The organism is Kitasatospora sp. NPDC001095, from assembly GCF_053598615.1.
In genome coordinates, this window is record NZ_JBSFKQ010000001.1 from 208,083 (window position 1) to 265,753 (window position 57,671).

The 57,671-nt window shown below is 75.3% G+C and carries 33 protein-coding genes, 1 pseudogene and 1 riboswitch (1 of these 35 only partly in view); of the genes and pseudogenes, 12 read left to right on the top strand and 22 right to left on the bottom strand.

Annotated features, from left to right (window positions below):
- The 3 genes and pseudogenes from ACWDBB_RS00910 to ACWDBB_RS00920 all read left to right on the top strand — a co-directional run.
- A pseudogene (locus tag ACWDBB_RS00910) lies at positions 1-378 on the top strand (peptidoglycan DD-metalloendopeptidase family protein); the annotation flags it as partial.
- A gap of 443 nt (positions 379-821) precedes the next feature.
- Positions 822-1,589, top strand: a complete 768-nt coding sequence (locus ACWDBB_RS00915; protein WP_449787579.1) for a serine/threonine protein kinase — start codon at positions 822-824, stop codon at positions 1,587-1,589.
- Between the two features lie 11 nt (positions 1,590-1,600).
- Positions 1,601-3,010 carry a serine/threonine-protein kinase gene (locus tag ACWDBB_RS00920; RefSeq protein WP_449787580.1) on the top strand — a complete coding sequence of 470 codons (1,410 nt, stop codon included), beginning with the start codon at positions 1,601-1,603 and terminating at the stop codon, positions 3,008-3,010.
- Between the two features lie 153 nt (positions 3,011-3,163).
- Here the strand turns inward: ACWDBB_RS00920 and ACWDBB_RS00925 are convergent, their stop codons facing one another.
- Positions 3,164-4,081, bottom strand: a complete 918-nt coding sequence (locus tag ACWDBB_RS00925; protein ID WP_449787581.1) for a hypothetical protein — start codon at positions 4,079-4,081, stop codon at positions 3,164-3,166.
- A 490-nt stretch (positions 4,082-4,571) separates the two neighbouring features.
- Here ACWDBB_RS00925 and ACWDBB_RS00930 point away from each other — a divergent pair, with 490 nt between their 5' ends.
- From ACWDBB_RS00930 to ACWDBB_RS00945, 4 genes are all read left to right on the top strand, one after another.
- Positions 4,572-5,165: a DUF4291 domain-containing protein gene (locus ACWDBB_RS00930; RefSeq protein ID WP_449787766.1), complete on the top strand. Its 594-nt coding sequence runs from the start codon at positions 4,572-4,574 to the stop codon at positions 5,163-5,165.
- Between the two features lie 378 nt (positions 5,166-5,543).
- Positions 5,544-6,569: a HEAT repeat domain-containing protein gene (locus ACWDBB_RS00935; RefSeq protein WP_449787582.1), complete on the top strand. Its 1,026-nt coding sequence runs from the start codon at positions 5,544-5,546 to the stop codon at positions 6,567-6,569.
- A gap of 100 nt (positions 6,570-6,669) precedes the next feature.
- Positions 6,670-7,422: a phosphotransferase family protein gene (locus tag ACWDBB_RS00940; protein ID WP_449787583.1), complete on the top strand. Its 753-nt coding sequence runs from the start codon at positions 6,670-6,672 to the stop codon at positions 7,420-7,422.
- Positions 7,423-7,839: 417 nt separating this feature from the next.
- Positions 7,840-9,093: a threonine/serine exporter family protein gene (locus ACWDBB_RS00945; protein WP_449787584.1), complete on the top strand. Its 1,254-nt coding sequence runs from the start codon at positions 7,840-7,842 to the stop codon at positions 9,091-9,093.
- Between the two features lie 60 nt (positions 9,094-9,153).
- Here the strand turns inward: ACWDBB_RS00945 and ACWDBB_RS00950 are convergent, their stop codons facing one another.
- Positions 9,154-9,867 (bottom strand): IclR family transcriptional regulator, encoded by a 714-nt coding sequence (locus ACWDBB_RS00950; RefSeq protein ID WP_449787585.1) that lies wholly within the window; start codon positions 9,865-9,867, stop codon positions 9,154-9,156.
- A gap of 200 nt (positions 9,868-10,067) precedes the next feature.
- Positions 10,068-10,210, bottom strand: a riboswitch (SAM riboswitch).
- Between the two features lie 75 nt (positions 10,211-10,285).
- Positions 10,286-11,437 carry a hypothetical protein gene (locus tag ACWDBB_RS00955; protein WP_449787586.1) on the bottom strand — a complete coding sequence of 384 codons (1,152 nt, stop codon included), beginning with the start codon at positions 11,435-11,437 and terminating at the stop codon, positions 10,286-10,288.
- 260 nt (positions 11,438-11,697) lie between these two features.
- Here ACWDBB_RS00955 and ACWDBB_RS00960 point away from each other — a divergent pair, with 260 nt between their 5' ends.
- Complete coding sequence (locus tag ACWDBB_RS00960) at positions 11,698-14,832, top strand: AfsR/SARP family transcriptional regulator (protein WP_449787587.1); 3,135 nt, start codon at positions 11,698-11,700, stop codon at positions 14,830-14,832.
- Positions 14,833-14,898: 66 nt separating this feature from the next.
- Here the strand turns inward: ACWDBB_RS00960 and ACWDBB_RS00965 are convergent, their stop codons facing one another.
- The 18 genes from ACWDBB_RS00965 to ACWDBB_RS01050 all read right to left on the bottom strand — a co-directional run bounded on the left by ACWDBB_RS00965 (position 14,899) and on the right by ACWDBB_RS01050 (position 53,459).
- Positions 14,899-15,126: a hypothetical protein gene (locus ACWDBB_RS00965; protein ID WP_449787588.1), complete on the bottom strand. Its 228-nt coding sequence runs from the start codon at positions 15,124-15,126 to the stop codon at positions 14,899-14,901.
- A gap of 162 nt (positions 15,127-15,288) precedes the next feature.
- The gene (ddaH, locus tag ACWDBB_RS00970; RefSeq protein ID WP_449787589.1) at positions 15,289-16,101 is read right to left on the bottom strand and encodes a dimethylargininase; all 813 of its coding nucleotides are present in this window, start codon (positions 16,099-16,101) and stop codon (positions 15,289-15,291) included.
- A 61-nt stretch (positions 16,102-16,162) separates the two neighbouring features.
- A complete protein-coding gene (locus tag ACWDBB_RS00975) occupies positions 16,163-17,461 on the bottom strand; it encodes an MFS transporter (RefSeq protein WP_392876490.1) in 1,299 nt (432 codons plus the stop codon).
- Positions 17,462-17,467: 6 nt separating this feature from the next.
- Entirely contained in the window at positions 17,468-30,919 is a 13,452-nt protein-coding gene (locus ACWDBB_RS00980) for an amino acid adenylation domain-containing protein (protein ID WP_449787590.1), read from the bottom strand.
- A 91-nt stretch (positions 30,920-31,010) separates the two neighbouring features.
- Positions 31,011-32,006: a TauD/TfdA family dioxygenase gene (locus ACWDBB_RS00985; RefSeq protein WP_449787591.1), complete on the bottom strand. Its 996-nt coding sequence runs from the start codon at positions 32,004-32,006 to the stop codon at positions 31,011-31,013.
- An 8-nt stretch (positions 32,007-32,014) separates the two neighbouring features.
- Entirely contained in the window at positions 32,015-32,227 is a 213-nt protein-coding gene (locus ACWDBB_RS00990; protein ID WP_380451513.1) for an MbtH family protein, read from the bottom strand.
- 115 nt (positions 32,228-32,342) lie between these two features.
- A complete protein-coding gene (locus tag ACWDBB_RS00995) occupies positions 32,343-33,527 on the bottom strand; it encodes a cytochrome P450 (protein WP_449787592.1) in 1,185 nt (394 codons plus the stop codon).
- Positions 33,527-34,306, bottom strand: a complete 780-nt coding sequence (locus ACWDBB_RS01000; protein ID WP_449787593.1) for a thioesterase II family protein — start codon at positions 34,304-34,306, stop codon at positions 33,527-33,529. Before ACWDBB_RS01000 ends, ACWDBB_RS00995 begins: the two co-directional genes overlap by 1 nt.
- A complete protein-coding gene (locus ACWDBB_RS01005) occupies positions 34,303-36,135 on the bottom strand; it encodes a non-ribosomal peptide synthetase (protein ID WP_449787594.1) in 1,833 nt (610 codons plus the stop codon). Before ACWDBB_RS01005 ends, ACWDBB_RS01000 begins: the two co-directional genes overlap by 4 nt.
- A gap of 9 nt (positions 36,136-36,144) precedes the next feature.
- On the bottom strand, positions 36,145-40,608 hold the full coding sequence (locus ACWDBB_RS01010; RefSeq protein WP_449787595.1) for an amino acid adenylation domain-containing protein: 4,464 nt from the start codon (positions 40,606-40,608) through the stop codon (positions 36,145-36,147).
- Between the two features lie 32 nt (positions 40,609-40,640).
- Positions 40,641-45,332 carry an amino acid adenylation domain-containing protein gene (locus tag ACWDBB_RS01015; RefSeq protein WP_449787596.1) on the bottom strand — a complete coding sequence of 1,564 codons (4,692 nt, stop codon included), beginning with the start codon at positions 45,330-45,332 and terminating at the stop codon, positions 40,641-40,643.
- A gap of 176 nt (positions 45,333-45,508) precedes the next feature.
- Positions 45,509-46,807, bottom strand: coding sequence for a glutamate synthase-related protein (locus tag ACWDBB_RS01020; RefSeq protein WP_449787597.1), 1,299 nt, complete (start codon positions 46,805-46,807; stop codon positions 45,509-45,511).
- The gene (locus ACWDBB_RS01025) at positions 46,804-47,796 is read right to left on the bottom strand and encodes an asparagine synthetase A (protein WP_449787598.1); all 993 of its coding nucleotides are present in this window, start codon (positions 47,794-47,796) and stop codon (positions 46,804-46,806) included. Before ACWDBB_RS01025 ends, ACWDBB_RS01020 begins: the two co-directional genes overlap by 4 nt.
- A 112-nt stretch (positions 47,797-47,908) precedes the next feature.
- Positions 47,909-49,225, bottom strand: coding sequence for a methylaspartate mutase (locus tag ACWDBB_RS01030; RefSeq protein WP_449787599.1), 1,317 nt, complete (start codon positions 49,223-49,225; stop codon positions 47,909-47,911).
- An 86-nt stretch (positions 49,226-49,311) separates the two neighbouring features.
- Positions 49,312-49,755: a cobalamin B12-binding domain-containing protein gene (locus ACWDBB_RS01035; RefSeq protein ID WP_449787600.1), complete on the bottom strand. Its 444-nt coding sequence runs from the start codon at positions 49,753-49,755 to the stop codon at positions 49,312-49,314.
- Between the two features lie 210 nt (positions 49,756-49,965).
- Complete coding sequence (locus ACWDBB_RS01040; protein ID WP_449787601.1) at positions 49,966-51,240, bottom strand: helix-turn-helix domain-containing protein; 1,275 nt, start codon at positions 51,238-51,240, stop codon at positions 49,966-49,968.
- Positions 51,241-51,648: 408 nt separating this feature from the next.
- Positions 51,649-52,083 (bottom strand): DUF7144 family membrane protein, encoded by a 435-nt coding sequence (locus ACWDBB_RS01045; protein WP_449787602.1) that lies wholly within the window; start codon positions 52,081-52,083, stop codon positions 51,649-51,651.
- Between the two features lie 164 nt (positions 52,084-52,247).
- Positions 52,248-53,459: a hypothetical protein gene (locus ACWDBB_RS01050; RefSeq protein WP_449787603.1), complete on the bottom strand. Its 1,212-nt coding sequence runs from the start codon at positions 53,457-53,459 to the stop codon at positions 52,248-52,250.
- 471 nt (positions 53,460-53,930) lie between these two features.
- On the opposite strand from ACWDBB_RS01050, the gene ACWDBB_RS01055 reads away from it, so the two are divergent.
- Both ACWDBB_RS01055 and ACWDBB_RS01060 read left to right on the top strand, forming a co-directional pair.
- On the top strand, positions 53,931-54,449 hold the full coding sequence (locus ACWDBB_RS01055) for a DUF6325 family protein (RefSeq protein ID WP_449787604.1): 519 nt from the start codon (positions 53,931-53,933) through the stop codon (positions 54,447-54,449).
- A 21-nt stretch (positions 54,450-54,470) separates the two neighbouring features.
- Complete coding sequence (locus ACWDBB_RS01060; protein ID WP_449787605.1) at positions 54,471-54,758, top strand: SHOCT domain-containing protein; 288 nt, start codon at positions 54,471-54,473, stop codon at positions 54,756-54,758.
- 54 nt (positions 54,759-54,812) lie between these two features.
- Here the strand turns inward: ACWDBB_RS01060 and ACWDBB_RS01065 are convergent, their stop codons facing one another.
- Complete coding sequence (locus ACWDBB_RS01065) at positions 54,813-55,334, bottom strand: hypothetical protein (protein WP_449787606.1); 522 nt, start codon at positions 55,332-55,334, stop codon at positions 54,813-54,815.
- A 267-nt stretch (positions 55,335-55,601) separates the two neighbouring features.
- Here ACWDBB_RS01065 and ACWDBB_RS01070 point away from each other — a divergent pair, with 267 nt between their 5' ends.
- Positions 55,602-57,431 carry a glycoside hydrolase family 15 protein gene (locus tag ACWDBB_RS01070; protein ID WP_449787607.1) on the top strand — a complete coding sequence of 610 codons (1,830 nt, stop codon included), beginning with the start codon at positions 55,602-55,604 and terminating at the stop codon, positions 57,429-57,431.
- Between the two features lie 12 nt (positions 57,432-57,443).
- Positions 57,444-57,671, top strand: partial view of an MFS transporter gene (locus ACWDBB_RS01075; RefSeq protein ID WP_449787608.1) — the start only. 1,185 nt of this gene lie beyond the right edge of the window; only the first 228 of its 1,413 coding nucleotides appear in the window; it begins with the start codon at positions 57,444-57,446; its stop codon lies beyond the right edge, outside the window.

The window sequence follows — 57,671 nt, forward strand, 5'->3', positions numbered from 1 at the left end:
GTCTTCGCCTCAGGACCCGCCGGCGTCTACCACAAGTACCAGACCAACCCCACCAGTTGGTCCGGCTGGGACCCCACCGGCGGCCCCGCCGACTCCCAGCTGACCAGTGAGCGTTCGCCGGACGGCCGGGTGGAGGTGTTCGCGATCAACGGCAGCACCGCACAGCACATCTGGCAGACCGGCGTCAACGCGCCGTACGGCCAGTGGGACACCTTCGGCACCGGCGGCACCGAGATCGGCGCGGCTGGCAACGCGGACGGCCGGATCGAGGTGTTCGGCTCCAACACCGACGGGGTCCACCACCGCTGGCAGACCGGGTTCTCCACCTGGTCCGACTGGGCCTGGCTGAACACCACCCCCGGACCCGCCGTGCCCTGACAACGCCCTGGAGCACAGCGATGCACCCGATCGGCAGGCGTGGCCTGCTGTGGGCGGCCGGAGCGGGAGCACTCGTGCTCCCGCTCGCGGGCCGTACCGCGCCAGTGGCATCCGCCGGCCGCCGCCGGACCCCACCCGTGGGTCGGCGGCGGCCGGCGGCCGTGGGCCGCCTTCGGCGACCGCCCGGCGGCACCGCCGCGTTCGGGGGCGCCGATGCCCTGAGCGCGGGGGCGCCGATGCCCTGACCGAACACCCGTGCACTCCGCTGCCACCTTGTCAAGTGGCCTGCGGCTCCGGTTTATTGTCGTACGCGAAGAGGTACCGTTCGTCCGTCCGACCTGAGCCGGCACGGCACGCGGGACGGTGTGCGGGGACGGTGTGCGGGGACGGTGTGCGGGGACGGTGTGCGGGGACGGAGGCGCGGTGCGCGGGACGGGGCAGCGGTGAGCGGGATCGTCGTCCACCTGCCGGCGGGGAACGGCGACACCCCGGTGACCTTGCGGCTCGGCCCAGGAGAGCGGGCGCGCTTCGGTCGCGGATCCGCCCACACCCCGGTGGAGCTGCGGCTCGGCGACGAGTCGGTCTCCCGGCTGGCCGGTGAGATCCACGCCACCGACGACCACTGGCAGTTGAGCAACCTCAGCAACACCCACGCCTACCTGGTGGAGAACCCGGAGGGCGCCGGCGAGTACCTGCGGGTGCCACCACGGCGGGTCGGCGCGCCGATCCCCTTCGAGTTCTCCCGCGTGGTGCTGCCGTCCCGGCGGGAGACCCCGCTGTCCTTCCAGGTGTTCGCACCCGACCACGTCTACCTGGACCCGGACACCCGCGGCGGCTCCCGGGAGAGCCGAACCATGACGGCGTACTCGCTGGACGAGACCGCCACCTACTTCCTGGTCCTGGTCGCGCTCTGCGAGCCGTGGCTGCGCGACCACTCCCCCGCCGCCGTTCCCACCACCCCGCAGGTGGTCGCACGGCTGCACGGCCACCCCGCCTGCGCCCGGCTCACCGCCCGCGCGGTCAGCTCGCACCTCGACTACCTCGCCGACGAGAAGCTCCGCATCGACCTGCCCGACGGCGACCGAGCGGACCGCCGCGGCGGCAAGCGTGAGGCCGTCGTGGGGATCGCCCTGAAGTTCGGCATCGTTCGCGAGGAGCACCTCGCGCTCCTGCCGGGCCCTGGCCCCGGCCCCGGCCGGTCCGGACGATAGGGAGGGCGGCGATGCTGCAAGATCCGGCCTTCCCCGTGGACAGCGAGGAACTGCTGCCGGCCGGCCATAGGGTCGGCGAGTGGACCGTCACCGGGCCGATCGGCGAGGGCGCCTGGGCCACGGTGTACGCCGCCCGACGGACCGACCACCGGACCGAGGGCGGGAACGACCGCGGGAGCGACCACCGGACCGACCGCGAGACCGACGAGCCGGACGACACCGTCGCCCTCAAGGTGCTGCCGACCGCCGGACTCGCCCCCCGCCAGGCCCGCCAGGTCGCCGAAGCCGCCCGGCGCGAAGCCGAGTTGGCCCGCACCGCCCCGCACCCCCGGCTGGTACGGCTGCTCGACACCCTCGTCCTGGCCGCCCCCGACCAGCCCTCGCTCGACGGCGCGATCGTCCTGGTCATGGAGCGCGCCCGGTGCACCCTGCGCGACCTGCTCGCCACCGGCGTCGACGAGGCCGAGGGCGCCCGGATCGTCACCGGCATCTGCGAGGGCCTGGCCCACCTGCACCGCTCCGGCTGGGTCCACACCGACCTGAAACCGGAGAACGTCCTCGTCGGCGCCGACGGCGAGGTCCGGCTCTCCGACTTCGGCCTCGCCATCGAACTCACCGGCACCCACGGCCACGGCGCCCCGATGGGCACCCCCGACTACCTCCCGCCGGAGCGCTGGCGGGAGCCGCTCGGCGAACACGGCGTCAAGGTCCGTACCACCGACGACATCTGGGCGCTCGGCATCGTGATCCACGAGGTCTTCGCCGCCGGCGGCCGACCGTTCCCCGGCACCACCCCCACCGCCCGCTGCGCCGCCGCCCAGCAGTACGCGGAAGGCCGCGCCGCCCTGCGGCTGGCCGCGGCCGTCCCCCCGTTCTGGCGCGCCCTGGCCGCCGACTGCCTCGCCCCCAGCCACGCCGCCCGCGCCCCGCACACCGCGGAGATCCTGCTCGGCCGCATCCGCGCCCACCGCCCCGACCGGCGCCCGCACCGCCCCCGCCGCCCGTACCGGCGTCCTCGCCCGCGCACCGCCCTGCTGGCCCTGGCCTCCTGTGCCACGGCCGCCGCCACCGTCACCGCCCTGTGGCCGCACCCGGGACCGCCCGGACGACTCGCCCACGTGCGGGTCTTCAACGCCGAACGCGGCTGCCAGGACCGCACCGACCGCGACCCCCAGTGCAGCCTCGGCCTCGCCGTCGACCCCCTGCGCCCCTACACCGCCGACAACGTCGTCCCCGAGCGGGTCTGGCACGACGACACCCTCGACGCCGACTGCCAACTGCCCGCCGGCCTCCCCGTCATCAACGAGGAGGACCTCACCTCCACGCTCTGGTACCGCATCCGTCTGCCGGGCTCCTCCACCACCGCGTGGCTCCCCGCCGTCCGCACCAGGGACCGCCCCGCCCTGCTCCGCTGCCCGTGAGCGCCGCCGGCCGTGAGCGCCGCCGGCCGTGAGCGCCGCCGGCCGGGCCACCCGCCGCTCGGCCGGCCCGCGTTGGGGGTGCCCCGCTGCTCGGGCTCGACGGCGCCGCCGTCACCGAGCAGCGGATGAACCTCCCTCTCCGGAGGACGGGGGTCAGGGAGCGGGTGACCGCCTGCCGGCCGCTCCGGCGGCGCGTTGGCAGAGCTCGACGAGGGAACCGAGGAACGGGCCGCCGTAGGCGCGGGCGGCGGCGCAGGGGTCCGTGTCGGCGGTGGTGGCCTGGCCGGGCGGCCGAGCGGCGGAGGGGGCGGGCCGCGGTCGGTGGTGAGCGCCCGGGAAGTGCGGCCGCTGACCCGGCCGGGCACCGTCCTCACCCGGCTCGGCGGCCGGGGTTTCCTGCTCGTCGGTGGGCGCGGCGTCCGGCGTGGGGACGGGCTCCGCGGCCGTCGGCTCCGGCGGGGGCGGCGCGGGGACCGGCGCCGGGGAGGGCGACGGCGCGGAGTGCTTCAGGGCCCCCACGACGGCGGGGGCGACCGGCTGGTCGTCGAGCGCCGGTCGCGGGCCCATTCCGAGGTAGGCCCGCGGGCCGGCGTCCGCCGCCCCCGAGAGCAGTGCCGTCGCCAGCACGACCGCGACGACGGCGCCACGCCCGAACGCCCGGACCGGGGACGGGCAGAGGGGCGGACGCCCGGCGCCGGCGTCCGCCGAGGGCTCGGACTCCAGCAGTTCCACCCGGCGCCGGCAGACCTCCGCGTTGCGTGAAGCCGCCCACTGCTCGGACGCCCCCTGGTCGGCCCACGCGGTGGCGGTCCCGGTGAACAGGTCGGCCGCCAGGCCCGGGTCCCCGCCGACCGCCGCGACGTACGCCCGCACCTCCTGCGCGCGCAGCGCCTCCGGGTGCGTGGCACCGCGCTCCAGGGCGACGTGCTGATGGAGCTCCTCGGCCAGGCGAGCGGCGAGAACCGTTTCGCCGACCTCCATGGCGCCCCGGATCAGGGCCACCCTGGGGGCGTAGGCGGCGGGCGGCTTCTCGGCTGCCGTCCTTGACGACGTGTCGGTCGGATCGGTCATGGGCCCCTCGCAGGTGGTCTCCGAACGATGGATCACGTCACCTATACCGGTCGGGGCCACCCGGCGGCCGGTCCGCGGTCGTCCCTTCGGGTGAAACCGTCAACGAGCGATCGGACGCCGTCCGAGGTTCCGGCCGCCCCGATCGGCCTCCGGCCGGGGCGCGGTGGGCCGCCGTAAGGCCTGCGATCGGCCTCCCGTCGGCCTCCCGTCGGCCTCCGGTCCGCCCGGCGGCCGACCGGCGCGCCCGTAACGGCTCCGCGCCGGGTTCGCCGCTTCGAGTGACAGGCCGACAGCAGGGGCACACGTCCGACCAGCGGTGGACCCGTCCGCGTCATCGGGTCAGCGGACCACGCCGGAAAGGTCCAGTCGCTCCATGCGGTCGAGGCACAGTTCATGAAAGCGAACGAAGTCACAGCGGCTCTTCCGTCGGCCCCGCCGGGCCGGGGAAATCCGCTGGCGCGAGACTCGCCGGGCCTTGATCCTGGTCACCGTGTCAGAACCCAAGCAGCAGATCCGCGCCCTCCACACGGCGTCCACGGTGACCGTCTACCAGGCGTACCGGCCTGAGATCGGCCTGCCCGCCGCGCGGGACGATCGGTTTCCGGCGGCGTGGAAGAGGGAGCGGATGACGTGGATCAAGCCGTCGTTCCTCTGGATGATGTACCGCTGCGGGTGGGCGCGGAAGGAGGGGCAGGAGACCGTCCTCGCGATCGAGATCACCCGCGAGGGCTTCGAATGGGCCCTGGAGAACAGTTGCCTGTCCCACTACGAACACGGACTGCACTCCGACCGGGCTTCCTGGAAGCGCGAGTTGAAGCGGTCCCCGGCCCGGGTGCAGTGGGATCCCGAACGGGATCTGCACCTCCGGCCGCTGGCCCATCGGTCGCTTCAGCTCGGCCTCGCCGGCGAGGCGGCTGGGCGGTACGCGGACGAGTGGATCGTCGCGATCGACGACGTCACGGCGCTCGCGCACACCATTCACGCCCACGTGCGGGACGGGGACCTGGACGCCGCGCGGAGGCTGCTTCCCGCCGAACGACCGTATCCGGCGGGCGACACGCTGCTGACCCACCTGGGTTGCTGAGCCGGTACCGAGAACGCGACCGGGGGCACCAGGAACTGTCGGATCGGTGGCTCCGAGTCGGCTGTGTCGAGCAAGGACAGCCCTGCCGGGCGGGGCCTCGGGGCTGTCCGACGGCGCCGTGGGAGGACGGGTGCTCCCGAGGCGGTCGCAGATGCAAGGGGCGACCTGGGGGCGTCAGTTCCCGCTCGGGAACTCGCCCGCCTGGATCGCGGCGATGGAGCAGGCCCCTCATGCCGAGCACCTCGTCGGCTCTTTCGACCGCGCCAGAAGTCGACCCCGCCGACTTCCCGCGCACTCAGCCGACTTCCCGCGCACTCAGCTGACGGGCCGGGCGGAAACCGCCGTGCGCGAGTGAGCTCCGTGCGCGAGACTGCCCGGATGGACATGGGCAGAGACACGGTGGCGGAGCTGGTCGGACAGGCCCTCGAGGCGCCTGACCGGCACACGGGCGAGGACCTGCTGCGGCGCGCCGCCGAAACCGACGCTCACGGCGCGGTGGCGCGCGCGGTCGACCTGCTCCGGTCGCCTCAGCCACCGGACCGGGCCCTGGGCTGCGATCTGCTGGGGTTCGCGAGCGACGCCCACGAGGACGTCCGGGCCGAAGTCGCCGTCACCCTGACCGCCCTGGCCGCTCGGGAGCCCGACCCCGACGTCCTCTGCTCGCTGGCACGCGCCCTGGAGCAGACCGAGGACCCCCGTGCCGCACCCGTCCTGGTGGCTCTGGCCGAACACGAGGACTCCGGGGTGCGCCAGCGGACGGCCATCGCGCTCGGCGGCTTCGCCGACGGGCCGCCCGACGGGCCGGAAGTCCGCGCGCTGGTCGCCCTCACCCGGGACGCGGACCCGGACGTACGCGACTGGGCGACGTTCTCGCTCGGTTTCCAGTCCCGGGCCGACACTCCGGCGGTCCGGGCCGCCCTCTGGGAACGGACGCGGGACTCCGATCCGGACGCCCGCGCGGAGGGCATCCGTGGCCTGGCGCGGCGGCGCGACCCGCGCGCCGCCGCGCTCCTGCGCGAGCTGCTGGCGGACCCCGACGGCGCCGAGGTGCTCACCTTCCGGGCGGCCGAGATCCTGGGCGCCCCCGAACTGCTGCCGCTCCTGGAGGACTACGCCCCGGACGACCACGGGGTCGCCGAGGCCGTCGCCGCCTGCGATCCGGCGCGCAGGGCCCGGCACGACGAGGCCGCCTGGACACTGGTGCGCACGCTGGAGCGGCTGCGGCCCGAACTGGCGCCCGCGGTCTGGGCGACCCGCTGCGAACCCGGCCTGACCCTCGGCCTCGGCAGCGGCCCCGACGCACCGGTCTACGACGTCGCCGCACTGCTCGCGCGGGCGGACGGCGATCCCCAGCGGGCGGCCGAACTGGTGGGCGGTGACCACCCGTTGGCAATCGGCCGCTGAGCACTCCTGACGAAAGTGCCGGCAGCGGGGCGAGGTCGGCCACGTCATCGCGGGCGAAACCCGGCGACGTCGGCGACCTTCCCCGGGATACTGGTCGCCCATGGATGAGGTCGAAGTCGTCGTCGCCCATTCCGAGCGTGCGACTCTGCGGGTCGGCGACGTGTTCCTGAAGGTGGACGCCGACCAGGCGCGCATCGACGTCGAGGTCGAGGCGATGTCCCTGGCGCCGGTCCCGACCCCGGAGGTCCTGTGGCGCAAGCCGCCCGTGCTCGCGCTCGCCGCGGTTCCGGGGACGACGCTCGGGCGCCTCGGTGGGCCGTCGACCGGGTCGCCGGCGGCGTGGGCCGCGGCGGGCGCCGCCATCCGGAAGCTGCACGACGCGCCGCTGCCGTCCTGGCCGGGACGGGCCGGGCGGAGCATCACCGCGCTGGCGGCGGAACTCGACGACGAGTGCGAATCCCTCGTGACGGACGGCGTCCTGCCCGCCGACCTGGTCACCCGCAACCGCCGGGTCGCCGAGGCCGCACTCCGGCCCTGGTCCCCGGCGTTCACGCACGGCGACCTGCAGATCGCGCACGTCTTCGTCGACGGCGACGAGGTCACGGGCATCATCGACTGGTCCGAGGCGGGCCGGGGTGACGCCCTGTACGACCTCGCCACCTTCACGCTCGGACACGAGGAGCACCTCGACGACGTCATCGCCGGCTACGGCACCGACACCGGCGTCGACGTCGACGTGATCCACGCGTGGTGGTCGTTGCGCAGCCTGCTGGCGGTCCGCTGGCTGATCGGGCACGGCTTCGACCCCTACACACCGGGCTGTGAGGTCGACGTGCTGAGATCCCGGATGTGAAGCCCTCGATATCCGCCGGCCACTCCCGGAACACCCCGAAGCCGGGAACGTGAGAAGTCGGCCCCGCCGACTTCCTTTGCGCGGGGTGGTGCGCGGCACGGCACAAGGGGCCGTGGGAACGACTGTTCACGGATTCGTGGAGTGCCGCACCCGGGTGCTGGCCCCGGCGTCGAGGAGACGGCAAGGTACCCGGCCATCGAACCGTCCCTGCTCGGCATGACCCGGGACTACGCCGCCTTCGCCTGCCTCTTCGGCGTCCGGGATCTCAGGGACCACTGGCGGCCCGTCGCCGCGGGGGGCGGGGCGCGCTCGTGTTCCCGGGCCGGCCTCTGGGGCCGGGCCGTCGGAAGTCAGCGGGCAACCGAACAGACCGGGGCACAGTCGGACCGATTCGGGCGGGATGGGACGATACCTGCCATGTCAAGCACGTCTTCCCTGGTCCGGGTCACCGATGCCCCGCCCGAACCGCTCCGCCGCCTGCTCCTCGACCTCGGCGAGGCCCTGCTCGGCGGCGGCCTGCCCGTCCATGACGTCGAAGAGGAACTCCACTGGCTGGGGCGGGCGTTGGGGGCTCCGGAGGTGCGGGTCGCCGCGCTGACCAACGGGCTGTTCGTGTCGCTGGACGCGGACGGGGCCACCCGGTTCCAGCCGGTCGGCGGCGCGCTGCGGTTCGAGCAGACGGCCGACGTCCTCCACCTGGTGCACCGGCTGCGGACGGGCGAGCTCGACGGGCCCCGGGCGCTGGCCGAACTGGACCGGATCCGGCGGGCGCCGGCCCGCTGGCCCGCGTGGGTGGCGGATCTCGGGGCGCTGCCGGTCGGCGTGGGGGTCTGCCTCTTCCTCCAGCCGGCGGCGGCGAACGTGCTGGCGGCCGGGTTCGGTTCGCTGATCGTGGTGGGGCTGACCGTGCTCGCCCGACGGCTGCCGTACCTGCGGCCGCTGCTGCCCGTCACGGCCGGCTTCCTGGTCGCCCTGCTGGTCCTGGCACTCGCGCGGGCCTCGCTGCTGGAGGGCCCGCTGCGGACGATCGTGGCCACCCTGGCGATCCTGCTGCCGGGCGGGCTGCTGGTCACCGGGCTGTCCGAGATCGCGGCGGGCGCGGCCAGCGCGGGCACGGCCAGGCTGGTGTCCGGCGCGGTCCAGCTGGCGCTGTTCCTCGCCGGGGTGGCCGCGGCCGCGACGGCGATCGGCATGCCGGCCACCGCGCTGGCCAACGTCCAGGTCGCCAAGCCCAGCTGGTGGGTGATCGCGCTGGGGTTGGCGATCGCGGTGGCCGGCGTGGTGGTCAACGTCCACACACCGCCCTCGGCCATCCCGTGGATCGTCGCCGTGATCGCGGTCAGCGTGACCGCCCAGGTGGCGGTGGGGTCGGTGCACGGCGCGGCGATAGGCGGCCTGGCCGGGGCGGTCGCCGCCGCGGTCGCGGCCACCCTGGTGCACTGGCTGCCGGGCGGTCCGCTCTGGCAGGTGCTCTACCTGCCGGCGTTCTGGATCGTGGTGCCGGGCTCCTTCGGTCTGTTGAACACGGCGCAGATAGAGGTCGGGAACGGGGCCCAGTCGGTCCTGGCGGCCGTGTCGGCGGTCTTCGGGGTGTCGATCGGCACGCTGATCGGCGCGGTGATCAGCCGGATCCCCCGCCCCTCCCGCGCCGTGCTGCTGTCCCGGGCCTGACCCGGGGCGGCGGCACCCCGGCCGGGATGGGTGGCGGATTCGGGTCCGCCACCCATCCCGTCAGGCGTGGCGCAGGGCCTCGGTGAGGCGGCGGCCCGCCTCGACGACGGCCTGGGAGAGCTGGGCGCCGGGGTGGCGGGTGAGCCGTTCGATCGGGCCGGAGACCGAGACCGCGGCCACCACCCGGTTGGACTGGCCACGGACGGGCGCGGAGACGGAGGCGACCCCGAGTTCGCGCTCGCCGACGGACTGCGCCCAGCCCCGGCGGCGTACGCCGCTCAGGGCGGTGGCGGTGAAGCGGGCGCCCTGCAGCCCGCGGTGGAGGCGCTCGGGTTCCTCCCAGGCGAGCAGGATCTGGGCGGCGGAGCCGACCTTCATGGGGAGGGTGATGCCCACCGGGACGGTGTCCCGCAGGCCGGTGAGGCGTTCGGCGGCGGCCACGCAGATCCGTACCTCGCCCTGCCGGCGGTAGAGCTGGGCGCTCTCGCCGGTGAGGTCCCGCAGCTGGGTGAGGACCGAGCCGGCCGCGGCCAGCAACCGGTCCTCGCCGGCGGCCGCGGCGAGCTCGCCGACCCGGGGGCCGAGCATGAACCGGCCATGCACGTCCCGGCTGACCAGACGGTGGTGTTCGAGTGCGACGGCCAGCCGGTGGGCGGTGGGGCGGGCCATGCCGGTGGCCGCGACGAGGCCGCCGAGGGTGGCGGGGCCCGCCTCCAGGATCCCGAGGATCGAGGTGACCTTGTCGAGCACGCCGACGCCGCTCGTGTTCTCCATGGGTGGGGTACTCCAGTCTCAAGGCCCGGGAGCAGCGGGTCGGCGCTGCTCACGGCGGCTCCTGGCGGGGAGCCGGGGGGTGGTCAGCGAGGACGGGCCGCGGAAGTCGGCCGATTGCCTGCGCCGGGCACGAGACGGGTACGCGAAAGCGCCGGGGCGGGAAGCGCCCGGGCGAAGGACAGCACAGAGAGCACCGTGTCTCCTCATCTTTCCCGCGCCACATTGGCGACAGGCCGGAGTTGGCACTGATCCCGGACGGCACGGCGCGTACTTCGGACGCCGGGTCGAACGGGGAGTTGCCGGGGCTTCGTAGGGCCGGTCCCTCCACCCCTCTGGATGATTCGCCAGGAACGATACAAGACTCCCCGGGCCCGCTGCCAAGCCCCCCTGCTCTCGACGGCGGGCGGGGCGGGCCCGCTCAGCGGTGGCGCGGCTCCGACAGTCCGGTGCGCGGGGCCGGGTCCGGGCCGCCGGGGGCGGTGGTGTCCCAGGCCCGCAGCGCGGCGAGGGCGGCGGCGCGTTCCGGCGCCGTCGGCCGGGTGCCCTCGGCGCCGAGCAGGTAGTCGGCGACCGGGGTGAGCAGCAGGGTGGCGCCGCCGGCCGGGAGCAGCAGGGCCTCGTCCCACTGGTGCCGGATGACGGTGCGGCGCAGCAGGGTGCCGTGGCGCAGCAGGGTCCCCCCGCGCGGCCGGTGCGCGCGGGTGAGGGTCCGGCGGCGGCGGAGTTCGGGGCCGACCTCGGCCTCCAGGACGGTGCGCACGTCCCGCAGGGAGCCGAGCGGCACGTGCTCGGCGGCGAGGTCGAGCAGGGCGGCGGCCTCCGGGGCGAGCCGGTAGGCGGCGAGGACCGCGGCGGTCTCGGCGGGGTCGAAGGGCTGTCCGGCGAGCTGGGCCACGTCGATCACGTCGCCGGTCAGGAAGGTGCGCGCGAGCCCCTCCTCGGCGAGGGCGATCAGGCATTCCACGTGTTCGTCGGCGGCCAGGTAGGGGCGGACGGGGACGGTGGCGAGGTCGCCGGTGAGGGCGGCGGTGGCGACCCGCACCTGGTACCAGGGGTCGAGCAGCGGGTCCTCGGCCGGCCAGCGCAGGGTGACGGCGGTGTGCCGGGGCCGCTCGCCGAGCAGGGTGACCTCGACGGACTCCACCGGGTGGTCGGTGACCAGACGGTTGACGGCCTGCCAGAGCGTCGCCTCGGTGGGGCTGACGAGGCTGAGCCCGCCCAGCGGCCGGGGCAGGTCCGGCGGGTAGTAGCCGGCCAGGGGGAGGTCCCGGATCGGGCGGACACCGGTGGCGTCGGCGAGGTCGCGGGCGACCCGGGCGTAACACTGGGCCCGGTCGCGGGCGCGCTGCAGCTCGGCCCGGGCGTGCCCGCCCATCCGCACGCCCTCGCGGGAGAGCGCGGCGAGCACCAGGTACGGGAGGTGGCGGTCGGCGCGGGCGCGGTGGAGCAGTTCGGCCGGCCCGGCGGCCGGGTCGACGTCGAGCAGCCGGTGGAGCAGGTCGCTGGTCAACGGGTCGGTGCCGGACGAGGCGGTGTCGGGCCGGTCGGTGTGCAGCAGGTCGGTGTCCATGGGCGTCCGCCTCCGAGAGCCGTGGGGGCGCCCGGGCGGCGGCCGGGCGGCCGGGGACGTGGCGGGTCCGACGGCCGGGGCCTGGCCGGCGGCGGGTGCCACACCACCGATTGTGGTGACGGCCGATCAACACCGGATCACCACCGGGTCGACGATCTCTCGACACCACGCCCGGTGGCGTGGGTTGATAGGGGCTCATCAAATCGGGGGACGGCACGTGCGCGGGCGGGGGCGAGCACATGAGGCGGGCAGGTGCAGTCATGGATGAATTCCGGTTCTCGGTGCTGGGACTGATGAGAGCGCAGCGCGGCACGACCGCGCTGAAGGTGGGCAGCCCCCAGCAGCAGGCGATGCTGGCGGTGCTGCTGCTCCGGCCCGGGCACGGCGCGAGCGCCACCGACCTGATCGACGCCCTGTGGGGCGAGGAGCCGCCGGGCACCGCGATGACGACGGTGCGCACGTACGCCTGGCGGTGGCGCAAGGTCCTGCACGGAGAGGAGCCGGACGCGCCGACGGTGCTGACCTCGGTCGGGGACGGCTACCGGCTGGTGCTGCCCAAGCACGCGGTGGACGCGGCGCAGGCGGAGGAACTGGCGGGGCAGGCCGAGCGTACGGCGGCGGCCGGGGAGCCGCAGCAGGCGCGCGACCTGCTGAACGAGGCGCTGGAGCTGTGGCAGGGCGAGCCGCTGGCGGGCATCCCCGGCCCGTTCGCGCAGCGCCAGCGCCAGCGGCTGCAGGAGCTCCGGCTGACCCTGCTGGAGGAGCGGATCGCGCTGGACCTGGCGCTGGGCCGCTACTCCCGGTGCATTCCGGAGCTGACCTCGCTGACCACCGAGCACCCGCTGCACGAGCGGGCCTACGGGCTGCTGATGCGGGCGCTGTACCAGGCCGGACGGCAGGCGGACGCGCTGGCGGTGTTCCGGGGCGCGCGTCAGCTGTTCCTGGCCGAACTGGGCGTGGCGCCGGGGGCGGAGCTGGACCTGCTGCACCAGCGGATCCTGGAGGGCGACCCGTCGCTCGCCGCCCCGGCACCGGCCGTCGCGCCGCGGTCGGCCCCGCCCGTCTCCGTGCCGCCGGCCTCCGTCCCGCCCGGCTCCGGAGCGGCGGAGCCCGGCGCGCCCGGCGCCGAGTCGTCGGACCCGCGCGCCAAGGCCCGGGCGGCAGCGGACGCACCCGTCGCCCCGGCCGGGAGCGGCGCCCCCAGACCGGCCCAACTTCCGCCAGACGCCGCGGACTTCACCGGACGTACGGCGCTGGTCGAGCGGCTGGGCGGGGCCCTCGGCGCACCGGGCCAACAGGCGCTGGCGATCGCGACCGTGGTCGGCATGGGCGGGGTCGGCAAGACCGCGCTGGCCCTGCACGTCGCCCACCGGGTCCGCGACGCCTACCCGGACGGGCAGCTCTACGCGGACCTGCGGGGCGCCGACGCCACCCCGGCCGATCCGGAGGCGGTGCTCTGCGGCTTCCTGGTGGCGCTCGGCGTGTCGGCCGACGCGGTGCCGGACGGCCTGGACGCCCGCTCGGCGCTGTTCCGCTCGGTGGTGGACGGCCGGCGGCTGCTCCTGGTGCTCGACAACGTCCACGACACCGCGCAGATCAGACCCCTGCTGCCGGGCGCGGTCGGCTGCGCGGTGCTCACCACCAGCCGCACCCGGCTGTCCGGCCTGCCCGCGACCGTCCAGGCCGACCTCGGCGTCTTCGAGCCCGAGGAGGCGCTCGAACTGCTGGGCCGCACCATCGGCGCCGAGCGGCTGGCCGCCGAGGCGGAGGCCGCCCGGGAACTGCTGCTCATGTGCGGGCACCTCCCGCTCGCGGTGCGGATCGTGGCGGCCCGGCTGGCCGCCCGGCCGAGCTGGACGGTACAGACGCTGGGCCGCCGGCTGGCGGTCGAACGCCGCCGGATCGACGAGCTGCGCATCGGCGACCTGGAGGTCGGGGCCGCCTTCGAGCTGAGCTACCGCCAGTTGACACCCGCCCAGGCCAGGGCGTTCCGGCTGGCCGCCTCGGTGGACGGCCCCGACCTCGGGCTGCAAGCCGCGGCCGCCCTGCTGGACCTGGACGAGTACGACGCCGAGGACCTGCTGGAGGCCCTGGTGGACGTGGCGATGATGGAGTCGCCGTTCCCCGGCCGCTACCGCTTCCACGACCTGCTGCGCGCGTTCGCCCGGCGCCGTCCGGACGATCCCGGCGCGGCCGTGGCGGCCCGCGACCGGATGCTGGACCACCTGCTGGCCACCGCGTGCACGGCCTTCCAGCACGCCGTCCCCGGGGACCCGGCGGCCGGGGCGCTCGGGCCGGCCCGCGGTGCGGGCGTCCCGCTGGACGGCCCGGACGGGGCGCGGGCCTGGGCCGAGGCGGAGGGCTCGGGGGCGATCGCGCTGGCCGCGCAGGTGGCGGGCTGGACGATGACGAACGACGGCACCGAGGGTTCGGCCCCCGACCCGCTGGGCGCCGCGATCGACCTGCTGATCGCGCTCACGCCGTTCCTCCTCGCCCCGCCCAGCCGCCAACTGGCCACCACCGCCGAGGCCCTGGCCGCCGCCGCGGCCCATCGCGCCGACCACCGGGCAGCTGGCCGGGCGCACTTCCTCCGCGGCAACGTCGCCCTGGCCACCACCCGGCTGGAGGAGGCGGAGGTCGCCTCCCGGCTGGCGGTGGCCGCCTCCCGCGAGGCGGGCGACACGGTGATCCTGCGCCAGGCGCTCAACGACCTCGGCCTGGTCTGCCAGTTCCTCAGCCGCTACGACGAGGCCGTCGGGCACTACGACGAGGCACTGCTGCTGGCGCGCGAACTCGGCCACCGCTCCGGGGCGCTGGTGACGACGGTGAACGCCGCGCTGGCGCGGGTGCGCAGCGGGCGGGCCGCCGAGGCGGTGCAGATCTGCCACGAGGCGCTGGCCGAGCTGCGGACCCGCAACGACGATCCGGGCCGGGCGTACACGCTGTACGTGCTGGGGCTGGCGCTGCACGGGCTGGGGCGGCACGAGGAGGCGGTCACCTGGTTCGGCGAGTGCCTGGCGGTGGCCTCGGCGGCCGGTCTGCGGGCCCGGGCCGGGCACGCCCGCTACCGGATGGCGGACAGTCTGCGCTCGCTGGGCCGGACGGACGAGGCGCTGGAGCACGCCGGGCGGGCGCTGGAGCTGTGCGAGGAGCTGGGCGCCGAGCGGGACCAGGGCCACGCGCTGGTGGTGCTGGGGCGGACGCTGGCCGACCTCGGGCGGGGGGCCGAGGCGGACGTCCGGCTGCGGGAGGCGCACCGGATCTTCGTGCGGCTGGGGCTGCCTGAGGCGCGGGAGGTGGCGGGGCTGCTGCCCCTGGGGGAGGGTTCGGCCGCGTCGGGCCGGTCGTTGCCGGGTGGGCGGCGGGCCGCCGACCGGCTGTCCTCGGGCTGCTGAGGAATCGATCCTGCGGGCGGTTTCCTCGCTGAGCTCAGGAGCCGGTGCTGCTCCAGGAGCCGGTGCTCAGGAGCCGGTGCTGTTCCAGTCGCCGGTGCTGCCGTGCCCGGTGCTGGTGGGGGTCGGGGTCGGGGTGGGCGTCGCGTCGCCGCTCACCACCGCCGCCGTCCCGCTGTCCACCGTCTCCGCCACGGCCGCCGTGGCGGAGAGGCCGGCGCCCAGGGTGAGGGCCACGCCGAGGCCGACCGTGAACAGCCGGAGGCGGGTGCGGGTGGTGGCCGGACGCTGCGTCATCTCTGCTGCTCCCTTGGCTCGCTTCCCTGGTGGGAAGGGGTTCCGTCGTGGTGTGGCACCAGTCTGGCCGGGAGCGTTCAACGGCCGATCTACGGCCGAGCACCGGTGATCACCAGGCATCGCCAGGGATCACCGGTGCCCGGCACCGCCCGATCCGGCGGCTCAGGCCGCCGAACGGATCTCCAGGGTGCAGCACTTCACGCTGCCGCCGCCCTTGAGCAGTTCGCTGAGGTCCATCCCGATCGGCCGGAAGCCGCGCTCCCGCAGCCGCGCCGCCAGGCCGACGGCCGCCTCCGGGAGCACCACGTGCAGGCCGTCGCTCACCGCGTTGAGGCCGAACACCCCGGCGTCGGCCCCGTCCACCAGCAGGGCGTCCGGGAACAGCCGGCGCAGGACGGCGCGGCTGCCGGCCGAGAAGGCCTCCGGGTTGTACATGATCTCGTCGCCGTCGAGCACGGCGAGCGCGGTGTCCAGGTGGTAGTAGCGCGGGTCGACCAGCTCCAGACCGACCACCGGCCGGCCGAAGAACTCCTGGGCCTCCGCGTGCCCGTCGGCCACGCTGCGGAAGCCCCGTCCGGCCAGCACGTGGCCGGCGGTCAGCAGGAGGTCCCCCTCGCCCTCGTTGACGTGCTCCGGATCGCGGGTCTCGAAGCCCCGGGCGCGGAACCACTCCAGGTACGCCGGGCCCTCGGCCGCCCGCTCGGCGTTGCGGAAGCGAGCGCCGAGCACCCTGCCGTCCACCACGGTGGCGCCGTTGGCCGCGTACACCATGTCGGGCAGGCCTGGCAGCGGGTCGATCAGGTCGACCCGGTGGCCGAGTTCGCCGTAGAGGGCGTACAGCCGCTCCCACTGGGCGACGGCGAGGTCGGTGTCCACCGGCTTGGCCGGGTCCATCCACGGGTTGATCGCGTAGCTGACCTCGAAGTGGGTCGGACGGCACATCAGGTAGTGGCGCGGACGGGCGGTGCGGGTCATCGGGGCCTCCGGGTGACGGCAGGTGGGACGGGAGGTGCGGCGGGGAGGTGGGGTGGTGCGCTCAGGCGGCGGGGGCCGACGGCCGGGTCGGGAAGTCACGCAGTCCGCGCAGCGGGCTGGCCAGCAGCACCCCGCCGGCCGAGAGCAGCACGCCCGCCATCAGCCAGATGGTGCCGCGCGCGCCGATCGTCTCGCCGAGCCAGCCGCCGAGCAGGGCGCCCACCGGGATCGCGCTGTAGTTGAGGGTCGCGGAGCTGGCTCGGACCCGGCCGATCAGCTCGGGCGGGCAGTAGGCCTGGGAGAAGCTGCCGGCCAGGACGTTGCCCGCCACCACGCCGCAGACCGCGACGGCCCAGGCGAGCGCGCTGACCACGAGCGGCAGCCGCTCCCCCGCCAGCGGCAGCAGCAGGATGAAGGGCGCGACCACCAGCTCGCAGACCAGCAGCCCGCGCGCGGTGCCCAGCCGGCGGGCGATCCGCCCGGCCAGCATCGCGCCGGCCAGCCCGCCGACGCTCACCAGGGCGAACACCGCGCCGACCGCGCCCGGTTCGATCCCCACGCTGCGCACCAGGAAGACCGTCTGCACCGCCTGGATGCCGTTCAGCCCCAGGTTGCCGACCGCCGCGAAGCAGGCGAACGTGCGCAGGTACGGGTCACGCAGCAGGAACCGGACGCCCTCGCCGATCTCCCGCGGGATGCCGCGCCGCTCGGACACCGGCGGGGGGCGCTCCTCCGTCCTGATCCGCCGCAGGAAGACCGCCGACACCAGGTAGCTGAGCGAGTCGGCGAGCATCCCGCTGGCGGCGCCGAGGGCCTGGGCGAGCAGACCGGCCACGCCAGGGCCGGCGATCTCCGCCGCCGACGCCCCGGAGCGCAGCTTGACGTTGGCCTCCAGCAGGTCGGCCTTGGCCACCAGGGTGGGCAGCACCGCCCCGTAGGCGGTGGAGAAGAACACCTTCACCGCCCCGGTCAGCAGCGCCACCACCACCAGCTGGGCGAGCGAGAGCGCCCCCAGCCAGGCGGCCACCGGGACGCTGCCGAAGAGGACGAGCAGCAGCAGGTCACAGACCAGCATCACCCGCAGCCGGGGCCAGCGGTCCACCCAGGCGCCGGCCGGCAGACCGAGGAACAGCCAGGGCAGCCAGGCGGCGGCGTTGACCACGCCCACCGCGAGCGGTCCTGCGCCCAGGGTGACCACGGCCACCAGGGACAGCGCCACGCTCCCGACGGCCGTACCGAGGGTGCTGGTGGTCTCACCGATCCAGAGCCGGCGGAAGTCCCCGTGGGCCCACAGGCCCCAGCGGCCGCGCGGGCCGTCCGGCGGGGCGGCCGGGGACTCGATCGGGACGGTGGTGGTCATCGCGGGTCACGCTCCCGGCTTCTCGGTGGCGGGCTTCTCGGACGGCTTGCCGGACGGCACGTCGGACGGCACGTCGGACGGCTTCTCGACGGCGTCCAGCTTCTCGGCCAGCACGGCGGCGATCCGTGCGAGCGGTTGCGGACGGGTCAGTTCGCCGTGCGCGCAGTCGAGGCGGTGACCGTCGATCCGGCCGCCCAGGTACGGCCGCCAGGCCTGCTCGTACGGCCAGTCGGCGGGCTTGCCGGTGGTCGCCCCGAAGAAGACGGCATCCCCCGGGTAGCGGGCGGGCACGTGCTCGGCCATCAGCTTGCGGTGCCGGTCGAAGACCTCCGGCAGCACAGCCACCGCATCGCCGAGCACGGCCCGCAGGTCGGCGAGGCCCCGGCCGTCCGCCGGGTCGTAGCCGAGCGAGTGCAGCAACTCGGCCAGGCTGTCGGCGGTTTCGACGGGCGGCGGGGCGTCGTCGGTGCGGGTCGCCGGGGCGCCGTCGAGCAGGGCCAGCAGCCCGACCTCGGTGCCCTCGGCCCGCAGCCGCACGGCCATCTCCTGCGCGACCACCGCGCCGAAGGACCAGCCCAGCAGGTGGTACGGGCCGTCGGGGCGCACCGCGCGGATCTGCCGCACGTAGTCCTCGGCGATCTCGGCGACGCTCGCCGGTGCGTCGCCGCGCAGGCCCCGGGCCTGGAGGCCGTACACCGGCCGCTCGGGGCCGAGGTGGCGCAGCAGCCCGGAGTAGACCCAGCTGATGCCGGCCGCCGGGTGGACGCAGAACAGCGGGGGCCGGTCGCCTCCGGCGCGCAGCGGCAGCAGGACGTCCAGGGCGTCGGCCGCCGGGCCGTGGTCGGGGCTCCGGTCGAGGTGCCGGGCGAGGCCGGCCACGGTGGGTGCCTCGAACAGCGCCCGCATGCCGGGATCGGCGCCGAGGGCGGTGCGGACGCGGGCGAGCAGCTTCATGGCGAGCAGGGAGTGGCCGCCGAGGTCGAAGAAGTCGTCGTCGATGCCGACGCGCTCCAGGCCGAGGGTCTCGGCGAACAACGCGCAGAGCAGCTCCTCCCGGGGGGTGCGGGCGGCGCGGCCGCCGGTGAGCGGCCCGAAGTCCGGTGCGGGCAGCGCCGTCCGGTCGAGCTTGCCGGTGCCGGTGAGGGGCAGGGCGGCCAGCGGGACGACGGCGGCGGGCAGCATGTAGCCGGGAAGGTGGCCGGCGGCGAAGGCGCGCAGCTCGGCCGGGTCGAGCGGGCCGTCGGTGACGACGTACGCGACCAGGCGCAGCCCGTCCTCGTCGGGCAGGACGGCGGCCTGGAGCACCAGCGGGTGGCGCGTCAGCACGTGCTCGATCTCGCCGAGTTCGATCCGGAAGCCGCGGATCTTCACCTGGTGGTCGGTGCGGCCCAGGTATTCGACGCCGCCCTCGCGGGTGCGGCGGGCGAGGTCACCGGTGCGGTACATGCGCGCGCCGCCCGGCTCGAAGGGGCAGGCGACGAAGCGCTCCGCCGTCAGGCCCGGCCGGTCGAGGTAGCCGCGGGCCAGCCCGGCACCGGCCAGGTACAGCTCCCCCGGCACCCCGGCCGGGACGGGATTGAGGTACTCGTCCAGGACGTACGCCCGCACCCCGGCGATCGGGCCGCCGAGACCGGGGCGCGGTGCGGCGGCGACGGGCTGGCCGAGGGTGTAGACGGTGGCCTCGGTCGGGCCGTACAGGTTGTGGGCGACGGTGTCCGGTGCCTCGCGCAGGGTGGTCCAGAGCTGCTGTCCGACGGCTTCGCCGCCGAGCACCAGCACGGACGGTGCGGCCTCCTCCAGCAGGCCCTCCGCCAGGAGTCGCTCGGCGTAGGAGGGGGTGAGGTCCATGGCGCCGATGCCGGTGGCGCGGACGTGCCGGACCAGGGCGGCCGGGTCGCGGCGCAGCTCGTCGCCGATCAGGTGCAGCTCGTGCCCGGCGAACATCCAGAGCAGGCTCTCCAGCGATCCGTCGAAGGACAGTGAGGCGGTGAGCGCGGCGCGCAGTCGGCCGTGTTCGGCCTCGGCGGGGGCGACCACTCCGGCCAGGTGGGCGGCCAGCCGCGCGGCGATGCTCCCGTGCGGGATGACGACGCCCTTGGGCCGGCCGGTGGATCCCGAGGTGTAGATCAGGTAGGCGGCGTTGTCGGCCGAGGCGCGCGGTGCCGGATCGGTGTCCGGTCCGGTGGCCTCGGCGACGGCCAGGGCGGGGGTGCCGGCCAGGACGGGGGCGACGGCCAGGGTGGGGGTACCGGCCAGGGCCTCGGGCTTCGGCCAGCCGTCGTCGGTGAGGACGAGAGCGGGGGCGGCGTCGGCGAGGGTGCGGGCGGTGCGGTCGGCGGGGTGGTCGGCGTCCAGCGGCAGGTAGGCGCCGCCGGCCTTGAGCACGGCCAGGATCGCGATCACGCTCTCGGCCGAGCGGGGCAGGGCGAGGGCGACGACGGACTCGGGGCCGACGCCCTGCCCGATCAGGTGGTGGGCGAGGCGGTTGGCGCGGGCGTTCAGCTCGGCGAAGGTCAGCGCGGTGTCGCCGCAGACCAGCGCGACGGCCTCCGGGGTGCGGGCGCTCTGGGCCGCGAAGGCGGCCGGGAGCAGCGGGACTTCGGCCGGCAGGGCGGCTCCGGCGGTCGGGAGCGCGGCGCGCTCCTCGGCCGGGAGCAGTTCGATCCGGCCGATCGGCAGCTCCGGATCGGCGGCCACCGCCGTCAGCAGTCGGCCGAAGCGGACGGCGATCGCCTCGACCGTTTCGCGGTCGAAGAGGTCGGTGGCGAAGTCGATCGCGCACTCCAGGCCGGCGGGCGCGCCGTCGGGGTCGAAGGACTCGCCGAGGCCGACGCTCAGGTCGAACTTGGCGACCGTCCCCGCGGAGGACTCCACGGAGGCGTCCAGTCCGGCCGGGGCGAGCGGCGCGGAGTCACCCGACCGGCCCTCCAGCAGCAGCGCCACCTGGAAGAGCGGGTGGCGGGCCAGTGAGCGGGCCGGGTTCAGCTCCTCGACCAGGCGCTCGAAGGGCACGTCCTGGTGGGCGTGGGCGTCGAGTTGGGTCTCCCGGACGCGGGCGAGCAGCTCGGTGAAGCTGGGGGAGCCGGTAGGGGTATCCCCAGCGGAGCGAGGGGAAGTGTCGGTGCGCAGCACCAAAGTGTTGACGAAGAAGCCGACCAGGTCGTCCAGCGCCTCGTCGCTGCGCCCGGCAACCACCGAGCCGATCGGAATGTCGGTGCCGGCGCCGAGGCGGGTGAGCAGGGCGGCGAGCGCGGCCTGGACGGTCATGAACATCGTCACCCGGTGCTCGCGGGACAACTCGCGGAGCGCGCGGTGGAGTTCGGCGCCGTAGGGCACGACGACCCGATCGCCGCGGTGGGTGGCGGCGGCGCGGCGCGGCCGGTCGACGGGCAGCGACAGTTCCTCGGGCAGGCCGGCCAGTTTCTCGCGCCAGTGGGCGAGTTGGCGGGAGATCAGGCTCTGCGGGTCGCCCTCCTCGCCGAGCAGCTCGCGCTGCCAGAGCGCGTAGTCGGCGTACTGGACGGGCAGTGGCGTCCACTGCGGGGCCGTACCGCCGGCGCGGGCCGCGTAGGCGGTGGCGAGGTCGCGCAGCAGCGGGCCCATCGACCAGCCGTCCCCGGCGATGTGGTGCAGGACGAGGGCGAGCAGGTGCTCGCCGGGCCCGGCCGGGATGAGGTGGGCGCGGACGGGCAGATCGGCGGCCAGGTCGAAGGGCAAGGCGGTGCGGCTCTCGGGGTCGGTGCCGGGCGGCAGTTGTTCGACCGGGACGCGGGCCTGCCCGGCGGGCAGGATCCGCTGGTACGGGGTGCCGTCCTCGCTCTCCGCGATCAGGGTGCGCAGGCTCTCGTGCCGGGCGACGACGTCACCGAGTGCCAGTTCCAGTGCGTCCAGGTCCAACTCCCCTGCCACGCGCAGCAGGAGCGGCAGGTTGTAGAGGGCGCTGGGGCCCTCCATCCGGTCGATCAGCCACAGCCGCTGCTGGGCGGAGGACAGCGGCACCCGCTCGGGCCGCTCGCGGTCGGCGGTCAGTGCCGCCCGCTGCGGACCGGCGCCCAGCCGAACGGCCAGTCCGGCCACGGTCGGTGCCTCGAAGACGTCCCGGATCGCCAACTCCGCGCCCAGCGTGGACCGCACCCGGCTGAGCAGCTTCATGGCGAGCAGCGAGTGGCCGCCGAGGTCGAAGAAGTCGTCGTCGACCCCGGCCGTCTCCAGGCCGAGCACCTCCGCGAACAGCCCGCAGAGGATCTCCTCCTGGGGCGTGCGGGCGGCGCGGCCGGCCGCCAGCGCGGCGAAGTCCGGTGCGGGGAGCGCCCGGTGGTCGACCTTGCCGCTGCCGGTCAGGGGCAGCGCGTCGAGCAGGACGACGGCGGCCGGCACCATGTAGCCGGGCAGCGTCTCGGCGGCGAACCGCCGTATTTCGGCGGCGAGTTCGGGCGCGTCCTGGGCCGCCGCGCAGTGGGCGACAAGGCGCTGGTCGCCGGTGTCGCTCTCCCGGACGGTGACCACGGCCTGGCGGACGGCGGGGTGGCGGGCCAACACCTGCTCGATCTCGCCGAGTTCGACCCGGAAGCCGCGGATCTTCACCTGGTGGTCGGTGCGGCCCAGGTACTCCACGCCGCCCTCGCGGGTGCGGCGGGCGAGGTCACCGGTGCGGTACATCCGCACGCCCGGCTCGAAGGGGCAGGCGACGAAGCGCTCCGCCGTCAGGCCCGGCCGGTCGAGGTAGCCGCGGGCCAGCCCGGCACCGGCCAGGTACAGCTCCCCCGGCACCCCGGCCGGGACGGGATTGAGGTACTCGTCCAGGACGTACGCCCGCACCCCGGCGATCGGGCCGCCGAGACCGGGGCGCTCCACCGCGGCGAACGGCTGGGTCAGCGCGTAGACGGTGGCCTCGGTCGGGCCGTAGAAGTTGTGGCCCGCCGTGTCGGGGTGCTCCCGCAGCCGCTGCCACAGCGCCCGGCCGACGGCCTCCCCGCCGAGCAGCAGCACGCGTGGCGCGGGTGCGTCCAGCAGCCCCTCCTCGATCAGCTGCTCGGTGTAGGACGGGGTGAGGTGCAGGGCGTCGATGCCGGCCTCGGCCGTGTGCCGGACCAGGGCGGCCGGGTCGCGGCGCAGCTCGTCGCCGATCAGGTGCAGCTCGTGCCCGGCGAACATCCAGAGTACGGGCTCCAGGGAGGCGTCGAAGCAGAGCGAGGCGGTGAGCGCGATCCGCTGCCGGCCGTGGGCCTCCTCGACGCCCCGGATCAGGGCGGCGCGGTGGGCGGCCAGCAGGGCGGCGACGGCGCCGTGCGGGACGACGACGCCCTTGGGGCGGCCGGTGGATCCCGAGGTGTAGATGACGTAGGCGGCGTCGCCCGGGTCGGCGGCGCTCCACCGCGGCTCGTCGGTGTCGCCTTCCGGCGGGGCGGTGACGTCCAGGGTGCGCAGGCCGGTCAGCACCTCGGGCAGCGGCCAGCGGTCGTCGGTGAGGGCGAGCGCCGGGCGGGCGTCGGCGAGCATGTGGGCAGTGCGCTCGGCCGGGTACTCGGCGTCCAGCGGCAGGTAGGCCGCCCCGGCCTTGAGCACGGCGAGCATGGCGACCACCGTCTCCGCCGAGCGGGGCAGGGCGAGGGCGACGACCGACTCCCGTCCGGCGCCCGCGGCCCGCAGGCGGCGGGCGAGGCGGTCGGCGCGGGCGTTCAGCTCGGCGAAGGTCAGCCGGGTGTCGCCGCAGACCAGTGCGACGGCCTCCGGGGTGCGGGCGGCCTGGGCCGCGAAGGCGGCGGGCAGCAGCGGGACTTCGGTCGGCAGGGCGCCGCCGGAGGCCGGGAGTGCGGCCCGCTCCTCGGCCGGGAGCAGCTCGATCCGGCCGATCGGCAGCTCCGGATCGGCGGTCACCGCCGCCAGCAGCCGGCCGAGGCGGACGGCGATCGCCTCGACCGACTCGCGATCGAAGAGGTCGGTGGCGAAGTCGAGGGCGCAGTCGATCCCGGCGGGCTCGCCGTCGGGGCCGAAGGACTCCTCGGCGATCAGGCTGAGGTCGAACTTGGCGGAGCCGGTGCCCGCTCCGAGCGGCTCGACCCGCAGGCCCGGCGTCGACGGCTCGGCCCGCTCGTTGCTCTGGAGCACCAGCATGACCTGGAACAGCGGGTGGCGGGCCAGTGAGCGGGCCGGCTTGAGCTCCTCGACCAGGCGCTCGAACGGCGTGTCCTGGTGGGCGTAGGCGCCGAGGGCGGTCTCCCGGGCGCGGCCGAGCAGTTCGGCGAAGCTCGGGGAGCCGGTAGGGGTATCCCCAGCGGAGCGAGGGGAAGTGTCGGTGCGCAGCACCAGGGTGTTGACGAAGAAGCCGACCAGGTCGTCCAGCGCCTCGTCGGAGCGCCCGGCCACCACCGAGCCGATCGGAATGTCGGTGCCGGCGCCGAGGCGGGTGAGCAGGGCGGCGAGCGCGGCCTGCATCGTCATGAACAGGGTGACCCGGTGTTCGCGGGACAGCGCGAGCAGTTCGCGGTGGCGCCGCGCGTCGAGGGTGAGCGCCACCCGGTCGCCGCGGTGGGAGGCGACGGGCGGGCGGGGGCGGTCCAGCGGCAGCGTGGCCTCCTCCGGGAGGTCGGCCAGGGTGTCGCGCCAGTAGGCGAGTTGGCAGGCGGCCAGGCTCCCCGGGTCCTCCTCGTCGCCGAGCAGCTCGCGCTGCCAGAGCGCGTAGTCGGCGTACTGGACGGGCAGCGGCGCCCACTGCGGGGCCGCACCGCCGGCGCGGGCCGCGTAGGCGGTGGTGAGGTCGCGGACCAGTGGGCCGAGGGACCAGCCGTCGCTGGCGATGTGGTGCAGCGCCAGCACCAGCACGTGCTCCTCGGGCGAGACCCGCAACAGGGTGGCCCGCAGGGGCAGTTCGGTGCGCAGGTCGAAGGCGTGGCGGCACAGCCCGGCCACGGCGGCGGCCACCTCGGCGGCCGGGCAGGCGCGCGTCTCGAGGGGGGCGGCGGCCTCGCCGGCCGGGAGGATCCGCTGGTACGGGGTGCCGTCCTCGCTCTCGCCGATCAGGGTGCGCAGGCTCTCGTGCCGGGCGAGGAGGTCGCCGAGCGCCGACTCCATTGCGGCGGTGTCCAGTTCGCCCGCCAGGCGCAGTGCCAGCGGCGCGTTGTAGAGGGCGCTGGGGCCCTCCATCCGGTCGATCAGCCACAGCCGCTGCTGGGCGGAGGACAGCGGCACCCGCTCGGGGCGCGCGCCGTTTCCGCTCAGCGCCGCCCGCCGCGGGCCGGCGCCCAGCCGGCCGGCCAGTCCGGCCACGTTCGGCGTCTCGAAGACGTCCCGGATGCCCAGTTCGGCTCCGAGTGCGGACCGCACCCGGCTGAGCAGTTTGGTGGCGAGCAGGGAGTGGCCGCCGAGGTCGAAGAAGTCGTCGTCGATGCCGACGCGCTCCAGGCCGAGCACCTCCGCGAACAGCCCGCAGAGGATCTCCTCCTGCGGCGTGCGGGCGGCGCGGCCGGCCGCCAGCGCGGCGAAGTCCGGTGCGGGGAGGGCGCTGCGGTCCAGCTTGCCGTTGGCGTTCAGCGGCAGCGCGTCCAGCGGCACGATCGCGGCGGGCAGCATGTAGCCGGGCAGGGTCCGGGCGGCGGCGGCGCGCAGGTCGGCCGGGTCGAGCGGGCCGTCGGTGACGACGTACGCGACCAGGCGCAGCCCGTCCTCGTCGGGCAGGACGGCGGCCTGGAGCACCCGGGGGTGGGCGGTCAGGGCGCGTTCGATCTCGCCGAGTTCGATCCGGAAGCCGCGGATCTTCACCTGGTGGTCGGTGCGGCCGAGGTACTCCAGCTCCCCGTCGCGGGTGCGGCGCAGCAGGTCCCCGGTGCGGTACATCCGCGCGCCCGGCTCGAAGGGGCAGGCGACGAAGCGCTCCGCCGTCAGGCCCGGCCGGTCGAGGTAGCCGCGGGCCAGCCCGGCGCCGGCCAGGTACAGCTCCCCCGGCACCCCGGTCGGGACGGGGTTGAGGTACTCGTCCAGGAGGTAGCCGCGGGTGCCGGCGACGGTGCGGCCGAGGACGGGCCGTCCGGTGGCCGCCAGCGGGTGGGTGAGGGCGTCGACGGTGCACTCCGTCGGGCCGTACAGGTTGTGGGCGGCGGTGCCCGGCGCCTCGCGCAGCCGGGTCCAGAGCGCCTGGCCGACGGCCTCGCCGCCGAGCAGCACCAGGGCCGGCGCGGGCTCGTCCAGCAGGCCCTCCTCGAGCAGCTGCTCGGCGTAGGAGGGGGTCACCTCCAGGACGCCGATCCGCTGTTCGCGCACGTGGCGGACCAGGGCCCGGGCGTCGCGCCGCACGTCGCCGCCGATCAGGTGCAGCTCGTGCCCGGCGACCAGCCAGAGCAGGCCGTCCCAGGAGGCGTCGAAGCAGAGCGAGGCGGTGAGGGCGACCCGCTGCCTGGCGGTGCCGGCCATCACCCCGGTGCGGTGGGCGGCCAGCAGGGCGGCGATACCGCCGTGCGGGACGACGACGCCCTTGGGGCGGCCGGTGGATCCCGAGGTGAAGATGACGTAGGCCGCGTCGGCCGCACCGGCCCGCGGTGCCGGGTCCGTCTCCGGGCCGGGGCCCGGTACGGCGAGGTCGAGCGCGGGGTGTCCGTCGAGCGCCTCGGGCAGCGGCCAGCGGCCGTCGGTGAGCACCAGTGCGGGGCGGGCCTCGGCCAGCATCCGGGCGGTGCGCTCGGCCGGGTGGTCGGCGTCCAGCGGCAGGTAGGCGCCGCCGGCCTTGAGCACGGCCAGGATGGCCACCACCGTCTCCGCCGAGCGCGGCAGCGCCAGCGCCACCACGCGCTCGGGGCCGACGCCCTGGGCGATCAGCCGGTGGGCGAGGCGGTTGGCGCGGGCGTTCAGCTCGGCGAAGGTCAGCCTGGTGTCGCCGCAGACCAGCGCGACGGCCTCGGGGGTGCGGGCGGCCTGCGCCTCGAAGGCGGCGGGCACCAGGGGCACCTGTTCGGGCAGCGGCGTGTGGTCGCCGGCGGCGGCGGACCGCTCCCCGGCGGGCAGGACGTCCAGTTCGGCGACGGACCGCCGGGGGTCCTCGACGACCTGGCGAAGGACCAGGTCCAGTGCGGTGGAGAGCCGTTCGGCGCTCTCGCGGTCGAACAGGTCGGTCGCGTACTCCAGGACGCCGACCAGCCCCCCGGCGGCGCCGTCGGCGCCCTGCCGCTCGACCAGGCGCAGGGTGAGGTCGAAGGTGGCCGTCCCGAAGTCGACCGGCTCCTCCGTCACCGTCACGCCGGGCAGGTCCGGGCCGTCCTCGACGGCGCCCGCGAAGGCGAGCATCACCTGGAACAACGGGTGGCAGGCGGTCGACCGGGTCGGGTTCAGTTCCTCCACCAGCCGCTCGAAGGGCACGTCCTGGTGGGCGTGGGCGGCCAGGTCGGTCTCCCGGACGCGGGCCAGCAGGTCGGCGAAGCCCGGGCGGCCGGCGAGGTCGGTGCGCAGCACCAGGGTGCCGGCGAAGAAGCCGACCAGCTCCTGCACGGCCTCGTCGAGGCGCCCGGCCAGCGGGGTGCCGATCGGCAGGTCGGTGCCGGCGCCGAAGCGGTGCAGCAGGGTGGCGTACGCGGCCTGGAGGACCATGAAGAGGGTCACGCCGTGTTCGGCGGCGAGCGCGGTGAGCCGGGCGTGCAGGTCGGCGTCGAACTCCAGCGGGACGACCGCGCCGCGGTGGGAGGCGACCGGCGGGCGGGGGCGGTCCAGCGGCAGCGGCAGCTCCTCCGGGGCACCGGCCAGGGTCTCGCGCCAGTGGGCGAGCTGGCGGGAGAGCAGGCTCCGCGGGTCCTCCTCGGAGCCGAGCAGCTCGTGCTGCCAGAGCGCGTGGTCGGCGTACTGGACGGGCAGCGGCGCCCAGCGCGGGGCGTCGCCGGCCAGGCGGGCCCGGTAGGCCTCGGCGAGGTCGCGGTAGAGCGGGCCGAGCGAGGCGCCGTCCCCGGCGATGTGGTGGACGACCAGGACCAGCACGTGCTCCTCGGTGCCCTCGGGCCGCAGGTAGGCGTGGACCGGGAGGTCGGTGGCGAGGTCGAAGGTGTGGCCGGCGAGTTCGTCGGTCGGGCGGTCGGTGACGGTGAGCAGGGCGGCGGTGGGGGCGTCGAGGACGCGCTGGTACGGGGTGCCGTCCTGCTCGCCGATGACGGTGCGCAGGGCCTCGTGCCGGTGGACGACGTCGCCGAGGGCGGCCGCCAGGGCGGTGGGGTCGAGCGGCCCGCTCAGCCGCAGGGCGAGGGTCACGTTGTAGGTGGCCGAGGGGCCGTCGGCCCGGTCGAGGAACCAGAGGCGGCGCTGGGCGAAGGAGAGCGGCACCCGCTCGGGCCGGACGGCGGGGCGCAGCGCCGGGCGGGCCGGGGCGGGGGTGTCGGCCGCGCGCTCGGCGATCCGGTCGGTGAGCCCGGCGACGGTGGGCGCCTGGAAGAGGTCACCGATGGCGAGTTCGACGCCGAGTTCGGCGCGGGCCCGGCCGACCAGGCGGGTGGCGAGCAGGGAGTGGCCGCCGAGGGCGAAGAAGTCGTCGTCGATGGTGATGCCGTCGATGCCGAGGAGGTCGCGGAAGAGTTCGCAGAGCACCCGTTCGCGCTCGTCACGGGGGGCGCGCCCGGTGTCGTCGGCGGCGAGGTCGGGGGCGGGCAGGGCCCGGCGGTCGACCTTGCCGTTGGCGTTGAGCGGCAGCGCGTCCAGCAGGACGACCACGGCGGGGACCATGTAGCCGGGCAGCACGGTGCCGGCGAAGGCGCGCAGTTCGGCCGGGGTGAGCGTGGCCTCGGCGGTGCAGTAGGCGACCAGCCGAGTGTCGCCGGGGCGGTCCTCGCGGGCGATCACGATGACCTGGCGGACGGCCGGGTGGCGGGAGAGCGCGGCCTCGATCTCGCCGAGTTCGATCCGGAAGCCGCGCAGTTTGACCTGGCCGTCGATCCGGCCGAGGAACTCCACGGCGCCGTCGGCGCGCAGCCGTACCAGGTCCCCGGTGCGGTACATCCGCTCGCCGGGCCGGTACGGGCAGGCGACGAAGCGCTCGGCGGTCAGGCCGGGCCGGCCGAGGTAGCCGCGGGCCAGGCCGGCGCCGGCGAGGTACAGCTCACCGGGGACGCCGGGCGGGACGGGGCGCAGCCGGGCGTCCAGGACGTAGGTGCGCATGTTGTCCATCGGGCCGCCGATCGGCACCCGGGGGCCGTCGAGGTCGGCGGGGACGAGCGGGTGGTGGGTGGCGAAGGTGGTGGTCTCGGTGGGCCCGTAGACGTGGGCGAGCAGTAGGTCGGGGCAGGCCTCCAGGACGCGCCGCATCAGCACGCCGGAGGCGGCCTCGCCGCCGGTGCAGACGACGCGCAGGGCGGCGAAGGTCTCCGGGGCCTGCTCGGCGACGAGGTCGAACAGGGCCTTGGTGAGGAAGACGGCCGTGACGCCGTGGCGGACGGTGACGGCGTGCAGGGCGGCGGCGTCGAGGGCGCCGGGCGGGGCGACCACGACGGTGCCGCCGGCCAGCAGGGGCGTCCAGATCTCGTACGTGGCGGCGTCGAAGGCGTGCGGGGAGTGCAGCAGGACGCGCCGGTGCCGGCCGTCCCGCCAGCGGCGGTCGGCGGCGAGGTCGAGGACGTCGCGGTGGCGTACGGCGACGCCCTTGGGGCGGCCCGTGGAGCCGGAGGTGTACATCGCGTAGGCGAGCTGGTCCGGGTGGACGGTCAGGCCGGGGCGGTGGTCGGGGGCGCCGGCCTCGTCGCCGGGGCGCACGACGGCGGCGCCGTGCGGGAAGCCGGGGTCGGCGCGGTCGGTGAGCAGGACGGGGGCGCCGGTGTCGGCGAGCACGCCGGTCATCCGCTCGGGCGGCAGGCCGGGGTGCATGGGGACGTAGCAGCCGCCGGCCTTGAGGACGGCCAGGGTGGCGACGACGACGTCGGCGGAGCGCTCCATCAGCATCGCGACGGGGGTCTCGGGGCCGACGCCGAGGGCGCTCAGGTGGTGGGCGAGGCGGTTGGCGCGGGTGTCGAGTTCGGCGTAGCTGAGGGCGCCGTCGTCGTGGACGAGGGCGGTGGCGTGCGGGGTGCGGTCGGCCTGGCGCTCGAAGGACTCGGCGAGGGTGCCGGACCGGCGGGGGGCGTCGGTGGCGTTCCACTCGGTGAGGATGCGGGTGCGCTCCTCGGGGGCGAGCACGTCGAGGGTGCCGATGGGGGCGTGCGGGTCGGCGGCGGCGCCGGCCAGCAGCCGGCCGAGCCGTTCGGCCAGCGCGGCGACGGTGTCGCGGTCGTAGAGGTCGGCGGAGTACTCGATCGAGCCGGTGAGCCCGGCGGGGGCGCCGTCGGGGCCGTGCCGTTCGGTGATGCCGATGTTGAGGTCGAACTTGGCGACCCGCAGGCCGATCGGTTCGGGGGCGGACTCCAGCCCGGGCAGGGCGAGTTCGGCGTCCTGGCCGTGGTTCTGCAGTACCAGCAGGGTCTGGAACAGCGGGTGGCGGCCGAGCGCCCGGGGCGGGTTGAGCTCCTCGACGATGCGCTCGAAGGGGAGGTCCTGGTGGGCGAAGGCGTCGAGTTGGGCCTCCCGGACCCGTCCGAGCAGTTCGGCGAAGCCCGGGTCGCCGGACGAGTCGGCGCGCAGGACCAGGGAGTTGACGAAGAAGCCGACCAGGTCGTCCAGGGCCTCGTCGGAGCGTCCGGCGACACCGGTGCCCAGCGGGATGTCGGTGCCGGCGCCGAGCCGGGTGAACAGGGCGGCCAGGCCGGCCTGGAGGACGGTGAACAGGGTGGTGCGGTGGGTGCGGGCGAGGTCGAGCAGGGCGGTGTGCAGGCCGGCGTCCCAGGCGAGGTCGACGGAGTCGGCGGCGCCGGTGGGGGCGGGCGGTCGGGGGCGGTCGGTCGGCAGCTCCAGTTCCTCCGGGAGTCCCGCCAACGCGGTTCGCCAGTGGTCGAGTTGGCGGGCGAGCAGGCTCTCGGGGTCGCGCTCGTCGCCGAGCAGGTCGCGCTGCCAGAGTGCGTAGTCGGCGTACTGGATCGGCAGTGGTTCCCAGTCGGGGCCGTGGCCGGCGAGCCGGGCCCGGTAGGCCTCGGCGAGGTCGCGCAGCAGCGGGCCGAGCGACCAGCCGTCACCGGCGATGTGGTGGAGCACGACGAGCAGCACGTGCTCGGTCGGGCCGAGGGTGAACACCGTGACCCGGATGGGCAGTTCGCTACTCAGGTCGAAGGTCTCGGCGGCCGCGGCGTCCCGGCGGGCCGGGTAGTCGTCCGGTGCGCAGTCCACGGCCAGGAAGCGCGGCTGCGCCTCCTCGGCCGGCAGGATCCGCTGCACCGGGACTCCTCCGGCCACCGGGAACACCGTGCGCAGGGCCTCGTGCCGGGCGACCACGTCCGCCGTCGCGGCGCGCAGCGCGGCGGTGTCGAGGCGGCCGCGCAGGCGCAGGGCGAACGGCAGGTTGTACAGCGCGGTCGGCCCCTCGATCTGGTCGATCAGCCAGAGCCGTTGTTGGGCGTACGAAACCGGGATCACGGTGCTTCCTCTACTCGGGTCTGCTCACGACAACGGCACGGGCTGGTCGGCGGGGCGGGGACGACCGCGCGGGCAGGGCGGGACGGGGCCCTCAGACGGCGGCCAGGGTGGGCCGGACGCTGGGCCGGCAGTCCAGGACGTCCAGCGGACGCCCCATCGAGACGGCGATCCTGCGGGCGCCGCGGTACGGGTCCCTGCCGTGGGCGCAGAGCACGTTGTCGACCAGCATCACGTCGCCGACCTGCCAGCGCTCGCGCACGGTCGCCGCGTGGTACGCCTCGTTGAGGGCGTCGACGTCGGCGCGCTCCAGCGGTTCGCCGTCGCCGAACCCGGTGTTGAACGGCAGGCCGTCCGGGCCGAACTCGTCGGTCATCGCCTCGCGGATGTCCGGGTCGAGCGACCACTCGTTCCAGAACGCGAGGTGGTTGAACCAGACCTCCTCGCCGGTCACCGGGTGGTGGATGGTGCCGGGGCGCAGCTGGGTGGTGCGCAGGTTGCCGTCCGCCGGCCACTCCCAGGTGATGCCGTTCTCCCGGCAGTAGGCCTCGACCTCGGCGCGGTCCTCGGTGGCGAAGGCGGTGCGCCAGCCGAGGGAGACGTAGTCCGAGTAGTTGCGGGTGAGGGTCCAGCCGGAGGTCCGCATCCGCTCGACCAGGTGCGCGGGCAGGTGGTCGAGCACCCGGCGGCAGTCGGCGGTGGGGGTGGCCCCGCCCTCCTCGGGGGCGGTCAGGCAGGCGAAGAGCAGCCGGCCGGGGAAGGTCAGGGTGTAGCTGTTCTCGTTGTGCATCCGGATCGGCTGGGCCGGCGGCAGATCGGTGGAGGAGAAGACGCCGTTGCCGTAGTCGCTGCGCGGGGTGGCCTTCTCCCGGTACGGGGTGCGCTCGGGGATGAGGACGTCGCGCACGGCGGCGACGTCCTCGGTGCCGGCGACCGGCAGGCCCCGCAGGAAGATCGTGCCGTGCCGGTGCAGGGCTTCGGTGAGGGCGCTCTCGTTCTCGCGCAGCCACTCGCAGGCCTCGCCGATGTCGGCGGTCCGCGGCGCGTGGGCGAGGGCCGGGCGGCCGGGGTTCAGTTCCCAGGTCGGCATGGCGGCGGTCACCGGTCGGCGAGGGCGGCGACCAGGCTGGCGGGCCTGATGTCGGTCCAGTTGGCCTCGATGTGGTCGAGGCAGCCCTGACGGGTGTCCTCGCCGTGGACGGTGGTCCAGCCGGCCGGCACGTCGATCCAGACCGGCCACAGGGAGTGCTGGTTCTCGTCGTTGACCAGCACCAGGTAGCCGGCGTTGTCGTCCTCGAACGGGTTGCTCATGGTGTCCTCCTTGGGTTGCTTCGAAGGTAGGGGCGGGCCGCGCGGCGGAAGGGCAGGAGCCGCGGCAGGAACGCGGCAGTTGGGGCCCTGCCGCAGGGGCCGGGTGGGCGCCGGCTCAGCGCGGGGTGAGGCGGACCGGGAAGCGGTCCAGGCCGAAGTTGATGATCGAGCGGTTGTGGGTGACCGGCCCGGTCGGCTCGATGGCGGCGACGCGCTCCAGCATCGCCGTGAACAGGCCGCCGAGTTCGGCCTTGGCCAGCGGCGCGCCGACGCAGTAGTGGGCGCCGAGGCCGAGTGCGAGGTGCTTGTTGGGGGCGCGGTCGAGCAGGATCTCCTCGGGCCGGTCGAAGGCCTCCGGGTCCCGGTTGGCGGACCAGACCCAGACCGCGACCCGGTCGCCGCGCCGGATGGTGCGGCCGTCGAGCTCGGTGTCCCGGCTCGCGGTGCGCAGGGTGTGCAGGCCGACGGAGGTCCAGCGCAGCAGTTCGTCCAGGGCCGAGTCCATGCCGACCTCGCCGCGCTGCAACCGTCGCCACAGCTCCGGGTGTCGGACCAGCGTGTGCAGGCCCATGGCGGCGGTGTGGCGGACGGTCTGGACGCCGCCGACCACGATGTTGTCCAGGTTGAGGACGACGTCCTCGATCGGCAGCAGCTTCCCACCGACCCGGTAGGTGGCCATCATGCTGATCAGGTCGTCGCGCGGGTCGCTGCGGCGCAGCATCACCTGGTGCAGCAGGTACGGGATGAGCTGCTGGTGGCCGGCCCTGCGCTCCTCGGGGGTGCGGCCGAGGAAGGCGACGTCGCAGACCCGCACGACCATGTCGCGATCCGCCTCCGGGACGTCCAGCAGGTCGCACATGACGGACAGCGGCAGCGCGGAGACGGCGTCGACGAGGTCCACCTCGCCCTGCTCGACGGCCCGGTCGACGATCGAGGCGGCGAGGTCGGCGATGCCCCGGGAGGCTCCGCGCACGGCGCCCGGGGAGAAGAACGGGTTCGCGGGGGCCCGGAGTTCGCGGTGCCGGGGCGGGTCGGTGAGGGCCATCATCCGGCCGGAGCCGACCGGCACGTTGCCCTCGCCGGCGCCGAGCAGCGAGCCCTGTTCGGAGCTGTAGACGGCGGCGTTGCGCAGCACCTCGGCGGAGTGCCGGTAGGAGAGCACCGACCAGACCGGCCCGTCGTCGACGGTGTCGGTGAGGTGGACGGCGGACTCCCGGCGCAGCTCCGCGACCAGCGCGGGGGTGTCGGGGCGGGCCCACAGGTCGGGGTCGGTGAGGTCGACCGCGGTGGTGGTTGGCATCAGTGCTCCGTGGTGGGCTGGTGGGCGGCGCCGGGCCGCACGATGAGGGAGGTCAGCAGGTCGACCGGGCCGGGCCCGTCGACGGTGGCGAGCAGGTGGCCGCCGGGGACGACGTGGTGGCCGTGGCCGCCGCGGGTGTGGACGGCCCATCCTTCGAGCCCTCCGACGGCGAGGAGCGGGTCCTCGACGCCGACGACGGTGTGCAGGGCGGAGCCGATCGGCGGGTGCGGGCGGGGCCGGTAGGTGTCGACCACGGCCAGGTCGGTGCGGATGCCGCGCAGCGCGTGCTCCTTGAGGTCGCCGTCGCCCGCGACGAGTTCACCCATCCCGGCGAGCCGCAGCAGGTCGTCGGCGGTGTACTGCGGGCGGTCGGCGCCGGCCCAGGCGGCGGGCGGCGAGGCGGAGGCGGCGACGACGAGTTCGGGCCGGCGCTCGGCGGGCAGCGCCCGGGCGACCTCGTAGCCGAGCAGGGCGCCGAAGCTCTGCCCGTAGAAGCCGAACCGGCCGGTCAGGTGCGGGGTGAGGGCCTCCAGGACGGCGTCGACGAGCAGGTCGAAGCTCGCGGGCATCGGGTGGCCGAGCCGGCCGCCGCGGGCGGGCGGGCGCAGGGCCCAGACCTCGGCGGCCGGGGCGAGGGCGCGGGCGAGCGGGGTGTAGGCGGTGGCGTCGCCCCCGGCGTGCGGGAAGCAGAACAGCCGGTACGGGCGGTGCGGTTGGGGGGCGGGGACGAACAGCCAGTCCCCCTCGACGCGGGGCCGCACCCGCAGTGCGGTGGTCATGCGCCGGCCGCCCGGGCGCGGGCGGTCAGGGCGGGCCGGGGGGCGGCGGTGCCGGCGGCGACGGCGCGCTCGACGGTGGCGGTGAAGGCGGCGAGGTCGGCCGAGTCGAGGAGGTGGCGCAGCTGGAGTTCGATGCCGAGCCGGCGGCGCAGCAGGTGGACGACCCGCAGCGCGGCGATCGAGTGGCCGCCGAGCGAGAAGAAGTCGTCGGTGGGCCGGACGCCGCCGACGCCGAGCACGGTGCTCCAGACCTCGGCGACCTGCCCGGCCAGTCCGGCGTCCTCCTGCGGCGCGCCGTCCTCGACGGCGGCGGGGGCGGCGGCGGGTACGGGCAGCGCCGCCAGGTCGACCTTGCCGTTCGGGGTGAGCGGCAGGGCGTCCAGCACGGTGATCGCCGAGGGCACCAGGTGGGCGGGGACGGTGGCCCGCAGCCGCTCGGTCAGTTCGGCGGCGGTGACGGCGCCGGTGACGTACCCGACGAGCCGGCGGTCCCCGGGGGCGGGCTCGTACACGGTGACGGCGGCGGACCGGACGCCCGTCAGCCGGGCCAGGGCGTGCTCGACCTCGCCGAGCTCGATCCGGTAGCCGCGCAGCTTGACCTGGCGGTCCATCCGGCCGACGTACTCCAGCCGGCCGCCCTCGCCGCGCCGGGCCTGGTCGCCGGTGCGGTACATCCGCTCGCCGGCGGCGGTCGGGTCGGCGACGAAGCGCTCGGCCGTCAGGCCGGGCCGACCGACGTAGCCGTGGGCGAGGCCGGGCCCGGCCAGGTACAGCTCGCCGACGACGCCGTCGGGGACGGGGGTGAGCTTCTCGTCCAGCAGGTGCAGGCGCACCCCGGGCAGCGGCTCGCCCAGGTGCGGCCCGGGGCCGGTGATCGGCGCGGTGACGGCGTCGACGGTGCACTCGGTGGGCCCGTACAGGTTGAGCGCGTCGATGCCGCCGTCGGCCAGCTCCCGCCAGGTGCGCTCGGGGACGGGCTCGCCGCCCATGAACAGCCGCGGCACCCGGGCGCCGGCGAGCGGCTCGCGCAGCAGCTCCCAGTGCGAGGGGGTCAGGTCGAGGTCGGTGACGGCGTGCTCGGCGAGCAGGGCGGCGAGCAGGGCCGGGTCGGCGCGCTGATCCTCGCCGATGACCAGGACGGTGTCGCCCCGGCAGATCCGGGCCCACTGCTGCACGGAGGCGTCGAAGGAGACGCTGGCGTTCCAGCCGACCACGCCGGGCTCGGCCCGGTAGGCGCCGGAGGCCTCCAGGGCCTCGACCAGGGCGGCGACGGCGCCGCGCGGCACCTCGACGCCCTTGGGGCGGCCGGTGGAGCCGGAGGTGAAGATGACGTAGGCCGGGTCCAGCGGGTGGGCGTGCTCCGGCAGTTCTCCCCCAGCCCGGCGGCCGGGAGGTACCCCCACCCCAGCCCGGCGGCCGGGAGGTACCCCCGGCCCGTCGGCGGCGGCGTCCGGGCGCAGCACAGGCACGCCCTCGGCGGCGGGAACTCCCTCGGCGGCGGGCAGGCCGTCGGCGCTGATCAGGGCGGCGAGCCGGGCGTCGGCGGCCATGAGGGCGAGCCGCTCGGCGGGGTAGGCCGGGTCGAGCGGGACGTAGGCGGCGCCGGCCCGCCAGACGGCGAGCAGGGCGACCGGCAGGTCGGCGGTGCGGGCGAGGTGGACGCCGACCCGGTCGCCGCGGCCGATGCCGCGCTCGCGCAGGGCGCGGGCCAGGGCGGCGGTGCGGCGGTCGAGTTCGGCGAAGTCCAGGCGGGCCGGGCCCGCGAGGACGGCGGTGCGACCGGGGTGGGCGGCGACGGTGTCGCGCAGGCGGTCCAGCAGGTCGGTCATGACGGCTCCTCAGGACTCTCGGGCGGCGGCGGCCATGGTGTGCAGGGCGGCGGCGTAGGTGTCGATGAACTGCTCGGCGGTGCTGTCGGCGACCAGCGAGCGCTGGTGGTCCACGGCGAGCAGCACCCGCTGCGTGACCGGGTCCTGGATCACCGAGGCGCCGAAGGCGAAGCTGTTGGGCTCGTGGCGCAGGGTCGGCTCGGTGCCGATCCGGCCGTCCACGATGCGGGCCGAGCTGAGCCGGCCGAGGGCGTGGAAGCGCAGGTAGCCGAACTGGCTGTCCAGCGCGGTGTCGGTCATCAGCCGGGCGAGCCGGGCGAAGGGCACCCGGCGGTGCGGCATCATGTCCAGCTCCTCCCGGTGGACCTCGCGGACCAGGGCGAGCAGGTCGTCGGTGGGCTCGCAGCCGAGTGGCACGGTGTTGAGGAACAGCCCGTACACCTCGGTGCCGCCGAGCCGTTCCAGCCGGCCGTTGACGGCCAGGCCGGTGGTGACGCGCCGACGTCCGGTGACGGCGGCGAGGGCGTGCAGGTGGGCGGCGAGCGCCACCGACTTGACCGGCACTCCGAGCGCGTCGGCGACGTCGCGCAACTGCCCGGGCGCCTCGGGCAGCACCCGTTCGACGGTGCGGGGCGCCTCGTGGACGTCCTCGCTGCCGGGGAACAGCTGGCCGCTGACGCCGGTCAGCCGCTCGCGCCAGTAGCCGAGCGAGCGCTCGTCCCCGGCGGCCTGCCGTTCGACGGCCACGAAGTCGCGGAAGGCGGTGCGCGGCGGCGGGGCGGGCACGCCGAGCGGGTCGGCGGCGAGGGCGCTGTGGCGCTCCAGGATCTCGGTGAGCAGTGAGGTGAAGCTCCAGCCGTCGAGGATCGCGTGGTGCTCGGAGACGGTGAGCTGGAAGGCGTCCTCGGCGAGGCGCTGCACGGTGATCCGGAACAGCGGCGGCGCGGCGAGGTCGAAGGGCGTCCACCGGTGGGTGTCGAAGACCTCGCGGATCGCGGAGTCCTGGTCCGCCTCCGCCGTGCCGCGCAGGTCGGCGAACTCGACGGGGGCGGGCAGCCGGCCGTGCACGAGCTGCAGCGGTTCGCCGTAGCCGGACAGGTCCAGGCCGGTGCGCAGCACCGCGTGGCGGTCCATGGCCTCGGCGACGGAGCGGCGGAAGGCCTGCTCGTCGAGGTCGCCGGCGATCCGGTAGGAGTTGACGTTGTGGTAGCTGTCGGTGCCGCCGGCGATCTCCATGTGGAAGACCATGGAGAGCTGCATGGACACCATCGGGTAGGCGTCGACGAGGCCGGGCGGCAGGTCGGCGCGGTCCTCCGGGGAGATCAGGGCGAAGGGCTCGCGGGCGTCCCGGTCCTCGGTGACGGGCTTCGCCAGCGGCAGCAGGGCGGCCACGGTGGGGGCGTTGAAGACGTCCCGCAGGCTGAGCCCCCAGCCGCGCTCGTGCAGCGCGCCGGCCAGCTGGACGGCGCGGATGGAGTCCCCGCCGAGGTGGAAGAAGTCGTCGTGGACGCCGATGCCGTCCACCCCGAGGACCTCCGTCCAGACGGCGGCGAAGGCCTCCTCCTCCGGGGTGCGCGGCTCGACGTGGCGCCCGCCGGTGGCGGCGCTGCGCTGGCCGGGGGCGGGCAGGGCGGCGCGGTCCACCTTGCCGTTGACGGTGAGCGGCAGCGACTCCAGCACCGTGTAGCTCGCCGGGACCATGTACGGGGGCAGCGAGCGGCCGAGGAAGGCACGGACGTCGGCGGGCTCGCGGCCGGTGACGTACGCGGCGAGGCGGTCCTCGTGCACGGTGACGACGCAGGCGTCGACGTCCGGGTGGGCGGCGAGCGCGTTCTCGATCTCGCCGAGCTCGATCCGGAAGCCGCGCAGCTTGACCTGGAAGTCGGCGCGGCCGATGTACTCCATTCCGCCGCCGGGCAGCCGACGGGCGACGTCGCCGGTGCGGTAGAGCCGGGCCCCGGGCGGGCCGTACGGGTCGGCGACGAACCGGCCCGCGGTGAGACCGGGGCGGCCCCAGTAGCCGTGGGCGAGGCTGCCGCCGCCGATGTACAGCTCGCCGGCCGCGCCGGGCGGCACCGGCCGCAGCCAGTCGTCCAGGACCTGGGCGCTCAGGTGCGGCATCGGGGCGCCGATCAGGCTGCGCTCGAAGCCGGCGCTGCCGGCCAGGTCGTGGGTGGTGACGTGGACGGTGGTCTCGGTGATGCCGTACAGGTTGCACAGCCGGGCCGGGGGCGGCGGGTCGAGTTCGAACCAGCGCCGGACGACGGCCGGGTCGAGCGCCTCCCCGCCGAGCATGATCCACTTCAGTGCGGGCAGGGCGCGCGGGCTGCGGCGAAGCACCGGCTCCAGCTGGCGCAGCGCCGAGGGGGTGAGGCAGAGGCAGGAGACGGCCTCCTCCTCCAGCAGCTGGGCGAACTCCTCCGGCGAGCGGCTGGTCACGTACGGGACGACGACCAGGCGGGCGCCGTGCAGCAGGGCGCCCCACATCTCCCAGACCGTCCAGTCGAAGGCGTAGCTGTGGAACAGCGTCCAGGTCTCCTGCGGGCCGAAGCCGAAGTGCCGCTCGCCGTCCGCCATCAGCCGGCTGACGTGCTCGTGGGCGACGGCGACGCCCTTGGGGCGGCCGGTGGAGCCCGAGGTGAAGATGACGTAGGCGACGTCGCCGGGGCGTCCGGCGGCCGGCGGGCGGGCCTCGGGGCGGGCGGCCAGGTCGGCGGCCTCGGCCGTCAGGTCGTAGGCCCGCCAGGGGCCCTCGGGCACCCGGTCCGGGCGGTCGGTGACGACCAGGGTGACGCCGGTGTCGCCGAAGACCAGCGCGGCGCGGTCGGCGGGGGCGGCGAGGTCGACGGGCACGTAGGCGGCGCCGGTCTTGAGCACGCCGAGGACGGTGACCAGGACGTCGGCGGTGCGCTCCAGCAGCATGCCGATCCGGTCGCCGGGGCCGGCGCCGCGGGCGCGCAGGGCGTGGGCGAGGCGGTTGGCCCGGCGGTCCAGTTCGGCGTAGCTCAGGGTGCGGTCGGGGTCGCTGACGGCGGGCCGGTCCGGGTGGGCGTCGGCGGCCCGCTCGAACAGGTGGTGCAGGCAGTGGCCGGGGGTGTCGGTGGCCGCCGTCGCGTCGGCGCCGGCGCCGGCCGCCCGGGTGGTCAGCCGCAGCACGGTGGCGTCGGGGTCGTCCAGGGCGGCGGTGAGCAGGGTGTCGTACTCGGCGGCGAGGCGGCGGACCGTCCCGGCGTCGAACAGGTCGCTGCGGTACTCGGCCTCGCCGCGCAGCTCGCCGCCGGCTTCCCCGGCGTCGAAGACCGACCAGGTGAGGTCGAACTTGCTGGTGCCGTTGGAACGCACCCGGCTCTGCGCGGTGGCCGCCGGGCCGAGCGCCAGCGGGGTGCGGTCCTCGCCGTGGGCGCCGAACACCACCTGGACCAGCGGCGGGTGCTGGGCGCTGCGGGCGCCGCCGAGCAGGTCGACGATCCGGTCGAAGGGCAGGTCGAGGTAGCCGTACGCCTCGAAGGCGACGTCCTGGACGTGCTCCAGCAGGTCCCGGAAGCCCATCGCGGGCGCGAGCCGCAGGCGCAGCGGCAGCAGGTTGACGAAGTAGCCGAGCAGGTGCTCCAGTTCGGGGCGGTCGCGGGTGGTGACCGGGGTGCCGACGACGAGGTCCTCGGCGCCGGTCCAGCGGTTCAGCAGCAGGGCGAAGGCGGCCAGCTGGACGGTGAACGGGGTGACGCCCTGCGCCTCGGCCAGGGCGCGGACCCGGCCCGCGGTGCCGGGGGCGAGGCCGAACCCCTCGGTGCGGCCGGCCGCACCGCGCTCGGCGGGCCGGGGCCGGTCGGCGGGCAGCTCCAGCAGGGCGGGGGCGCCGTCCAGCCGCTCCTTCCAGTAGGTCAGGTGCTCCTCGTACGAGGTGCCGAGCTGCTCCCGCGCGTAGTCGGCGTACTGCACCGTCAGCTCCGGCAGTTCGGCCTCCCGGCCGCGCACCGCCGCGCCGTACAGCTCGGCGAGCTCGCGCTCGAAGACCTCGGCGGACCAGCCGTCCCAGACGATGTGGTGGACGGTGAACAGCACCGTGGTGCGCTCGTCCGCGAGGCGGAACGCCTCGGCGCGCAGCAGCGGTCCGGCGGCCAGGTCGAAGGGCTCGGCGCAGCGGGCGGCGAGCAGCTCCTCCAGGCGCCGCGCCTGGCCGGAGCCGCTCAGCGGGCGCAGGTCGGTCACCGCGAGCGGCACGGTGAGGCCGTGGTGCACCTGCTGGCGGGGGCCGTCGGGGTGCAGCGCGAAGCTGGTGCGCAGCGTCTCGTGGCGGGCCGTCACGGCGTCCAGCGCTCCCTGGAGGAGCGCGAGGTCGAGCGGGCCGGTGACGTCGAGGGTCCAGGGGGTGCAGTAGGTGACGGCGCTCGGGTCGAGGCGGTCGAGGAACCAGAGGCCGCGCTGCAGCCCCGAGGCGGGCGCGGTGCGCGCCGGGTGGTCGGACGGGCTCACGGCCTCGTTCCCTTCGTGTGCGGTGCGGGCCGTCACCGGGCGGCCAGCCGTTCGGCGATGGCGCTCACGGTCCGGGCCCGGAACACCAGTTGCGGGGGGACGCGGCTGCCGGTCTCCCGGGACAACCGCATCGCGACCCGGACGGCGGCCAGCGAGTTGCCGCCGATCCGGAAGAAGTTGTCCTCGCGGCCGACCTCGGCGAGGTCGAGCACCTCGCGCATCGCGTCGGCGACCAGCCGTTCGGCCTCGGTCATCGGGTCGGCGGCGGCGGTGGCGCGGCGTCCGGCGGGGGCGGGCAGCGCCTTGCGGTCCACCTTGCCGTTGTGGTTGAGCGGCAGGGCGGCCAGGACGTCCAGCGTCGCGGGCACCATGTGCTCGGGCAGCAGGGCGGCCAGGTGGTCGAGCAGGGCGTCCGGCTCGGGGGCGTCCGGGCCGACGGTGACGTAGGCGGCGAGCCGGCGGTCGCCCGGGGCGGGCTCGTGGACGGCGACGGCGGCCTCCCGGACGGCCGGGTGGCGGGTGAGCGCGTCCTCGACCTCGCCGGGCTCGACCCGGAAGCCCCGGATCTTGATCTGGTCGTCGATCCGGCCGGTGACCTCCAGCAGGCCCTCGGCGTTGACGTAGCCGAGGTCTCCGGTGCGGTAGAGGCGCTCGCCGGGGGCGCCGTACGGGGAGGCCACGAAGCGCTCGGCGGTCAGCCCGGGCCGGCCGAGGTACCCGTAGGCGAGGCCGGCGCCGGTGGCGTACAGCTCGCCGGTCACGCCGGGCTCGACGGGGCTCAGCCGCTCGTCCAGGACGAGGACGCCCTTGCCGTTGAGGGCGACGCCGATCGGGACGGAGCCGCCGGTGACGTCCTCGGGGCCGACCCGGTGGCAGGTGGTCAGGCCGAGGCTCTCGACCGGGCCGTAGCCGTTGGCGACCGCCAGCTCAGGGTAGGCCTCCAGGGCCTTGGCGACGTGGGTGACGGAGGCCCGCTCACCGGCGGTGATGGCGAGCTTCAGACCGTCGTAGGTCTCCGGGAAGTCCTCCAGTAGGAAGTTGAACAGGCTTGCGGAGAGCTGGAGTTGGGTGACACCGTGGCGGCGGGTCAGCTCGGCGATGGTCTGCGGGTCCGGCCGCTGGCCGGGCTGCAGGACGCAGGCGCCGCCGAAGCAGAGCGCGCCGTACAGCTCCAGGGCGAAGGCGTCCCAGGAGACCGGGGAGCACTGCAGCCAGACCTCGTCCGGGCCGAAGCGGGCGTAGTCCTGGCCGAGGTAGGTGGTGGTGAGGGCGCGGTGCGGGACGGCGGCGCCCTTGGGGCGGCCGGTGGAGCCGGAGGTGAACATCACGCAGGCGAGGTCGCCGCCGTCGACCGGCAGGCCGAGGTCGTGCGCCGCGTGGCGGGCCAGCTCGGCGGCCGAGGCGTCCAGGTCGACGAGGCGATCGACGGGGAGGGGCACGGTGGTCCGCCGGTGGGTGACCACCGTCGCGGCGCCGGTGTCGGCGACGGCGCCGGCCAGCCGCTCGGCCGGGAAGTCCGGGTCGAGCAGGGTGTAGGCGGCGCCGGTCTTGAGGGCCGCCAGCAGGGCGACGACCATCTCGGGACCGCGCTCGGCCAGCACCGCGACGGTGTCGCCGCGGCCGGTGCCGAGGCCCGCCAGGTGGCGGGCGAGCCGGTTCGCGGCGGCGTTCAACTCGCCGTAGCTCACGGTCCGTTCGTTGGAGATCAGGGCGACGGCCTCCGGGCTCCGGGCGGCCCTCGCCTCGAACAGGGCGTGCACCGGCACCTCGACGGCGGCGGCCAGGGTGCCCAGCCACTCCTCGCACAGTCCGGCCATGGTGGCGGGCTCGAAGAGGTCGCTGTCGTACTCGAAGCGGCCGGTGAAGCCGGTGCCGAGGTCGTCCACCGAGACGGACAGGTCGAAGCGGGAGACCGGGTTGGAGTGCAGGGCCCGGGTGACCTCGTGCCCGCCGACCGTGAACGGCCTCGGGTCCAGCGGGTGCAGCTCCAGCAGCACCTGGCAGAGCGGGTTGCGGTCCTCGGGGCGCTCGTCGAGCACGGCGTTCGCGATGTCGTCGAAGGGCACCTCCTGGTGCCGGTAGCCGCCGATCGACACCTCGCGCACGTGCCGGACCAGCTCGCGGAAGGAGACGCCCTCCTCCAGCTTCAGCCGCAGCGGCAGCAGGTTGACGAAGTAGCCGATCAGTCCGTCGAGTTCGGCCCGGCCGCGGACGTTCACCGGGGAGCCGAGCACCAGGTCGCGCTGCCCGGAGCGGCGGTGCAGGGTGAGCGCCAGTCCGGCCAGCAGCACCATGAACGGGGTGGCGTCCTCGCTGCGGGCGAGCGCCCGGACGGCCTCGGCGACCGGGCCCGGCATCGCGAAGCGGTGGAAGGCGCCGCGGAAGGCCTGCTCCTCGGGGCGGGGGTGGTCCGGCGCCAGCGCGTCGGCGGTCGGCGCGTCGAGCAACTGCTCGCGCCAGTAGTCGAGTTGCCCCTCGACGGTGTCGTCCCGGTACTGCCAGGCGGCGTAGTCGCCGTACTGGACGGCGAGCTCCGGCAGCCGGGCCGGGCGGCCCTCGGCCAACGCGGCGTACAGTTCCTGGAGTTCGGTCTCCAGCACCGCCAGCGAGCCCTCGTCCCAGACGATGTGGTGGAGGGCCAGCAGCAGCGTGGTCGCCCCGTCGGCCCGGAACACCCGGGCCCGCAGCAGCGGCCCCCGCTCCAGGTCGAAGGGCTCCAGGGCGGCCTCGGCGACGAGCGCGTCCACCTGCTCGGCGGTGGTCTCGGTGAGCGTGAACGGCAGCTCCACGGACGGGTGGACGACCTGGCGCGGACCGTCCTCGGCGAGCTCGAAGGTCGTCCGCAGGCTCTCGTGCCGCTCGACCACGCCGGCCAGCGCCCGCCGCAGCAGCTCGGGGTCGACCGGGCCGGAGAAGCGGAACACCCAGGGCACCACGTAGGTCGGCGCATCCGGGTTCCACTGGTCGAGGAACCACAGGCCGCGCTGGAACTTGGACAGCGGGGCCTCGGTGGCGCCGCTCCTGGTCAGCGCCGGGCGCTCGCCGCCGGACGCGGAGGTCACCGCGGCGGCGAACTCGGCCAGCGTCGGCGCGTCGAAGATGGTGTACGGCGACACCATGCCGAAGACGTCGAAGACCCGGCCCACCACCCGGACGGCGGTCAGCGAATCGCCGCCCAGGTGGAAGAAGTTGTCGTCGGCGCCGACCTCCGGCACCCCGAGCACGTCCGCCCAGACCGCGGCGATCAGCTGCTCGGCGGGCGTGCGCGGCGGGCGGCCGGCCGGCTTGCCCTGCGGCGCGGCCTGCGGCTCGGGCAGCGCCGCGCGGTCCACCTTGCCGCCGGCCGTCAGCGGGAAGGCCTCCAGCGCGGTGACCGTCGCCGGGACCATGTGCTCGGGCAGCCGCTCGGCCAGCCAGGCCCGGGCCTCGGCGTACCCCGGCGCGGCGCCGGTGACGTACGCGGCCAGCCGGCCCTCGTGGGCGACCACCACGCAGCCGGTCACGCCGGGGTGGCCGGCCAGCACCTGCTCGATCTCGCCGGGCTCGACCCGGAAGCCGCGGATCTTCACCTGGTGGTCGCTGCGGCCGAGGAACTCCAGCGGGCCGTCCTCGACGGTGCGGCGCACCAGGTCTCCGGTGCGGTACATCCGGGCGCCGGGGGCGCCGTCCGCCGGCGCGAACGGGTCGGCGACGAAGCGGCCGGCGGTGAGGCCGGGGCGGCCGAGGTAGCCGGAAGCCAACAGCGGCCCGCCGACGTACAGTTCACCGGTCCCGCCGGGCTCCACCGGGCGCAGCCGCTCGTCCAGGACGTGGAGCCGGCGCGCGCCGACCGCGGTGCCGATCGGCACCCGGGCGGCCGGCTGCTCCTGCCCCGCCCGATCGCCGTCCAGCCGGTGGGTGGTGGCGGTGACCACGGTCTCGGTCGGGCCGTACGCGTTCAGCAGCGGCACTCCGGTGGCCGACCACCAGGCGGCGGCGGTGGCGGGCTCCAGCTTGTCGCTGCCGGAGACCATCAGCCGCAGGGTGCGCGGCACCCGGCCGCCGAGGGCCGCCACCACGTCCTGGAAGTAGCCCGCGGCCAGGTTGGCGACGGTGACGCCCTCGTCGTCCAGCAGGTCCAGCAGCGCGGCCGGGGCGAGGAGTCGCCGCTCCGGCAGGACCAGGCAGGCCCCGGCGGACAGCGCGCCGAGCACCTGCTCCACGGCCACGTCCACGGTCGGGCGGGCGAACTGCAGCACCACGTCCCGCTCGGTCAGGCCGAAGGCCCCGACGATGCCGGCCAGGTGGCCGGTGAGCGCGGCGAGCGGGACGTGCACGCCCTTGGGGCGGCCGGTGGTGCCCGAGGTGTAGATGACGTAGCCGGCGCCCGTGTTCCCGCCCGGGCCCGTGCCGAGCTCGGTGAGCTCCTCGCCGTCGAGGGCGAGGCAGGCCCCGGCGTCCTCGGTGATCCACCGGTTGCGCTCCTCGGGGGCCTCCCGGTCCAGCGGCAGGTAGGTGGCACCCGCCCGCAGCACCGCCAGCAGCGCGACCACGTGGTCCAGCCGGTCTCGTCCGGTGACGGCGACCGTCCGCCCGGGGGCGATCCGGGCGGCGAGGGCGGCGGTCAGGCCGTCCAGCTCCCGGTAGCTGATGCTCCGGCCGGCGGCCCGGACGGCCGGCCGCTCCGGGAAGCGGGCGACGGCGGCGGCGAACGGCGCGAAACCGGACGGCGCGAGTCCGGGCACCGGGAATTCGGTTGCCGGGAATTCGACGGGAAAACCGCGCGAGGACATCATCCAACCCCAGATCGTGAGAGAAATCGGCGACGAAAGCGACGATAGGGGGAATTCGACGGCCCTATCGGCAGAACGAGCGGAAGGAAATCGGCAGTTTCACCAGCCGCTTCCCGAGCAGGCCAGGGCTACCGGCCGGAGACGGCGAAGGAATTCCCCGGGGACCAGACATCTTCCCGGCCCAGGGCCTCGGGAGTGTACTTCCCGAGCGAACTGATCAGCAGCCGGAGCTCCAGCGCCAGGCATTCCACGAAACGGCGGAGCCCGGATTCCCGGTCCTCGGCGACGGCGAGCAGCGCCGCCCGGCCGAGGCCCACCGCGCGGGCCCCCAGCGCCAGGCTCTTGACCGCCCGGGCGCCTTCCCAGATCCGCCCGGAGACCAGCAGGGAGGGCGGCGGCGCGTCCGCCAGCCGGCGCAGGCACTCCGCGAGCGGCAGACCGACATGCGGCAGGAACACCCCCGGCGCCCAGCCGGTGCCGCCCTCCGCGCCGTCCACCACGACGGCGTCCGCTCCGGCCTCGTGCGCCACCCGGGCGGCCTCGGCCACGTCCCGGCCGGGGTAGAGCTTCACCCAGATCCGCACCCGCGGGTAGTTGTTGCGCATCAGCCGGATCTGCTGGCGCAGGATCTCCGCGGTGAAGGTGCCCGGGGTGGCGGCGCGCAGCACCCGGCCGTCGCCGAACAGCGGGTCAAGACCGAAGCGGTCGCCGAGCGCGGCGGCGGCGTCCGCGTCCAGCACGGTCATCCCGCCGAGCCCCGGCTTGGCGCCCTGGCCGACCTTCAACTCGAAGGCCAGTCGCCCGGACTCGAGCAGCGGCAGGGCCGCCGGATCGCTGTGGACGAGGTTCCACACCTCGGCGTCGGCGTCCTCGGTGCTCTGCTGGACGGCCACGCCGCCGAGCCCGTCCGGCAGTTCCTCGGCGTAGGCGCGCAGCCGGCCGAGCAGCGTACGGTCGGCGGCCTCGCCGAGCCGGCCGTAGCCGTTGACCGGCACCACGTTCTCGCCGATCACCATCGGGATCCCGAGCGCCCCGGCCTGCCGGCTCAGGGCCAGCCCGAGGTCGCCGCCGGCCGCCCGGGTGGATCCGGTCGCGGAGACGTACACCGGCATTGCCGAGGCGAACGCGCCGATGGTGGTGGCGAGTTCGACGTCCCGGTAGTCGGGCTCGCGGCCGAGGTCGATCAGCTTGGCGAGCCGCTGCGGCAGGAACAGCGGCGGGACGATCCGCAGAGCGTCCAGGGCGTCGGCGGACGCCGCTTCCCCGGGCCCGCCGGCACCGAACAGCACGTGCCCGTACTCCTCGGCAGGCGGGAACGCGGCGGCCGCCCCGACGCGGGCCCGACGCCGGACCTCCTCCTCCGGGAACCCGGGTGCGGTGAGCTCTCCCCCAGCCTCCGGCCGGGGGTGCCCCCAGCGCTCCCTCACGGTGACACCACCCCGGCGAGCTTCGGGAACGCACTGGCCTGCCAGACGGCGTCCAGCCCGGCGACGTACCGGGTGAGCCGCTCGACCCCGATGCCGAAGCCCGCGCTGGCCGGCACGCCCTCGCGCACCAGGTCCAGGTACCAGCGGTACTTCTGCGGGTTCTCGCCGGTCTCCCGCATCCGGGTGATGATCTCCGCGTAGTCGTTGGTCCGCTGGCTGCCGCTGCACAGCTCGCCGTAGCCCTCGGGCACGAGCAGGTCGAAGTTCCGCAGCAGGCCCGGGTCCTGGGGGTGTTCGCGGTCGTAGAAGCCGCGCGAGCCCTTCGGATAGTCGGTGACGAAGAACGGCCGGTCGCGCCGGGCGGACAGCAACGCCTCGCCCTCCCAGTCGAGTTCGGCCTCCGGGCTCTGCGGGTGTCCGATGCCGCGCAGTTCGGCGACCGCCTCGGCGTGCCGGATCCGGCCGAAGGAGCCCTTCAGGAGTTCGGCGAACGCCTGCGGGTCCCGGCCGAGTTCGGCGAACTCCTTGGGCAGCTCGCGCAGCACGCCGTCGACCATGTGCACCACCAGGTCCTCGGCCAGCTGGACGACGTCGTCCCGGCTCGCGCCGGCGACCTCCACGTCCAGCTGGTGGAACTCGGCCAGGTGCCGGCTCGTCCCGGCGGTCTCCAGCGGCTCCAGCCGGACGTTCGGGGCGATGCAGAAGATCTTGTCGAAGGCGAGCAGCGAGGCCTGCTTGTACAGGATCGCGCTGGTCATCAGCTTGTAGCGGTGGCCGTAGTAGTCGATGTCCACCTGCTTGGAGCCGCGCGCGCCGGGGTCGGTGACCGGGCCGATGATCGGCGGCAGCAGCTCGGTGAAGCCCCGGCCGCGCAGGAACTCACGGGCGGAGGTGAGCAGTTGCTGCTGGATCCGGAGCGCGCTACGGGTGGCCGGTGCGGTCAGGTGGCGGCCCGGATCGGTCGGGGGCAGGGGCGTGGCGTCGGGCATGGCCGGGGGTCCTCTTCTCTCGGGGAGTGTCCGTGCTCGTTCGGCGTGAAGTGGTATCGGGCGTATGGCAGTTCGACCTGGAGCGGCGGCGGCGCGGGCCCGGTCGGGAGGGTCAGCGCGCCACGGGCAGGCCACGGGCAGCGGACGCGGACGCCGCCGCGGCCGCGTACTCGGCCCGGCCGTCGTAGCCGCGCTGGACGTGGGAGAGGGCGGCCAGCAGCCCGGCCGAGCCGAGGATCGGCGTCCGGCCGCGCTCGCCGAGTCCCGCGATCGGCATCGAGCCGACCGCGGACCAGTGCAGCCGCCCGTCCGGGCCCAGCGAGCTGCGCGTCCGCCCGGCGTTGTCGGGGTGGAGGCAGTACGGCACGTCCAGGTAGCCGGCCGCGAAGGCCCGCACCAGGGCGCGCCCGACGTCGGCGTCCAGGTCGAGTACCGCCCCGATCAGCGCCCTGGCCTCGGCCTCGATCCCGGTGTCCGGTGGCGCGGCGGGCCGCGGGCGGACCCGTTCCGCCGTGGCGGCCGCGGCGGCCGCCTCCAGCGCCCGGACGTTCTCGGCGACGGTCGGGATCCGGTGCGCCTCGGCCGTGGTCTTGACGATCAGCCGGGCCGCGCCGCCGCGCACCGAGAGCCGCGCCGCGTCCTCCAGCAGCAGCCGCGCGCCGCCGGGCGAGCGCGGGTACACGCCCATGTACGCGTACACCACGAGGTGCCATTCGACGTCCGCGAGCAGTTCCCCCGCGATCCGGCCGAGCGCGGCGAGCGCCTCCTCGTCCTGGCGGGCGTTGGCCTGCTGGGCGTAGCTGAGCGAGATGCTGCGCAGTCCGTGCGCCCGGAAGAACAGCGCCTCCAGCACGCTGACGGCGATCAGCAGCGAGGGCGGGCAGAGCTGGCCCATCAGGCAGCCGCCGAAGGTCTCCAGGTGCGGCTCGGCGCCGAACTCCCTGGTGGACGCCAGGAGTTCGCAGCTGGTTCGCCAGCGGGCGACCGACTCGTGGAGCGGGGTGCGGCCGTACGGCAGACAGTAGGAGACCGGCCCGCCCTCGGTGGCGTCCAGGCCTGCCGCCAGCAGTGCGCGGAAGATCCGCTCCGGGGCGGCCGAGCCGTGCCGGACCTGCACCGGGAAGCCCGCGTCCGCCACCCCGCGCAGCACCTCCCGGGTGACGTCGACCGGGTGGGTGGCGATCGGGTAGCCGTTGAGACCCGCCCCGGCGGCCAGGGCGCGTCGCGCGGCCGCGAGGTCGCCGGTGCGGGTGTAGCTGTCCAGGGTGATGGTGCCGACGGTGACGGCGGCCGCGTCCCGGGTGGCCAGCAGGCCCGCCCGCATCCGGGCCGCCTCCGCCATGCCCATCCGGGGCTGGACCACCAGGGCGCCGACCTCGGCGGCCTGCGCCACGAAGGCGCCGAAGCCCGCCCGGGCCGGGACCGCCACGACAGGGCCGATCGCACGCGGCCCCGTCACAGCAGGGCCGGTCGCCAGCGGCCCCGCCACAGCAGGGCCGGTCGCCAGCGGCCGCGTCACAGCAGGGCCCCGGAGTGCAGCCCGGCGACGAACTCGCGGAACCCGGCCACCGCCGCGCCCTCCTCGAAGACCGCGTCGAAGCCGGCCGCCAGCAACTCCCCCTCGCGGTCCGGGTCATCGGCTCCGGCGATGCCGAGCTTGCCGCCGATGACGGTCGGGGTGCGCCGCAGCTCCGGGCAGGCACGGAGGGCCTCGATCACCCGCAGGCCCTCCTGGTGGCCGTGCCCGTTGACGCTGCTGATCACGATCAGGTCCGGTTCGATCCGGCGGCATTCGGAGAGCAGCAGCGCGTCCGGGACACAGGCGCCCAGATTCGTCACCCGGTGGCCCATCTCCTCCAGCAGGACCTGGAGGAACACCAGGTTCCAGGTGTGCGAATCCGAGGCGGTCGTCGTCACGACGACGGCCAGACCGTTCTGTTCGGCGTTCCCGTGCTCCACAACTCAGCCCTCATCGGTAGAGATCGTCGATGGCGTTCCGGCGCGCTCCTCGCGGTGGTCCGGCCCCACGGAGAACGCTAGGAACGATCGGGCCGGGCAAGCGGCAGCTCCTGCGGCATTAAGCGGCAGAATCGGCGCAGTGGGCAGAGTCGGCGGAGTCGGCAGCCTGCCGACGCGTCGCGGTCGGCCGGCGACAGCCGGCCCCGACGGTCAGCCCGCGACGGCCAGCAGCGGGACGTCCCCTCCCGACCCGAGCCGGACCCCGGGCTCCTCCCGGACGAGGCGCCGGCACAGGTTGAGCACCGTGAAGCGCACGCCGTCCCGGGCGGGCACGCTGCGGATCAGCCCGCGCGACAGCAGTTCGTGCACCGTGGCGAGGCAGGTCTGCAGCGCCCAGCCGCTGCGGACCACCGCGTCCTCCCCCGACCACTCCCCCGGTTCGTCCACCAGTACCTCCAGCAGAGCGCGCTGACGGTCAGTCAGGCACCGGATCGCGGGCTCCACCTCGTCCCGCAGGTCACCGCGCGCGCCGAACACCACCGGCGGCGCGGCCAGGGTGAACGGGACCGCCCCCAGCCGGGCCACCAGCTGGGCGGTGGACTGCACCAGCGCCCACCCCGCCGCCCGCTCCAACGCGCCGGGCAGGCCGTCGAGGCGGCGGCAGAGCTCCGCGACGGCGGGTGCCTCGGAGCGCTCCAGGGTGTAGCCGGGGCGCAGCCGGCACAGGTGCGAGAGCAGCAGCCGGACGGCTCCGACCTGCGCCAACGCCTCCGGCTCGGCGTCGAGTTCGGGAGCCGGGACGGGCAGCGGCGCGAGCGGGATGACCTGGCCGCCGGGCAGCGGCCTGGCCTGCCGGGCGGTGATCAGCACCCGCAGCCCGGGGCAGTGGTGGAACAGCCCGTCCAGCTGCCCGGCGTCCACCCCACCGTCGGCGCCGTCCAGGACCAGCAGGGCGGGCCGGTCGCCGAGGTCGCGGACGAGGTCGTCCAGCGGCGCGCGCCAGGGGTTCGGGCCGCCGCCGCAGTCCACCCAGCGCACCGACCAGCGGACGGCCAGATACAGCCGGCGGGCGACCTCCAGGGCGAGCCGGGTCTTGCCCACTCCGCCGAGGCCCACCAGCGAGACCAGCCGGTCGCCGTGCACGGCGAAGGCGTCGGCCAGCACCTCGGCCTCCATCTCCCGGCCGACGATCGCCCCGCGCGCCACCGGCGGGGCGGCCGGCGCGACCACCGGCTCGTCGGCGAGCGGGTGCCGGCGGGCGGCCTCCTCGAAGTCGGCCCGGCTGCGACCCTCCAGCCGCAGGGCGTCCGCGAGCAGCCGGACGGTCTCGTTGCGGGGCCTGCGCACCCGGCCGCTCTCCATGTCCCGGATCGCCCGCACGCTCAGGGTCGCGTGGTCGGCCAGGCACTGCTGGGTCAGCCCGATCCGCTCGCGCCGTAGCCGCAGCAGCTCGCCGAAGACCGCCGCCGTTCTCACCGCTTGCACCGACTGCCCGCCGTCCATGCCTCGTCTGCCCTTCGTGGTCCGGACTCCTCCTGGTGTCGGGACCGGTGGCGGCGTCAGCGCCGGGTCCCGTTCGGCCGCGGTCCGGCCGTACGGGACCCGTGTCCAGGCTGTGGCCTCCGACCGGCTCCCTCCGGTTCCCGATGCTCCAGGCTCGCCGTCTACGCCCGATCAACGGCCGATCACCGGCCCTACCCACGACCTTCACCCGGGCCTCACAGTCCGTCTCGGTACGTCCGACGCGGCGCCGGCGGCCCGGTCACCCGGCGGGCGCGACCGGCACCCGGCAGGCACGCGACCGGTGCGACCGGCGGACACGCGGCGGCCCGGACCCCGACGGGTGCCGGGATCCGGGCCGGTAGCGCGATCAGCGCCAGGCGTCCCGGGAGGTCACTCGGCCGCCTGCCTGAGGCCGCCGACGCACAGCGCCCAGATGACCAGGGCGTCGATCCCGATCAGGATGGCGGCCCACGCCGGGTAGTACGGCAGCCACAGGAAGTTGGCGATGATTCCCAGCGAGGCGACGGCCACACCGAAGATGCGGGCCCACAGGGCGCCGCTGAAGACCGCGACACCCGCCACCACGATGAGGACACCGATGATCAGGTGGATCCACCCCCACCCCGCGGTGTTCATCGAGTACACGTAGTTGCGGGTGACGACGACCAGGTCGTCCTTGGCGATCGAGGAGATCCCCTCGAAAACCGCCATGAGACCGCCGGTGATCAGCATGACCCCGGCGAAGATGGTCCATCCGGACGCATAGGGATGCCGCTGGGGCTGGGGAATCTGGCTACTGCCGACTCCACTGACGCTGCTGGTCATGGTGACTCCTTCGATGGCAACCGCCTCGCGGGCCGCGGTGGGCGGGAGGGTGGAACAGAAGTCCTACGTTCACGGTAGAGCCGGATCCCGGTCCTGTCGTTCGCACGGATCCGGCGGCGGCTGCGGAGCGTGCCCGCCGCCCCGTACGACCACGTGGGGTTCCCTCAGTCCTCGTCCCGCGGACTCCCGGCCCCGACCCGTCCGGAGGCGGCGAGCAGCGCCAGCACGGCGAGGACGGCGAGGAGCACGAGGGCGAGCAGCAGCACGGTCAGCACCGTCGGGTGGTTCCAGAGAGCGAACACCAGGGCGACGATCAGCAGCGCCGCGAGGACGAGCCAGCGGCGGTGGGCGTCGGTCCAGGTACCGGCCCGACCGGTGTGCACGCCGTGCGCACCGCTCCACCGGGCGACCGAGTCCGCGGCGTGGTCCGCCCGGCCGCGCACGGCGCGCGGCAGGCGGCCCGCCCCTGAGAGGTAGGCGCCGAGCGCCACCACCACGCCCAGGACGATCGCGGTACGCAGACTGACCCGCAGGAACCTCACCAGCGTGTCGAAGATCGCGGCCGCGGCGTCCGGGGACTGGACGGCGGGCGGCAGGTGGTCCAGGTAGTAGTGCCTGGCGACCACCAGGGCGATCGCCACCAGCAGACTGGCCCCGGCCGCTCCGAGCGCCGTGGCCACCAGGGCGCGGCGCCGGCGCCGCGCCAGCAGGACGCCGACCAGGCCGAGCAGCACGGTGATCACCGGCAGCCAGTTGCCCAGCACGTCCAGCGCGTGCGCGGCACCGCGGGCCTCGGCCAGCTCGTCGGACTGGAACAGCACCATCTGCTTGTTCACTTCCGGGATCTTCTCGGCCGGGGTCAGGCCCGCGGCCACCAGATCCTGCTTCAGCTGGTCCACGGCCTTGCCGACGTCGAGGGTGACCGTGCCGTCGCCGACCTCGACGGCGCCGCGGCCGTGTCCGGTCAGGGCGTGGACCACGGCCGCGTGGGCGGCACGGTTCGCCTGGGTCCAGACGGTGTCGAAGGCGTCGCTGCGCACCACCTTGGTCGCCGCCGCGGTGACCACCTGGTCCACCGCGTCGTCGATCTTGGGCCCCAGCGACTTGACGGCGGACGCGGCCCGGGGCGGCAGCCCCTGCGACTGCAGCCAGCCGGCCAGATCGGAGGCGACCTCCGGGCCGTTCACCCTCACGTCCACCGCCTCGGTGATCCGGTGGACCGCGGCGTCCTGGACCGCGGGGTTCCTCGCCAGAGGCGCGACCGTGCTGACGTACCGGTCGGTGTCCAGCGCGATGTCGTGCAACCAGACGGTGAGCAGCGAGACCGGCACCAGGACGCAGGTCAGCGTGATCAGCACGGCCGACACGGTGCTCATGACGATCCGGCCCGCCCGGGGGCGGTGCCCGGGCCCCGCGGGGGCGCTGCCGCCGCCTGTCGGAGGCCCGTCCCCTGGCGGGGGCCCGGACGCCGGGGGCTCGCCTGGCAGGGGCCCGGACGGCTGGGGCCCGCCCGTCGGACGCTCGGACGGCTGGGGCTCGGACGGCTGGGGTTCACTCGGTCCGTTCAACGGCTCTCCCGGCACTCGCCACGCGGCCATGGCACCGCTGGACACCATTCACACCGCAACGCTCCCCGCCCGGCACGCCGGGCTGGGCCGCCCGGACGAGGTGCGTTCCGGGCCGGCCGGCCCGGAACGCACCCGACACCGGGCCGTTCCTCACCCCGGGCAGGTGATCCGCGGACCCGGCGGCGGCCCCTAGCGTCGGAAGCAGCGCCCTGCCCGGCGGACCGAACGGACCGACCCGACGGGCCGGGCGAGGGACTCCACGTGGAAGGGAACACCACCATGACCGAGGACGTCCTCGCCGAGACCGGGCCCATCGACTACCTGGTGGTCGAGTTCCCCGGCAACCGGATGACCGGCGAAGCACTCCCACTGCTGATCGACCTGGTGGACCGGGGTCTGATCCGCATCATGGACTTCGCGTTCGTACGCAAGGACACCGACGGCACCGTCGTGGGCATGGAGATCGCCGACTTCGACGGGGACGGCCGACTGGACCTGGCCCTCTTCGAGGGCGCCGGATCGGGCCTGCTCGACGAGGACGACCTGAGCGAGGCCGCCGGGGTCATCGAGCCCGGCAACTCGGCCGGCGTGCTCATCTACGAGAACGCCTGGGCCGCGCCGTTCGCCGCGGCCCTGCGCCGCGGCGGCGCCCAGGTGGTCGCCAGCGGCCGGGTGCCGATGCAGGATCTGCTGCGCTCCCTGGACGCGCTGGACAGTACCGAAGGAAACGACGGGAACGACGGGACGGACGCGTCGGACGGCTCCGGCTCCGGCTCCGGAACGTCCGCCACCGGGTGACCGCCGAGAGGAGAACGAACCATGCCAGGTCTGCTGCGCGGTGTCGCGCGCACCGCCGTCGTCGCCGGCACGGCGACCGCCGTGTCCAACCGGGTGTCCCGTCGCCAGGCGGGCCGCTGGGCCCAACAGGACGTGGTGGCCGAACCCGCGCCGCCCCCGCCACCGGCTCCCGCCGCTCCTGCCGCGCCCGCCCCGGCGGGCATGGACCAGAAGATCGCCCAGCTGCAGCAGTTGGCGCAGCTGCGGGACCAGGGTGTCCTCACCGAGGAGGAGTTCACCGCACAGAAGCAGCGGCTCCTCGCCGCATAGCACCGTCCGCGCACAGCGCCCTCGGCACACCGGCGGTCACCCGCAGAGGGTGGTTCAGTGCCCCACCGCGACCTTGGCCGCCACGATCACCAGACCCAGCAGCAGGTTGACCGCCCCCTCGGCAGCGATCTGGCCCGGTGCGGCGCCCGCCCGGCGGGCGCCCAGCGCCGCCCAGGCCACCTGCTGCGCCACGGCGACGCCGAGGGCGAGCCAGGCGTTCTCCCCCGCCCCCAGCCACGGGCTGACCAGCACCGCCAGGGCGGGCAGCGCCGACGCCTCGACGAGCGGCCACTCGTGCCGGCCCACCTCGCGCACCTGGCGCCGGGTGACCTGCCGGCCGGCCTCACGCTCTCCGGCCACGCGCGCGTAGACGTGGGCGGCCCAGAACACCAACCCGGTGATCACCAGCAGCAGGATGAGCGACAGCCTGGGGTGCGGTTCGTTGAGGCTGGCGGCCGCGATCACGGAGGCGGCGAGCATCGAACCGTACACCGCGCCGGCGTAGTCGGTCCGGGGCCGGATTCCGGCCGGGGCCGGTTCGCCCGGGGCAGGGGTACGACTGCGCGAGGTGGTCATGACGCCTGCTCCCGTCATCCCCTCGAACACGTCCGATGGGTCCCACGACCGGGTCCCACGTCCGATGGGCCCGTTGCGGCCATCATCGCCCGCGTTCCGGGTTCCGGCGCGTCGGCGCGGTCACCCACGCCGGGTGATCCGGAGTCCGGCCGACGCTCGTAGCGTGGGGAAAGGTCGTTTCCCCCGCCGTCCGCGGAGGTCGTTTCCCCCGCCGTCCGCGAAAGTCGTTCCCCTCGCCGTCCACCGAGGAGTCCACGAGGAGTCCGCGTGAGCCCCTACCCTCCGATCGCCGAGCACGGGATCATCGGCGACCTGCAGACCGCCGCGCTCGTGTCCACCAGCGGTGACATCGACTGGTGGTGCACCCCCCGCTTCGACTCCCCGAGCCTGTTCGCCTCCCTGCTGGACCACGCCCAGGGCGGCCGCTGCAGGCTGGCCGTCGACCGGGACGCGGTGCCCGACGTGCAGGTGAAACAGCTCTACCTCGCGGACACGGCCATTCTGGTCACCCGGTTCCTCGCCCCGCAGGGGGTGGCGGAGGTCGTCGACTTCATGCTCCCCGACACCTCCTCGGCCCCGAGCGACCGGCACCGGATCGTCCGCACGGCCCGGGTGGTGCGCGGACGGGTGCCGTTCCTGCTGGAGTGCCGACCGCGCTTCGACTACGGCCGGGCCCCTCACGGGCTCACCCTCCTGGACGAACACTGCGCGCTGCTCCGGGGCCCGGAGCAGGAGCTGTGCGTGCAGACCACCGGTCCCGTCGCGCTCGGCCCCGACGGCTCCGACGTGACCGCGGCGTTCACCCTGGCCGCGGGCGAGTCGGCCACCGTACTGCTCACGACCCAGCCGCCGGACGCCACCCCTGCCGCCGCGCCCACCGCGGCGGAGCACGCCGCCGCCTTCGAGGCCTGCCGGAAGTTCTGGTACGGATGGCTCAAGTCATCGACCTACCAAGGACGTTGGCGCCAGATCGTGGACCGCTCGGCGATCACGCTCAAGCTGCTCAGCTACCACCCGACCGGTGCGCTGATCGCCGCCGCGACGATGGGGCTGCCGGAGCAGATCGGCGGGGAGCGGAACTGGGACTACCGCTACACCTGGATCAGGGACGCCTCGCTCTCCGTGCACACCCTCATCAGCCTCGGCTTCAACGACGAGGCGCGCGCCTTCCGCCGCTGGGTGCGGGAGCGGATCGAGGCCGCCGGTTCCGGGGGCGAACGGCTCCAGATCATGTACCGCGTCGACGGCGACCCCCACCTGACCGAGGAGTCCCTCACCCAGTGGGAGGGCTACCGCCGCTCCTCCCCGGTGCGCGCCGGGAACGCCGCCGCCGACCAGCTCCAGCTCGACATCTACGGCGAGGCCGCCTACGCGTTCGCCGCCGATGAGAGCGACATGGGGGCGCTGCGCGGCTGGACCGCGTTCCGCGGGCTCCTGGACTGGCTGACCGAACAGTGGGACCGCCCGGACGAGGGCATCTGGGAGACGCGCGGCGGACGCCAGGACTTCACCTACAGCCGCCTGATGTGCTGGGTCGCCTTCGACCGCGCCATCCGGCTCGCCCTCCGGTTCGCCCGCCCCGCGGACGTCGACCGCTGGAGCTCGGAGCGCGACGACATCCTGCGCCAGATCGTGCAACGCGGCTGGAGCCCCGAACGCGAGGCCTTCACCCAGCACTACGGCACCGACGTCCTGGACGCCTCGCTGCTGCTGATGCCCAAGGTCGGATTCCTCTCCCCCACCGACCCGGCCTGGCTGTCCACCCTCGACGCGATGGACCGGGAACTGGTCCAGGACAGCCTGGTCTACCGCTACGACCCCGCTGCCTCCCCCGACGGCCTGAAGGGCTCCGAGGGCACCTTCAACCTCTGCACGTTCCTCTACGTCGAGGCCCTGGCCCGGGCCGGCCGGATCGCCCAGGCCCGCTACGCGTTCGACAAGATGCTCACCTACGCCAACCACGTCGGCCTGTTCGCCGAGGAGATCGGCCCCTCCGGCGAGCAACTGGGCAACTTCCCCCAGGCGTTCACCCACCTCGCACTGATCGACGCGGCGCTCGCCCTCGACGAGGAACTCGACCGCCGCGGGACCTCCTGAAGGGGACACGCGATGACCTCCACCGTCGCCACCGCCCCCACCGCGGCCGGACGCAAGGTGCTGGTGCCGCTGGCGCTGGCCCAGTTCATCTGCAGCTTCGCCGGCTCCAGCATGAACGTGATGATCAACGACATCAGCCGGGACCTGGACACCACCGTCCAGGGCGTCCAGGTCGCCATCACCGTCTTCCTGCTGGTGATGGCCGCCCTGATGATCCCCGGCGGCAAACTCACCGACCGC

Excerpts from the sequence above, each read along its gene's own strand:
- ACWDBB_RS01065 (WP_449787606.1), bottom strand. The coding sequence starts at position 55,334 with ATGACCACCTCGCGCAGTCGTACCCCTGCCCCGGGCGAACCGGCCCCG.
- ACWDBB_RS01000 (WP_449787593.1), bottom strand. The coding sequence starts at position 34,306 with ATGACCACCGCACTGCGGGTGCGGCCCCGCGTCGAGGGGGACTGGCTG.
- ACWDBB_RS01045 (WP_449787602.1), bottom strand. The coding sequence starts at position 52,083 with ATGACCAGCAGCGTCAGTGGAGTCGGCAGTAGCCAGATTCCCCAGCCC.
- ACWDBB_RS01050 (WP_449787603.1), bottom strand. The coding sequence starts at position 53,459 with ATGAGCACCGTGTCGGCCGTGCTGATCACGCTGACCTGCGTCCTGGTG.
- ACWDBB_RS00975 (WP_392876490.1), bottom strand. The coding sequence starts at position 17,461 with ATGACCACCACCGTCCCGATCGAGTCCCCGGCCGCCCCGCCGGACGGC.
- ACWDBB_RS01060 (WP_449787605.1), top strand. The coding sequence starts at position 54,471 with ATGCCAGGTCTGCTGCGCGGTGTCGCGCGCACCGCCGTCGTCGCCGGC.
- ddaH (WP_449787589.1), bottom strand. The coding sequence starts at position 16,101 with ATGACCCGCACCGCCCGTCCGCGCCACTACCTGATGTGCCGTCCGACC.
- ACWDBB_RS01005 (WP_449787594.1), bottom strand. The coding sequence starts at position 36,135 with ATGACCGACCTGCTGGACCGCCTGCGCGACACCGTCGCCGCCCACCCC.
- ACWDBB_RS00960 (WP_449787587.1), top strand. The coding sequence starts at position 11,698 with ATGGATGAATTCCGGTTCTCGGTGCTGGGACTGATGAGAGCGCAGCGC.
- ACWDBB_RS00995 (WP_449787592.1), bottom strand. The coding sequence starts at position 33,527 with ATGCCAACCACCACCGCGGTCGACCTCACCGACCCCGACCTGTGGGCC.
- ACWDBB_RS00925 (WP_449787581.1), bottom strand. The coding sequence starts at position 4,081 with ATGACCGATCCGACCGACACGTCGTCAAGGACGGCAGCCGAGAAGCCG.
- ACWDBB_RS00965 (WP_449787588.1), bottom strand. The coding sequence starts at position 15,126 with ATGACGCAGCGTCCGGCCACCACCCGCACCCGCCTCCGGCTGTTCACG.
- ACWDBB_RS00950 (WP_449787585.1), bottom strand. The coding sequence starts at position 9,867 with ATGGAGAACACGAGCGGCGTCGGCGTGCTCGACAAGGTCACCTCGATC.
- ACWDBB_RS01025 (WP_449787598.1), bottom strand. The coding sequence starts at position 47,796 with ATGCCCGACGCCACGCCCCTGCCCCCGACCGATCCGGGCCGCCACCTG.
- ACWDBB_RS00935 (WP_449787582.1), top strand. The coding sequence starts at position 5,544 with ATGGACATGGGCAGAGACACGGTGGCGGAGCTGGTCGGACAGGCCCTC.
- ACWDBB_RS00920 (WP_449787580.1), top strand. The coding sequence starts at position 1,601 with ATGCTGCAAGATCCGGCCTTCCCCGTGGACAGCGAGGAACTGCTGCCG.
- ACWDBB_RS01055 (WP_449787604.1), top strand. The coding sequence starts at position 53,931 with ATGACCGAGGACGTCCTCGCCGAGACCGGGCCCATCGACTACCTGGTG.
- ACWDBB_RS00955 (WP_449787586.1), bottom strand. The coding sequence starts at position 11,437 with ATGGACACCGACCTGCTGCACACCGACCGGCCCGACACCGCCTCGTCC.
- ACWDBB_RS00945 (WP_449787584.1), top strand. The coding sequence starts at position 7,840 with ATGTCAAGCACGTCTTCCCTGGTCCGGGTCACCGATGCCCCGCCCGAA.
- ACWDBB_RS00985 (WP_449787591.1), bottom strand. The coding sequence starts at position 32,006 with ATGCCGACCTGGGAACTGAACCCCGGCCGCCCGGCCCTCGCCCACGCG.
- ACWDBB_RS00990 (WP_380451513.1), bottom strand. The coding sequence starts at position 32,227 with ATGAGCAACCCGTTCGAGGACGACAACGCCGGCTACCTGGTGCTGGTC.
- ACWDBB_RS00940 (WP_449787583.1), top strand. The coding sequence starts at position 6,670 with ATGGATGAGGTCGAAGTCGTCGTCGCCCATTCCGAGCGTGCGACTCTG.